Below are 48,398 nucleotides of genomic sequence, written 5' to 3'. Positions count from 1 at the left end.
ATCACGTGAACACCAGTCAAAAATACTAACGTATTGCAGGGCAACGAACAGGTTGGGTTCGTTTCGTCATTTTTTATTTCGCGACATGTCGTTTTCGCAGCCGCAACGTGAAGTCCGCCAAGTAGTAGCGAGGACGAAGCGGTGCGGTCACCGTGCGACACCGTTCGTGAATGTCGATTGCTGATATACAGTTGCGGCGAAAACACCATGGCGCGACATCTCCTGAGCATTGACAAATCTCATGCTCCTACATACGGGTCGGAGCTACAATCAGCATGGAAGTGGTGGGGGAAATGCAAGGGGGGGGCACTGTTGTGTCAGGGCATGCCGATTGTCGCCAGACATTCGGTGTGACCCGACATCGCCTTTGTCATTCCGGTCCGCTCTCAGTTTAATCAAGACCGGATGAAGCATACAAGGTCGTGGTTCCGAGGTTCGACCAAGAAACCCGACATCGTCATGCCTGTTCTAACTCACGGACAGCTCGGCAGCGCCGCCCCGAAAAACAAAAAGTCGATCAACAACTGAAGGTCCGATATGTCCACCGCGAGGGAACGGTCCGCGTCATTTTCCTCAAAGCAATTCGAAATGCCCCCACCAAAAAACAGATAGTCCACCATTGCCGAGAGATCAGAAATGTCAATGACGTCACCGGGGTCGCCGTCGACATTACCGGTCGTTCCGAGGCAGCAGCAGGCGTCGCCGCGACCGTCGAAATCGGCATCCAGTTGCCCGGGATTGGACACACTCGGACAATTGTCAACATTGTCCGGGACAAGATCGCCGTCGACGTCGGAATACGCCATGAGCGGGTATGGATCGGATGCAATCGCGGGGTGCCCCACCGCTCCGCGGCAGGTTTCTAACTACTTGCCCGTTGCCGAAGCGCCAAACCTGTCCTGGTTCCGCGTTTATTTGTGGCGTGACACAAACCGATTCGCAAGCAACCGTAGCCCAGACAACGTCTGAGTCCCCAGCTACTCCGTTTCCACCTTCGATCACGTGGCGCCGTCACGACAACAGAAACGGCACTTGAACATACGCTCCCCACTCACCCTCCAATTTTCCAACCAATTCCCCGCTGTTCACGATCTCCTCCCGCTACATATAGGAGTTCAAGCCATGACTTGCATCACCGCCCTCGTCCCCAGTTTCACACCAGCACTTGCGCCGCAACCCTATATCGGCCATCAACATTCACGCATGGTGTCACGCCGCGAGCGTACCGCTCCGTTCTCGTTACGCGTTGGCGTACTTCACCTTGCAGGCGCGACAACGACATTTGGCGAAATAAAAAATGACGAAACGAACCCATTTCGCGCGAAAGACCCTCTGGCACTCCTACTTATATCGAATCTTCAGAACCAGAATCGCCAGCGCGATAACGATCGTCACCGCATTAGCGACAATGACAGGCAGAGAATGAATCAAAACGCCGTACACCAGCCAAAGCAATATGCCCGTGCTGATCACAACGTACATGATAAGCGAAATGTCTTTGGTCGACTTGCTGCGCCAGGCTTTGAGAAACTGCGGGAAAAATGCAACGGTTGTGAGCGTACCGGCCACCAGACCAAGGAACGTCGTCCCGTCCATATTCAGAAACGGTACCCGGCGCTGACCCGAAACGTTTCGTCGAGATTCGCCTGATGCAGATACGCGAAATCAACCGTTATATTCCGGATATCCAGTCCAGCCCCGGCGGTGAACCGCCCAATATCGAACCCCGCCCGACCGAACAGCATCTCGCGATATCCGAGTTCCCAGCCGTAATGCGTGTCGAGCGACACCGGACCGGACCAGTACTGTGCCGCATACTTGAGCCCTTCGAACTTGATATCACCGCTCACCATGAAGCGACCGGTGAACTCGCGGTACTGGCGAGACAACATGAGACCCGGCTTCACGGTGGGATAGATCGATTCCGCATTGCTCCCCTCATCGAACGTCTTTCCGGAGTAGCGAATGAACCCGCTCGTAATGTCCGTGACCATCAGCCCGATTTGAGCGAACGGTTTCACCGGGTAGAGCACGCCGGCATCGAGTGTCAGTCCCATACCCGTCTCGGTGCCAATATCCCGGTAGATGATCTTACCGGTCAAACCGAAATCGACTTTGGAACGAATCTGTCCCGAGACCGATGCGCCAACCAGAACATCGGCGTGCGATTCCTCGCGAAGCACCACTGGTCGGTCGAATTGGTTCAGTTCGGTGATCTTGATCCCCCCGCCGCCAAGATAGTAGGCATAAAAACCGAATGCGCGAATCAGCGAGTTCGGTCGTTCCCGAGAGTCGATGTATGATACGTAGTCGTGATTCAGGAGCGAGCCGAATGTCTCGGCATGCATTGCTACCAGATAGCGGCCGTCGAGGCGGTTCATGCCTGCCGGATTCCAATAGGCGGCAGTGGCATCGAACGGCCCGGCAATAACCGCTCCGCCGAGCGCCAGAGGACGAGCACCCACGCCCAAAGAGAAAGGGTCGCCCGCGTATTTGGCGGCATTGGCCGGAAGGCCTGCAGCCATAATGAACAAGCAGATAGCGAGGAGAGCGCGAAGAACAATTGTAGCGCACCACAGGCCGTTGTAGTGGTGTCGGGCGTCCTCGCCCGACACTCCGAGCACTCGGACAACTGTCAGGCGAGGACGCCTGACAGCACTCCTAACTATATTCAGGAGGAAGGTCGTGAGCCGATGCTTGTCGGGTTTCTCTGTCCGCGTTATGGTGGACTCCGGAACCCGGCCCACGACACCTGGCACGTCATTGCGAGCGAAGCGCAGCAATCTCGGATTCAGGGGGACCAACCGCACGAGATTGCTTCGGCGAAGCGCCTCGCAATGACTGGCTCCGGGATTCGGTGATGATTTTCCGTGGGAGTCATTGCGAGTCACGCGCCGAGCGTGACGAAGCAATCTCGATCCCCGCTCTGCAACGGCACCAGAGTCATTGCGAGCGAAGCTCAACAATCTCGACCGCCGGCCTTTTAAGGAAAGAGCATGTATCACAGTATCTGAATCGGACAACCAGTGCACTCCTCAACGATGAATATCAGGCGAATATATGAGGTTTTGCCGCTCAACACCAAACAGCCAGGCAAAAAAAAGGCGGGCACCGGGTCCCGCCTTGACTCACAGATAGAGGAATTACTTGGAGTCTTCGAGAGTAGTCTTCTCAGCCTTAGCGCCCTTAGCCGCGCAGGCAGCCTTCTCTTCCGGACTGCAGACTTTGCCATGTCCTTCAGCGCCAGTGGTTGCAACCGCTGGAATAATCGCAGCCTCATAGCCCTTGTTGGAAACAGCCGAGGTCAAGCCGTCTTTCTGGCACTTGGCCGGGTCAACGCACACCATCGCGGTGCCATCTTTGTAGCTGATGCTGACGACCTTCACCACACCCGGGACTTTCTCCAGAGCCGCGGTAACCGAACTCTCGCAGCCGCCGCAGGTCATCCCTTTGACGGACATGCTGACCATCTCGCACTTACCGCCGGTGTAGCCGCACATCTTGGCGCACTCTTCGGGGGTCATGGAAGCCATCTTGCCGCCGTGAGCGGCACAGCAGGCCTTGGCATCGGCGCTTGTCTTCGTTGCGCCCATCGACGGACAGGCTTTGCCGTCCGACGAAATCATCTTGCCGTCAGTACCGTGAGCTGCAGTGCAAGCCGCCTTATCAGCCGAGGCCTTGCTGGCGCACTCTGCGCCGCCCGCAAACGCTGGCATCGCTGCCAAAGCCAAAACGGCCATACACGCCACACCAATTCCGAAAACTTTTCTCACGCGTTGCTCCTTCCTTAGGTGCAGAATAACTCTGGATAAGATTACTTAATATATCCGCTTTTTCTGTTTCGTCAACTATTCACCCAATGCCCGGATCTGTTCGTTTACTCCCCAATGACAATTAAACAACCCACGGCCAACTTGGTTCCAACATGCACCAAACTGCTCTTCGATTGCCGTTCCGTATCTTTCCACACTCGTACCTGGCGTAACGTCAAGCATGACAACGTCATAACAAGAGCAACGGCAGAGACCGGTCTGTCCCTGCCGTGAATCTCTAAGCTAAATTAGCTGTTTACCAGCCGCCGCCGCGACGGCCGCCGCCGCCCCCCCCGCCGGTACGGCTACCACCGCGGAAGCCACCGGAGCGACCTCCGCCACCACCGCCGCCACCCGGGCGGTCGCTCTTCGGACGGGCCTGATTGACGTTCAGACTGCGCCCTTTAAGCTCCCGGCCGTTGAGACCGGCAATGGCCGCTTCGGCCTCTTCGTTCGAGGACATCTCGACGAAGCCAAAGCCGCGGGGGTTCCCGGTGAGACGATCTTTGATGATCGCGACTGATGTTACGGTGCCGAACTCCTGGAAGGCCTGCCGCAGCTCGTCCTCTTCGACGTCGCGGGACAGGTTCCCTACGAAGATGTTCATGCTCTCCTCCTGAATACGTTGACGGTTAAGGCAAACCTTTTCACCAAGAGTTCGCCGGACTTATAGATACACAAAAACAAAATGATTAGACTCGTGGATATGCTGGTGATTGGGGATACTGCTCTGAATTTCAGAAAACCAAAACTATTGAAACCTTAAGACGGAAGTCCGCTAACGATAACAATATACTTCTCAGAGAATGGCTGTCAATACCTTTTCTTGGCCACTAATTTGATGATATAAAGGCGGTTACACGGCCTGGAAGCTGATATATTGCCTGGGTTGGTGACTTGCGGGTCTCGTCACGACCCTGGAATTCCATCATCGGACATACAATACTACGAGGCAGGCGCTGTCAGCCCGCTGTACAATGTCTGCCGCTCGGAGCATCTGTCCTGACAAAGGAGACTTATGACCAGATCGAAGTATCGAAATCCATTCTTGGCTCTGCTGGCAGCAGCTATGCTGATCGCGGGGCTGGCGTGCAGCAAAAATTCACTCGCTCCGTTCCAGCCGGAGATCGCCAATATCGCGGACAACTTTCAGTTTCAGGCGACGGGGGTTAAGTACGTGAGCACGACGCTCACCTATTCGTGGTCCAACAGCGGGGACAGCGCTAAGGTGAATCATGCCTCGGTTATCACCGGAGGGTCAGCCACCGTGACGCTACTCGACGCGAACGGGGTCGAGAAGTACACATCGCCGTTGAAGGCCAGCGGCGATGAGTTCAGTCAGCTTGGAGTGTCTGGCAACTGGACCATCCGAGTTGTACTCAGCCGCGTCTCCGGGACGCTCAATTTCCGCGTTCAGAAGCAGTAGGCGAGCTGGGGAGTCCGACGATTGTCGTCAGGCCGACGCCGCGACTGGCTGGCCGTAGGTGGCTCGACGATTCAATTCTGTCTGGACGATAAACCAGACTGCCGGCGAAAAGACAATCCAGAGCACGAACAGAAGCCATCGATTGAAATGGTCTGGGCTTACTATTTCGTATAGCCCGCCATACTTGTAGTGGGAGTAGATGGCGCCGAATGGGATGAACAAGAGGATCGTCCAGAGTGCCGGATTGGCTTGTTCGTCTTTGGCGAGACCTTTGAGTTCAACGGCCGTCTGATAGTACCAATAGATGGTGTAGATGCCCAGAGTGATGATCACCAGTCCGACCTGCGCCCACATGTTTCGATACTTGACCATAACACTTTCCCTTCTTGAGAACGGAGTCGGATGCTCTCCGTTGGTGGCTGATTCTGACTGTAGGATACTGGAATGAGCAGGCAGGAGAAAAGTGAAAAACAGGCTCGGGTTACCCGTTATTTTCCGGGACAAACTCGGCGCCGAGCTCAAGCTGGTCGAACTGGCGTTCGCGCGATTCATACAGGACAAGGATTGTCACCCGGCGGTTGCGTGGGTCGGCCGGGTTTGATTCGAACATCGGGAACTTGTCCGCATAGCCGCGTATTTCCCGCACTTGGCCATCGTACAAGCCGGAGACCTCCATCAATTCGCGCGCGGAGTTGGCCCGGTCGGACGACAGCTCCCAGTTGGAGACAGTCTGCTCGCCGCCGACTGAGGCATCGGTGTGCCCTTCCATCACCAGGTGGTTCCTAAGCCTGCCCAGTTCCCTGGCTATGGTGATCAGAATGATAGCGCTCTGCTGCAGAAGCTTGGCAGAGCCGGGCTCGAAGAAAGCCGGGGAATCCTCGGATTCGTTCAAGATTATCCGCAGTCCTTCGGCTGTCATCTGTATCTTGACGTTTTTCTTCAGGCGGCTGAACGCCTCTTCTTTCTCAAGCTCCCGCATGATATTCTGACCGACCGCGGCCAGGGCCGCTTTCTCGGTCTCACTTGGCGGCGGAGTCGAGTTGTCTTTTTTCATTGGGTTATTGATAAGACCGATCGTCGGATCGCTGGCGCTAATGGCGCTGGAGGTCCCCTGAAGCATCCCGGCGCTTCCCTCTTTAAGGTATTTGCCGGGGTCACGAAAATAGCCGGCGACCGCTTCTTTCACTTCCTGCTTTTGTCCCACCAGCCACATGACCAGAAAGAACGCCATCATCGCCGTCATAAAATCGGCGAACGCAACTTTCCATGCACCGCCGTGGTGATCGCCGTGCCCTCCCTTTTTGCGACGGATGATGATCGGCTGGGTGGTTTCTTCGGCCATCGGGGATTACCGGCGCTTGGCCTCGTTGCAGGCCTTTTCAAGCTCGAGAAATTCCGGGCGAACCTCGGCAAACAACGAGCGGCGGGCGAACTCGACTGCAATCACGCCCGCGACTCCCTTATGAAACGACAGCAGTGCGTGTTTCATGCAGGTGAGATACTGCTTGTCCTCACTCGTTCGGTGGTTCATGCTCGTGGCCAGCGGTCCGACAAAACCGTAGCAACCCAGAATGCCGAGGAATGTCCCCACCAGTGCCGCGGCGACTTTGTGGCCGATTTCCGACGGCGGACCATCGAGAGCCGCCATCGTGATCACCACACCCAGCACCGCCGCCACGATTCCCAGACCCGGAAGTGAATCGGCGACCGTGGACAACGCTTTAGGTGCCCGCGATTCGTCTTCGTGAAGCGTCTCGATGTCGGCCTCCATCAGATCTTCCAGATCATGCGGCTGCACTGAACCAGAGATAATGACACGCATGGTGTCGGCAAAGAAGGCGACGGCGTGGTGGTTTTTCAGAAAGTGTGGGTACCGCTTGAATATCTCGCTCTCGTGCGGGTGCTCGACGTGATTTTCGAGGCCTACCAGACCATCGCGGCGCGCCACGTTGAAGATCTCGTACATCATGACCAGCAGGTCGAGGTAATCCTTTTTGGTCAGGCCCCCACTGAACACGCCGGAGATCTGTTTCAGAATGTTCTTGATGACCGACAGTGGCGTGGCGATGAGGAGTGAACCAAGCGCAGCGCCGGCAATGATGACGAGCTCGGCGGGTTGATTGAGGGCCAGTATCTGTCCCCCCTCCCATGTGAAGCCGCCGATAATACCCCCCAGAACGACAATGGCCCCAATGATAATGAACATAGTCTTAAGTCATTCTCCTGCAACAGAGAGACGACAGGACATCCCTGTCAGTTCATATTCACTATGTCGTCAGATCGGAAGATTTCTGTAGCTATGGTGCATACCGCCGAAAACGCTTGATGTCCGCGCGCGCTAAGGCTACTTTTGGCGCAATTCTTGAACTCACAGGCGTTTTGAGAACGGTATGAAGATTCTTCATCCTCGACAGTTCGCGTTCATTTTCGCGGCACTGGCAGTATACGCTATCCATGGGTTGGCGTTCGGCGCTTCCGGCGCCACAGACAGCGGCCAGAGCGAAGTACTCAGCGTGCTGCTCGAATTGATTGTCATCCTGCTGGCCGCCAAGCTGGGGGGAGACCTGTTCGAACGGTTCGGCCAGCCGCCAGTCCTGGGTGAACTGGTGTTCGGGATGCTGCTTGGTAACCTTCATCTGGTCGGAATCGATGTTTTTGCCGGGTTTCGTGAAAGCTTGCCGCTGGAAATACTGGCCGAGCTTGGCGTCGTGATACTTCTCTTTGAGGTCGGTCTCGAGTCTTCGGTCGGAGAAATGATGAAAGTCGGACTGTCATCGTTTCTGGTTGCGCTTTTTGGCGTGACCGCGCCGTTTTTCCTGGGTTGGGGAGTCGGCGCGATCTTCCTGCCTCATGAATCGATATACGTTCACATCTTCCTGGGTGCGACTCTGACCGCTACCTCGGTCGGCATTACGGCTCGCGTATTGCAGGATTTGGGGAAGACGAAAACCCGCGAAGCGCAGATCATACTTGGTGCGGCGGTGATCGATGATGTCATGGGACTTGTGATCCTGGCGGTGGTGGCGGGAATAATCGCTGCGGCGGCGCACCAGACCGGCGACGGCGTGAGCCTGCTGATGATAGCCTGGATCATCGGCAAAGCGACTCTGTTTATTGTCGGAGCGGTTATGGTCGGGTCGTTCGTCCTGCCGCACTATTTCAAGCTGGGCGTGCGATTGAAAGGGAAAGGGGTGTTTCTGTCGTTCAGCCTGCTGGTCTGTTTCGGCCTGGCCTACATCGCCGGCAAGGTGGGACTGGCGCCGATCGTCGGAGCCTTCTCCGCCGGTCTGATTCTGGACAAGGTCTATTATCAGGAGTTCACCGACAGGGGCGAACACAAACTGGAAGAGTTGATCGCCCCTATAGGAACTTTCCTGATTCCGGTCTTTTTCGTGCGCATGGGGGCATTGGTTGACCTGACCACGTTTGCCGATGTTACCATACTTGGATTCGCGGCCGTGCTTACGATCGCGGCGGTGATCGGCAAGCAAGTGTGCGGTCTGGCGATATTCGACAGGATAACCAATCGCTGGGCGATCGGACTCGGCATGATCCCACGAGGCGAGGTTGGGCTGATCTTTGCCGGGATCGGCGCGAAATTGATACTCGATGGTGAGCCGATGGTGTCATCGGGTACCTATTCCGCGGTAATAATCATGGTGATTGTCACCACACTCGTGACCCCGCCGCTGTTGAAGTGGTCGCTCTTGCGACCGGCCAAGCGGAGTTTAAAGAAGCCTGCCTAAGACGTGGCCGAACGGCTCGGACTGGGTCCAAATCACGCCGGGTGAAGAATTACAGTTGGTGAAATATAACTCGACGGTACTTGACAGCCCAAGAGTGGTGCAGTATATAGAGGCCCCAAATCGCGGGTGGGCAGTCTCCAGCGCTGATTGGAACAGTCCGCCAGTTGTAGTGAATACAGCGACTCTGGAAAGTTGTCTCGCCAAGGCGACAGCATTCCACCGGTCCGAAAATAATGATCGCGGGGTGGAGCAGTCTGGTAGCTCGTCGGGCTCATAACCCGAAGGTCGCGGGTTCAAATCCCGCCCCCGCCATACTAACCTGTCGATCAATCACTTAGACATTTCCAACCTCTCCCGGGCAAACGAAAAAACCTTCGGATTTCGGGAGTATGGGAAATGTTCCATCTCAAGCATGTTCAGGGACTCTACGCCTTAGTCGATACTAAGGTCATGGGGAAGAACGACTGGAAAGTCTCATCGACAGCTTCATCTTCGGGTGCAAGGTCAACAACCTGACGGAAAACTCCGTCAACAGCTACGCCGAGCGCCTCGGCTACCTGGTCGGTTACCTCACGGAACGTGAGATTAACATTGAAGATGTCACCCGACAGCACTTGCAGGAGTACATCTTCTCTCTCGTCGGCAAGCTGTCTGACGTCACGGTCAACGGCCGTATCCAGGCCATGCAGCGATTCTGGAACTACCTTGAGCAGGAAGGTATCTGGAAGAAGCCGAACCCGATGCACCGGATTAAGCGCATCAAAATCGAAAAGAAGCTCAAGGAAGTCGTCTCCGAGGATGATATCTCAAAGGTGATCTCGACCGTGAATAAGAACTCCTTTATCGGCTTCCGGAACGTGACCATGCTCCTGCTCTTCTTCGATACGATGATCAGACGGAATGAGCTTATCACGCTGACAATGGACAACGTCGACCTGAAGAGTGGTATCATCAAGGTGTACGGCAAGGGTAGGAAATGGCGTCAAGTCGCCATGGGCGCGAAGATGGTCAAGACCATGCATTTCTATCTGAACCGCTGGCGGCAAGAACTTCCCGGCGATCTCGTCTTTTGCACACACGACGGCAAGGCGCTCGACAAGGATAACGTACGCCACATAATATTCCGCATGGGTAAGAGAGCTGGAATTCATCTGCACCCGCATTTGCTGAGGCATTCGGCCGCTACTTGGTTTATCCGCCACGGCGGTTCACCGGCACTCCTGCAAAGAATTATGGGTCACGCATCTCCAGTAGTAACTGCTGGGTACACACACCTGAACAGCCAAGATATCGTAGATACATATCAGCGGCTCAGTCCGGCGAATTCGATTCGGGTGTAATGAGGCTTTCTACAAATCAGGCGATTGTGCTCGTTTTGAAGTTATAATCAGTGAGTCTACTTCCTGATCAGCTAATTTGCACTGAACGATACTTCAGTTGACAGTCATTTACCTCTGAGCAGTTTCTGTTACGCTGTCAGTTTCTCTTCTTTCGTCAAGTCTGCATCCTGAGCCAGTACCAGACCGTCCATGAAGGTCACCATCGGCGTGCGGCCTTGACACCGTTTCCCCTGATGGGTGCGTTCAGTGTTGTAATACGCAATCCAGCCGTCCAAATCAAGCTGTAACTCCTCAACCGTGCGAATCAGTTTCTTTCTGAAGATCACCCGGTAGAACTCATCGAGAATCGTCTTGTGGAAGCGTTCACAGATGCCGTTGGTCTGGGGCCGTCGCGCTTTGGTCTTGGTGTGGCTGATCTCGTTGAGCTGTAAATAGAGCTCGTACGGGTGCTGATCCAGCCTCGTAGCCCACCCAACGGGTGTGGAATTCATTTGTCGGGCTTATATTTCCGAGTTTCACCTACCCGTTCGTCAGTCGCATACCACGTGCAGCTCGACCACCTCCAATCCTGCGGAGCTCGCACTAGTCCCCGTCGAACAGGATTGAAATGGCAGTACTCCACTTTCTGCCACACCTCTGCTTCGGTCCTGCAGTTATGATCATAGCATCGCTTCTGCCACAACGCAAATCTGCATTGCCCATCTCGAACCGCAACTAGTCGTCTGAGAAGGTCGCAGTTGTTGGGAAGAGCGCTGTGGATTCGTTTGGCCGAAATCCGTTTGATCTCTCCTACTACATTACCCAACCTGACATCTACTGGCGGCACAAGCACCAAATGTACGTGTTCCGGCATGATGACATATGCCAGTATCGTCACACGGAACTGTGCGCACACTTCGACCATGGACTCCGTTACCAAGTCACGAAAGATGGGGTTGCTGAGAACTGGAAGGAAGTCTCGCGTGGCGAACGTAACGAAGCGCGCCCGGCCATCGTGGTCGTAGTGGATCAGTTTCACGCAAGAAAAGTAGTGATGATGGGTGACAGTTCCTGTCAGTCGAAATTCATCACCCGTTGGGTGCGCTACAGAACACCGTAAGAGCGCCCGACCCCCCAACTTACGCATTCTCTAACCCCCTGCTTTACAACATAATATGACCGCTCGTGCCGGCGTCCCGAACCCCTCCCGATCACCATTCTCCCCTTGCCTATTCCTATGGAAATGATATATTTACAAGCTTCGGTACGAAGGCCGTAGTCTGTCCTGCAATCCCGTCGACAGATGCATTCGCCCGTGCGCGCCGCGCGTTCGAACGCGACTCTCCTTCGCAATAACCGGAGTTGGTATAAAGAAACGATGTTTACAGCGCTGTCTGACAAATTAGAGTCGGTGTTCAAGAAACTCCGCGGAGCCGGCAAGCTCTCGGAGAAAAACATCCGCGACGCCATGCGCGAGGTGCGCCAGGCTCTTCTGGAAGCGGATGTCCATTACAAGGTCGCTCGCGACTTCGTGAAGGCGGTCGAGGAGAAATCGGTCGGCACCGAGGTGCTTACCTCTATCGAGCCGGGCCAGATGGTGATCAAGGTAGTGCACGACGAGTTGGTCTCGCTTCTTGGCGGCAAGACCGCGCCGCTTGCGCCAATCGACAAAGCGCCGACTGTCTATATGCTGTGCGGTCTGCAGGGGTCCGGCAAGACCACGCTCGCGGGTAAGATCGCGCTCATGACCAAGCGGAAAAACAAGAAGCCGCTTCTGGTGGCCGCCGATATCTACCGCCCGGCCGCAGTCAAACAGCTCAAGGTGCTGGCGGATTCAATCGGGGTCGAGCATTTCCATATCGACGGCGCCAAGCCGCCGGAGATCTGCAAGGAAGCAGTGCGGCATGCCTCGAAGAACTTTGTCGACTTGGTCATTCTGGATACCGCCGGACGCCTTCATATCGACGACGACCTGATGGTTGAACTCGAGCAGATAAAGTCGCTGGTCAAGCCGGACGAACTTCTGCTTGTCAGCGACGCCATGACCGGCCAGGATGCGGTCAATGTCGCGGAGCAGTTCCACAAGCGGCTCGCTCTCACCGGCGTCGTGTTGACCAAGCTCGATGGTGACGCTCGCGGCGGCGCTGCGCTTTCCATCCGTCAGGTGACCGGATGTCCTATCAAGCTGGCCTCGATTGGTGAGAAGCTCTCGGACCTGGAGCCGTTCCACCCTGACCGGTTGGCTTCGCGCATACTTGGCATGGGGGACATTGTCACGCTGGTCGAGAAGGCGCAAGAGACAGTGGACCTGGACAAGGCCCAGAAGATGCAGGAAAAGCTGCTCAAGGCGCAGTTTGATTTCGAGGATTTCCTGGAGCAGATGAATCAATTGAAAAAGATGGGACCGCTGGAGTCGGTCATTGGGATGATACCGGGAGTCGGCAAACAGCTCAAGGGAATGAAGTTCGACGAGAAAGAAGTTGAGCGGACCACCGCGATCATCAAATCGATGACGGTGGCGGAGCGACGCAACCCGCGGCTTATCGACGGCTCCCGCAAGAAGCGGATCGCGAACGGCTCCGGCAACAGCGTGCAGGCGGTGAATCAACTGCTCAATCAGTTCTTCGCCATGCAGAAGATGTTCCATCAAATGGGCAGCAATAAGAAGATGAAGAATATGGCAAAAAACTGGTCCCAGTTGGGGATCGGGTGAGAAACGGAGGAGTGCACCATTGGCGGTACACATTAGACTGCGCCGGATAGGGACGACCAAACGTCCGTATTACCGGATAGTTGCGGCCGACTCACGTCGGGCACGTGACGGTCGTTTTCTGGAGATTCTTGGCACCTACAACCCGCTGCCGAAACCGGCCGAGATCAACTTGTTCGAGGACAAGATGACCAAGTGGCTGGCGCAGGGCGCGGAGCCGAGCGACACGGTGGCCTCGCTGCTCAAGCAGATCGGGTTCACCACCAAGTACCTGAAGGCGCAGAAAGGCGAGGATGTCTCGACGGTCGCGGTGAAGGGAACGATCAAGGAACGGCCGAAGAAGACGCGGAAGATGAAGAAGGCGAGTGTCGCCGCCGAGGCGCCGGCCGCCGAAGCGAAATAACGCGGCGCCGCCAAATACCCGACTTACACTGAGGTCCGGTTCGATAGCAGAGTTTACGCCGGGAATGGATTCGATACCCGCATCTGACTGTTCGAAAGGAATGGCACCATGAAGGAGTTCATTGAGTTCATCGTGAGAGCACTGGTGGAGCACCCTGACGAGGTTCTGGTGGAAGAAGTCCAGGGGAGTAGGACCACCGTGTACGAACTGCGCGTGGGGCAAGGGGACCTGGGGAAAGTGATCGGCAAAAGTGGGCAGACCGCCAAGGCGATCCGGACGATCCTGGCGGCGGCAGCAGCGCGCAAGGGACATCGTGCCGTGCTGGAGATTCTGGAATAAGTGACCGACCCGGACGCGCTGATCACGATCGGCACGCTGGGCAAAACGCGCGGCGTCCACGGCGAACTGTACGTGACGCCGACCAGCGACACGCCGGAGCGGTTTCTGGAACTGAAGGAACTGTTCGTTGAGTTCCGAGGGGAATGGAAGAGAATGACGATTGCTTCAGCGCGGATCGTCTCGGGACGGCCGGTACTGAAGCTGGCGGGAATCGACACACCGGAAGAAGCGGCGCGGCTGACCAACCGACAGTTGGCGTTGCCGCGCGGCCAGTTGATGGAGCTGGCCGAGGACACGTTTTTCGTGTTCGAACTGGTGGGATGCAAAGTGTACGCGGATGAAAGCGGTGACTACGTGGGCGAGATAACCCAGATCGAGGAGTGTCCCTCAAGCGATGTGTACGTCATCGCTGCTGAAGATGGTCGTGAGTGGCTCTGCCCGGCGGTCAAGCAGTTTGTCCGTAGTGTGGATATAGAGAACAGGAAAGTTGTGGTGGTCACAACCGGTCTGGCCGAGCAGGCATAAACCGGAGGTGACGGGTGAAATTTGAAATTGTCACGCTGTTTCCGGATTATTTCGCGCTGTCTTTGCGGCAGTCGTTGATCGGGAAAGCAGTCGACAAACGGCTCTTTGACATCGCAATAGTCAATCCGCGCGAGTTTGCTACGGATAAGCATCACACGGTCGATGACACCCCGTTCGGCGGCGGCGGCGGCATGGTGATGAAAGTCGAACCACTCGACCGATGTCTGCAGAGCCTCGGGTACCACCACCAGAGAGCCGGAGAGCCGCCATCGCCTAAAGAGCGGCTTATCCTCACCTCGGCGGCGGGACGGCAATTCAACCAGGATTTGGCGGTGAAATACTCGCTGTGCGAGCGAGTGACGATCATCTGCGGGCACTATCTTGGTGTCGATGAGCGGCTGACGGCGCTGTATGAAATGGATGAGGTCTCGATTGGCGACTACGTGCTGACCGGCGGCGAGCCGGCGGCGGCCGTGATGGTGGACGCTATCGCGCGGTTGATACCGAAAGTGCTCGGCAATTTTGAGTCGGCGCTGAATGATTCTTACATGAATCAGATGCTCGGCTCCCCCTGCTACACCAAACCGGCCGAATACGAGGGACTGAATGTGCCGGAGATTTTGCAGTCCGGGCACCATGCACAGATAGAAAGATTCCGTCGCACGGAGGCGATCAAGAAATGCCTGCGCCACCGCCCCGAGCTGCTCACGAGGGCGGAATTGAGCGATGAGGAATTGCGGTTGGTAGATGAACTTGAAGATAAGAAGAACGACATATAGAGAAAGGTTACATCGATGAAACAGATAGACCAGATAGAGAAGAGCTTTCTCAAAGAGCATATCCCGGCGTTCACCCCGGGGGACACGGTTAAGGTCCATGTCCGTATTAAAGAAGGGGACAAGGAGCGAATCCAGGTGTTCCAGGGGACGGTGATCGGCCGCCGCGGCTCAGGCGCGGGCGCGACTTTCACAGTGCGGAAAATCTCTTCGGGGATCGGCGTGGAGCGTGTGTTTCCGCTTCATTCGCCGAACGTGGCCAAGATCGAGCATGTCCGCTCAGGCCAGGTTCGCCGTGCCAAACTGTATTACCTGCGTGAGTTGACCGGCAAGTCGGCCCGTATTCGCGAGGAACTGGCTGATACCGGCAAAGAGGCGACAGAATAGCAACCGCAGCTATTGTCGAGTTTCAAGGCACTCCCTGCGGAGTGCCTCTTCGTTTTTATGGTTTCGTTTGCGCCGCCACGTCGATCACAAACGGTGAGAAGAAGATCGTGTCCGGGTTCCGGCGGTGTGCCTGCCAATCGGCACGGATGGCATCGGATTCCTCCTGCGTGGCCAGCTTGCGCTCCACCATCACGGGCAACTGGCTGTGCATGAAACGACCCATCCACTCCATGACACGGCTGTCCGGCCCGCCGGAAAGGGAAGTGGGCGTATAGTCGATCACTTGCAAACCCATACTTCGAAACACCGCCGGCAGTCGTGCGCCGACATACGGGTCCCCGCCGCCGGAACGCCACCACTGACGCATCAATTCCGGGAAGCGGTCCCACGCCGACCCCTCGGGAAACAGTGCGCACCCCTCGTGGACATAATCCTGCACGGCGATAATGCCACCCGGCTTGAGCGCGCTTATGAGGGGGCTGAGAAACGACTCCGGCGACGGCACAAAACCGATCACCCAGCGAATGAACACTAAGTCGAAATGGTGATGTGGCAGCGCGGCTTCGTACGACGTGCCCGACTGGAGCGAGACGTTCTTCCAGCCCTCTTGGGCGATCTGGCCGTTCAACCAGTCGCGAAAATATGATGATGGTTCCAGTGCGATCACTTCGCCGTTTCCCCCCACGCGCCTGCGAAGGTCCATCGTGACCAGCCCGGGCCCGGCTCCGACATCGAGACATCGCCAGCCGTGCCCGACACCGATACGGTCGAAAAACTGGTCGGTGACCGGTCCCCAGACACTGTGCTGGAATTGGAGACGTTCTAACTCCGCGGCGCCGTCCCCAAGCAGATACTCGTAACCGTTATTCTCGCTCATAGTCATTCTTATACGCCGGTGACTCGCGACTGAGACGCGATCAAAGACAAATTACATGCATTTTACCTTCGATGCAACGGGCTGACTCGCAATCGGTCAGAACGCCTCCAACTGTATCTGCAAATAGAAGCTCCGCTCCGGACCAACAAAATACTCTGCCCAGCCATCGACCACGGGTCCGGTGCCGCCATCGTAGGCGTAGTTGCCGCCATAACCTGCCGCGAGATAATCGGTATTAAACAGGTTGTCGACTCTGGCGGAGAAACTGAGTGTGCCGGCATCCACGAAGTTCGGCCAGTTGATGGTCGCAGATAGCGATGCCGTGTTATACGGCGCGATCGACAGGGACTTGATGTTCGCGAGCTCCATCCACTGCCGTCCGACAAACCGGTGTCGGAAGGTCACTCGATACCACTTTCGCTCGTAATCCAACAGCAGATTCCCCAGGTACTCCGGGAAGCCGGACAACTTGTGGTCTTTGAAGTTTACCACGACCGAGTCACTGTCATAATAGAATGCCTTGCTGTATTTCCTGACCCGGTTGTAGTTGTACGCGAAATTGCCGCTCACCCTGAACCCTTTGGTGAGTGCGGCCGAGGCGGTCATTTCGATACCGGAATGCACCGAGCGGTCGGCGTTGATGGTAATCGGCAGACCGGTGTTAGGATTGATGCCGCCGTACGGGAGAATCTCATTTCGGAAATCCATCCAGAACAGATTCAACCCGAACGAATACGTCGATTTGGTAAACTCGCTGCCTAATTCGAAATTAACCAGCCGCTCATTTTTTGCCGTAGGATCACCGAACACATAGGCGGTATCGCCGCCCGCGGCCAGACTGACCGACTTGATTTCGAGCGAGGGGAGTATGGTCGGGTCGTTGGCATCGTAGATATCGGCATCGGTGGGAGTTCGTGATGAAACCGCCGCGTTGGCGAACAGGCTGGCTTCATTGGTGAGCCGGTAATTCAGCCCGAATCGCGGCGAGAAGAAGAACCAGTTGATGTCGTACTGGTACCCTCTGAATGCCCCCATCCGCTCCTGGCTGAACTTGTACCGCTGATAGCGAAGCTGCGCGGTCAACTGGCTGCTCAGCCGGTCTGTCAGTTTGTAGTATTCCTGTGCGAACAGCGAGCCGACCCACTTTTTGCCGTGATATTCGTAATAGCGATGGTCCGGATTGAGCGCACCTCCCACGTGTTGTGCCCAAACCACCTGGCCCCAATGCTCGGAGTCGAAATAATAGAACGAACCGCCCAGCGAGTGACTTCCTTTGGCGTGGTCGATATCCAGTCGCGGGTTCCATCCAAGTTGATTCTTCGCCACCCATTGCTGGCGCACGAGATTGCCGCTGGCGAACGGAGCGCCGGCACTGTCTCGGTCGGTTAAACTGGTGTCGATATCGTACTGCCAGTACTCCTGGGCATCTTTTAATTGTTCGTAATATCCCCTACCACGAATATAGTAGAGTGTGTTGGACAACGTGGCCTTGTCGCTCAGCCGATAGGCATTGTGCAGTTGATAGTGCGGCTGATTGAAGTTGTCCGTTTCGTTGTCATAACCGAGGGGATTGGAGCGACGGTCCTGTTCGATTGCCTCGCGCGATGAGCCCCAATACGACAGGTGCATTTTCATGGGCCCGCCGTAGACATACAGCTCGGTGGTCATATTGGGATCGAGCCGTGCAACCGCATAGTAGTAGGCCCAGCCATTGTACCAGCTGTTGTACCGGTAGCCATCGCTCTTCTGCCGCGAGAACCGCCCGGAAAAATGCCATCGGCCATCTATCAGGCCGGATGAATATTCAATCGTCTGTTTGGACAGATTGCCGATAGCCTTGTCGTTCGCCGTGTATTGGCCGAAACCCGATGAGAAAGTTACCTGTCTCTCGCGTGACAAATCATTCGTGGCGATATTGACCGAACCGCCGAAAGACGCGTCGCCGTACAATGCATTGCCGACACCGCGCTGGATCTGAATATCGGTGACGGTCGATGCAAAATCTGGCAGGTCGACAAAGTACGTCGCCTGGTCCTCCGGGTCATTCAGCGGCACCCCGTTGATATAAGTCTGAATCCGCTTGTCATCGAACCCGCGGATCGACATATAGCTGTACCCGAGCGCCCCGGCGCCGTCGGAATACGAATACAGATTCGGCGTGCTCTGCAGCAGAAGCGGAAATTCCCCCACTGTGTAATCCCGCTTGATTTCCTGCTGCGAGAAATTGGCAAATGCAATCGGTGTCACGCCACTCTGCGCCCGGTTGGCCGAGACGATTATGTCCTGTCCGAGGATAAACACTGCTGACAGCATTACCGTCGGTGGAACGCTTTCGGCGCTGAACGTGCGCGATTGGTATCCGACGCAGGAGAATGTGACGCGCTTGATCTCCTGCGATGTTGCCAGATGGAACCGCCCGGCACTGTCGCTCTGGGTACCCAGTCCGCCGATGTCGGAGACCACCGATACCCCCACCAGCGGCTGCCCCTCGTTGTCCACCACGCGCCCAGCGATCTCAGCAGCGAGCAGCGGCAAAGGCGTACAGAGCGCCAGAAGGACAAGTGCGCAACTACCCCACAGGCCAAGGCGTGTGAGGCGCGCTGGGGTGGTGCCCCACCATTCATGGCGTGTTGAGAAAGTCCCCTCACCCGTCGCTTCGCGACACCCTCTCCCAGAGAGAGAGGGGCAGGGGTGGGGGGTCTTCGAGGCTTTTTCAACAGGCCATTCATGGTGGGCCTGTTGCCGCTCAACGGCATGGCGTCGAGCTGAGCGGAGTCGAAGTGCGGCTTCCGATGTGGTACCCCACCGCTTGCGGTGGGACGCCTGCCCCGTTGCGTCGGGTCCTGACTTCCGCCGCCAGGCGGATGTTGTGACCCGACGCTCTTCGTCCCACCATTCATGGTGGGACTGTTGATTGGTGTTGCGTTCTTTCATGACAGTAACCTCGCTGACTTGTCAGTTCTACCGCTTCGCGCATAACGAAGGGGTACTGTTGTTGCAAGGTTCCGTCCTGTGTCGATAGGTCTGTCCACGCTCTGGCGGACTCGGGGGATGTTGCTCGAACATCTCCGTTTCCCTACGCCGGTATTATCCGGATCAGGTCAAGGGGGTATGATCTCAGGCGGCTCTTTATACGCCACCCCCAACGGAACTATGTTTTCGACAAATAAGTACGTAACGGCATGCCGTTAGCGCAAGAGGATTTTGGGCGATCGTCAACCGCCCAGGTCTTCTTGACAAATCCCTCAGGCACCATAACTTGGAGCAGTTTATCGATAGGCGACACGAACGCAACAACAGATGAAGGTGACATGATATGACCCCCGTCAATCCGCAGATCCTCGAGGCTCTCAACGCCGGCATTCAGTCTGAGGTGGCCTCGTACGTATTCTATATCGAAGCGGCCAAAAAGAGCCAGGCCGCCACATTCAAAGAGCTGCTTCAGAAACTGGCGATGGAAGAAAAACAACATTTCCACGTTCTGGAACGCCAGCACGACTCTCTCATCCGCAGCGAGAAATGGATATCGACCGCCGACATCCTGAAATCCCCAGGGCTGCCGGAGATCGGCGAAGAGATGAGCGCGCAGCATCGCGATCTGGTATCACGGGTGCAGCAGGCGACAACCGCCCGCGCCATCCTTGAGCTGGCGCTTCAGCTCGAGGAGGCGGCGTTTGCGCTGTTTAAGCTTGAAGCCAAACGCTCGGTCTCGTCTGAAGGCAAAAAGATGTACGAAGAACTGTCGAAGTTCGAACAGGGGCACATGGCGCTGATCAAGGGAATGATGAAGGAGTACCCGGCGTAAGTCGCGTCTTCGATCGTTCGGTCCGGCTATACGAACTTTGCTCGTATTCGAACTTCTCCCGAATCAGGCAGTAGTCTTGACACTGGCGGGCAAGACGTTCGATCGGCCGTTACTGGACACATTTATCCAAAAAACGCCTTGCATAATTGAGTACAATTCCTATCTTAATACTGACAATCCGTCGTTCACAATCGCGGTGCGTAATGGGTTCTTGTTTCCGGACATCCATGATGCATTGCGACTCTTGAGAATACCGCTGACGCGTCACGGTCAGCAGACCTGGCACAACATAGATTAGGGCGGAAAGGAGTTTGCTATGATGCATGGTTCGCGGCTTTTTATCGCCGTGTTGTCCATTGGCGCCGTATGCACGGTCCGAGCGGAATACGGCCCAATACTTCAGGCGACGCAGACTTACCAGTGTGCCAAACAGATCGCCCCCCGGAATCTAAACTCAAGGCCCGGTCCGGCAGTACAGGCGGCCGCATCGACGCAGACTGAACTTAAGGTAAGTTACCTGGGGAGCACCCTGTGGAGTGGATTGGATGACTTGATTGCTGATGGCAACTACCTGTATTGTGCGGTATGGAACGGCTTGATCGTATTTGACGTCAGCACACCTTCCGCGCCGGTTCTTGTCGCCCAACTACCGCTGCCGCAAGGAGCATGGAGGTCGATCGCTAAATCCGGAATGTATGTATATGCTACGAGCGCGGACAGCGGACTGCAGATTATCGATGTCACCAATCCTGCGGCTCCAGTTCGGGTGGGGAGTTTCTATGCTGCAGGTTCTTCAGTCGACGTGGTCGTGAATGGTCCGTACGCCTTTATTGCGGAGATGGCGGCCGGAATGGATATTGTCGACATCAGCAATCCGCTCAGCCCTTCGCTGGTCGGGAACTTTCCCGTCGCGGAGTCAAGTTATGTGATGGGTCTGCAGGTATCCGGAAATTTCGTTTGGGCCCTAATGGAAAACAGATTGATAGGAATTGATGTCTCCAACCCGGCATCACCTGCCCAGGTTGGCGCCATGTGGATGCAATGGTCCAGTTCCGTGGCGGTAGCCGGCAACTATGTCTTTACCGGTGGAGTACCGAAAAGGGCAATCGACGTAGCCGTCCCGTCGGCGCCAGTCTTGGTCGACACGCTCTCCACAGGCAGCAACAGCCATGAAATGGCTGTCACAGGGAACTACTTGTATATTGCTGATGGGTATGAGGGGCTAAGCATTGTCGATATCAGTAATCCGTCCGCGCTTGTCAAGGTGGGCGGATACACCATGGGTTCAGGTACGTGGACGCATGCCGTGGCAGTCTCAGGTGAATACGTCTACGTTGCACATGACGATGCATTGAAAATCCTCCAAGTTATCGATCCTTCGTCACCCATTGCCCTGGGAACATGGCCGATCGTATCCCACGCTTGGGATCTGGCAACTCAGGGGAACTATGCGTACGTAGCCGGGCGCTCCGGCGAGTACGGAGTGGTGGATTACAGTAATCCTGCAGCGCCACAGACGGTGGGTTTCGGCAAATGGTCATGGGTGATAGATGGACTCGCTGTTGCCGGCAACTATGCGTATCTGGCCGGCACCCACGGTTTGGGAGTGATCGATATTACCAATCCCGGTTCTCCCGTGGCACTTGACAACATAATCCTGCCCGGTTACATGCGCGATGTCGCCGTATCCGGCAATCTGGCATTTGTCACATGTGGAACTGCGGGATTGCAGATAGTAGATATCACCAATCCACTCGCGCTGCAACTTGTGGGGTCATTCGATACGGACGGTGAAGCTTTCGGGGTGGCCGTATTGGGGACTCTTGCCTATGTCGTGACTTATCAGCCATATCTAATGTATGTCGTCGATATCTCCACCCCAAGTGCTCCGACTCTGGTCGGGAGCTGTGATGCCGGCGGATTCGACGTGAAAATCGCGGGCAACTACGCATATGTCGCGGCCTTTACGGCGGGCTTGGTGGTAGCAGATATATCAAATCCTGCAAACCCGGTCATAGTAGGGAGGTATGACACACCAAACGCTGCTGCCTCAGTGAGCGTCCAGGGTCAGTACGCCTTTGTCGGCGACGAATACCCCCCGCAGGATCTGGCACCGTCCGGATTGCTCATCTTTGACATAACGAATCCGACGTCACCTAAACTGGTCGGGCAATACGACACCCACGGCTTTGCTAATCACGTTGCTTTTGTTGGCGAGAATGTGATAGTGTCGGATTTCTATAGCCTGCTCGTGCTGGGCGTTGGCCCCTGCTGCGTGGGGACCACAGGCAATATCGATGACGATCCCGATGACATTGTCGATATCTCTGATCTGTCCGCTTTAGTCGACTACCTGTTTCTTAACGGGACAATATCGATTTGTGATGTGGAGAACGATATCGACAAGGATGGCACGACGGACATTTCTGATCTGCAATCGCTGATCGACTTCCTGTTTTCCGGTGGATCGCTCACGAATTGCTAGCGTTGTAACTGTATCGCTTGGAACTATCTCGAAGTGCCAGGAATTGTTAACCCCCCCCCCCCAACCGTCTGATTCCGACGGTGGGGTCTTGACTCGCAAGATACTCGAGTGACTAGTTCCGGCGGCGACTACATCACCGCTCAATGCGCTCAGTCGCAGTAGGTCGGGTTCCGAGGTCGCTTCGACCGAGAAACCCGACAGGGGAGCTAATGCACGTCCGGAACTGCCAGTGTCATGACATCCCCTACCACGATCGGCTCTACCGAGCAAAAACCCTGGCCGTACTTGCAGCGCGCCTGAAGGCCGAACGAGCGGGCCATCGCGGTGAGTTGCTCGATATAATCGCGAGATTTCTCCGGATTCAGAAACTGCGACCGGTGCGCCGACAGCGCCGCGATCCACTGGTCGAAATGCGGCGTGATATCCACGACAAAGTTGGGATAGACGCCCGGCGGTAGAAAATAATTGAATATGCGCGTCACCAGGTGCGGCTCGCCGGTGAGCGCCACTTTCTTCAAGGCCGCCAGGTTGGTGGCGTTGATGGCGATCACTCCCGCCGCCACGTGGTCCGGGTGTGACTGTCGCCGCCCGTGTCCCACGTGCGGATATGGCGCGAGTATTATCTTCGGTCTGGTCTGCCGAATAATCGCCGCCAGTTCGAGACGGTGCTCGTAGCTGTCTTCAAGTCGCGTGTCCCCCCAGTCGAATGTCCCAATAATGTCGGCGCCGAGGATCGCCGCAGCATCTTTCACTTCCTGCGCTCTGATCTCGGCCGTGCCGCCGGTCCCCATTTCTCCCTGCGTCAGGATAACGATTCCGCACCGATAACCTCGCTTGTGAAGGTCGATCAGGACGCCGCCGGTCCCCACTTCGACATCATCGGGATGGGCGCCGATCGATAAGAGGTCGTATGTTCCGTTCATGTTCATCCCTATTCAAAAAAAACCCGGAGGGTCAGACTCCTCCGGGTCATAACAAAATCTTACACGATCAGTTGCCGAAATTCTTGGAATGGAAGATCAACATCTCTCGCATCAGATCGTAGACATACTCCCCTTCGCGGGCCGGTTTGTCCGGGGTACCACGGTACTCCTTTACTTCGGGCGTGTAGCCGAGACCCCGTAGGTAGCTGATCCACGATTGGGTCTGGTCATAGAAGCCGTGGTCCGCCTCAGGAGTTGTGCCGAACCACATGGCAACCCCAGTCAGTCCCGGATTGCCGTTGTTGAGTTTCTCCAGATTGTTGTCAAGCCAGAGGTTCCAGACCGGCGCATGTGGGTTTCCGATACTGTCGAACGGCAACATGAAATCAAAGCCCGTGTTGTCATTGGGACTAAGGCCGCTGGCATCGATCAGTTCCGTAATCATGGTCGTCGAATCGGTGGTCCACTGATACCGGTTAACGAAATTGATATGCACCTCCAAGGTGTCCCCATCGGCGTTCGTATCAGCGGTAATATCATAATCAACCAGCGTATCAGTCGGTGAGAAGGCCAAAGAACCGCCGATGAACATCCGTGAGACCGGCTGTACCCTGGATGTGTCCAGTCCGACCTTAAATGAATCCGGTATGAGCCCCTGCTCGGCGATGACCGAGTCGAACAGATTCATCAGGCCGCCCGTACCGGTAGGTCCGTCGAAATCCATGGGACCGTCGAGTACCGATATGGCCGAATACACTCCCGGGTGCTTGATGGCGGCTCGGAATGCGCCATATGCACCCATGCCGATACCGCCGATTGCATGCTGACTGGCTTGTGGAAGTATCATCGGATAATCGCTTAGCAACCAGTCTATGAGCGAATTATATGTGTCTCCAAAAATAGAATCATAAAACCCCGCGGGGTAACTGTTACCGTAAAAGTAGCCACCGAAGACACGATCATTGGAGATGGTCGCTATCGCCATGGGCCGTATCTCTTTTTTGGCGATCATCTCTTCCACCAGGTTGTACAACCCGTGATTGAAGTAGTAAAACTGGTCTCCGTCCTGCGGCGGCAACAGGATCAACAGCGGCACCTTCTTGTTCTCACCACCATACGACGGTGGCCAGGAGATCTTCGGCGTGTACACTGCCATGAGCAAAAGCTCTTCCGGGTTTCGAATCTGGAACCGCAACTGGGGCGAAAATACTTGCTTTGCATTGTCATTGTAATTCCAGACATCCGGGTCCGACACGAGCGGGGCATTGGTGCCGCGGTCGCTGCAACCAGTCACCATCGCAAGAGTGAATAGCCCGGCAAGTATCGCTATGAATATCACGCTACGCATGGCTGTTCTCTCCTAATACCGATAGTTGAATGACAAGATGGTTTCGTACGTGCCCCCTTTGTAATCGCCGGGGAAATTGTCATTGACACCGTCACCGTCGGTATCCGTCAAGCCGGTGACTTCCACCGACGACAGGCGGCTGTAGCTGGTCGTAAGCCCGAGGTCCCAGCGCTGGATATGAACCAGCACGCCGCCGCTCAAACCAAATCTGGAGCCGGCATCCACAAACTGCGGAATGACGGTCTCATCCTTGACCGCAGCCTGATCCAGACTCACGCCCCCAAGGAAGGTCACGTACTGATTGAATTCGTATGCGCTGCCCATAGCCAGCTTGATGGTGTTCTTCCAGTCGGCCGGATTGTTGAGATTCGAGGCGAAGAAATCGCGCACCGCGGCGCTGTCTGCCGCGCCGGTAAGGCCCTGCCAGTTGCTATAGGTGAACGAGAGACCTTCGAAGCGCGACCACAGGGTGTATTCCGCATCAAGCGCCACCGTCACCTTGTCGTGTACGGCGTAAGACAGACCCATGCCGACCGATGGCGGCAGTTTCAGTTTAGCTTCGAAATCGGCATTCAAGTTGATGTCCTGGCCGGCCGCGAACAGATAACCGACCGACCCGACCGGATAATCCTGGCTGAACGTCACCACTGATGGGTTATGCGGCATGACGAAAGTCAGGTGGCTCGTGCCTTTCAGCGTGAGCGTAAACGGAAGGCTGGCCGTAAAGCCAACATTGAGTTTCTCGCTTTGCTTCCAGAGCAGCCCCGCCTTCAGTCCGAATCCCCAGCCGTTGCCGTTGTTGTTGGCATACTCCGGAATGTGATCGTACGGCCGATAGGACAGTGGCTGGAAGGGATTGTCCCTTAGGTACACATTCTTGAACACGAGATCACCCCGCAGCACTTGCAGGCCGACACCGGCCGACAGCTTATCAGGCGTGAATTCGCGTGCCGCCGTCACCTGGAATGCGACAACATCGAGGTTATTCAGAAACTGCTCGTCGTAGGTCCGATAATGCGCCGAGTCGTTGTACGCCCGTTCGGGTCGAAAGAGATCCCAGCGGATATTCTGGTCGAACGGCTGATACGCCGACAACCCCATCACCGTCTCACCCCAGAACGGGAGCCGCACGACAAACCCTGCCGACGGCATAGAGAGAACGGCATGCGTGTTGTACACAGTAAGGCCGTTGTACATGCCATTCTCGGCAGGCATGTTGATTCCCTGGTAATCAGGGGTGAGTTGATCCCGCAAGTGCAGGAATCCGGCATTGGCGCCGAATTGATTATCCGGTATCTGGGCATAACCGGCCGGATTATAGAAGGCCGCGGTCCAGTCATCCGCGACAGCTCTAAACGCCCCCCCCATCCCTCTGGCCTTTGTCCCCACGCCGCTGTTCTCGAAGCCGCCGGCCGTCAGCGCTCCGCACAGAAGAACGACTGCCAATAGCACAGCCGCCGTCACTCGAACAAACCCCATCCTATTCTCCCTATGACCTATCACAAAAATAATATTCCCGTCAAGCCAGCCGGTCTTGCAGACGTCAGACTCATCTCAAGACAGGAGCCACCACGACAGTGGCGAAGCAGAGTTGGCCTTTCTTCTCCTTCAAAAAAACAGACCGCAATAGTAGCATCACGCCATATGGTTGTCAAGCGGCATTGGGTTCTTTTTCGCCCGCCGGTCCGGCAATAAGCCAATGCCGAACCACAAGTTGTGCGCTACTCGTAGAGACGAACAAGGCGGCCGAATGTGGAACATGAAATGCGGGTCTCATCGCGGAGAAAATTAAGAAATCTCAATTCCATTGATACGAAAAAGGTTGCCGCAGGACTAACTGTCCGGTTCCTGCTGGCCGGTACGTGATCACTCACTAATCGCGTGCCTTGGTCTGGAAAGAAACTCCCTTCTCATAGTGCTTCAATTTCCCACGATTTGGCCCTCCGAGTGACGGTGGAGTGTGCGGCCTCGCACCCAACTCATTCTCCGACAATCGAATCGAGCATTGGAATTCACTTGGCACCGCCGTTGCAAAGCGTGGAGAGGAGTGACCCCTGCGGGGTGTCGCTCACATACGCGGTAACTTTGCTATAGGAAGGTGAAGATGCGCACACTGTTGTTCATTATCGTTCTCGTCATCGTACTGGTGTCGCTCAACTGGTTTCTGGAGGCGCATGCCCAGGAGCTCAGCGAGCTGCAAGGTATCGACAAGACAGCGCTTGCCCGGCACATGCAATTGTCGGGAAAAGCGAACCCGCAGTCCGGCAATTATCAGAGTCCTGTCATTTACGATTCCACACCTCCGGCCGCAGGTCCGACCGAGCCCAGCCCAGCGGTCCCGGTTTCGGTCCAGAACGGCAAAATGCTTGAGTTCGATGAATTGAAACCGTTCGGGCTGGAGTTGTTTGGGGGACCGGCCGAAGCGGCGCCGCCCGAAGAGGTGGCAGTGTCGGCCGACTACCTGCTCGGTCCCGGCGACAATGTCCTGGTGAACCTGTGGGGACGAGTTGAGCAGGGGTACAATCTGACTATCGACCGCGAGGGGAAAGTATTCATTCCCAAGGTCGGCGAGCTCGTGGCTTGGGGAAAAACGCTTGACCAGTTTCAGCGGGTGGCCAAACAGCGGCTGTCAGCCGTCTATTCGGAATTCGATCTGACAGCCTCGCTCGGCAAAATCCGCTCGATTCGTATCTATCTGACCGGCGAAGTCAATCGCCCGGGCGCATATACGGTCTCGTCCCTGACCTCACTTTTCAACGCGCTTTATCTGGCCGGGGGGCCAAACGCCAACGGTAGTATGCGGGAGATCCGCCTCATGCGTCAGGGCAAAGCTGTTGCCGTACTGGACCTGTACAAATTCCTTCTCGAAGGGGACAATGCGTCGGATATCAGACTTGAATCGGGCGACGCCATATTCGTGCCGGTGGCAGGAGCGCGCGTGGCGATCCGCGGAGCGATCCGCCGGCCTGCGATCTATGAATTGAAGGGTGCAGAAACACCAACTGAACTCCTGTTGCTGGCCGGCAATGCCACACCCGAGGCGCACCTCGACCGTGTTATGCTTGAACGGATCTCCGGCCGCAAGGAATGGCAGGTGCTTGATCTCAACCTGAATCCGGCCCAGCCCCAGATGGTAACCGATCTGCCGCTCACCGATGGTGACCGTGTGACCGTCTACAGCATCTTCGACGCCAAGAAAAATATGGTGGCCGTCGCCGGCAAGGTGAAGCACCCGGGCTATTATGAGCGGACCGATTCCACCCGCATTGCCGACCTGCTCGCCCAGGGACAGCTTCAGGATTACGACGTCTATTTCGAACGGGCCGACCTGTTCCGAAAATACAAGGACCACCGCGTGTCGGTGATCCCGGTCAACCTGAGACAGGTGTTGAGCGGTGATCCCGAACAGAATCTGGTCCTGAACGACCTCGATTCGCTCCAGATATACGCCATCGACCACGTGCAGCGCACAAAATATGTGTTCGTCGAAGGGGAAGTGAGACGTCCTGGTCAGTACCCGCTGTATGACAGCATGACGGTGGCGGACCTGATCTTCCTGGCCGGTTCATTCACCCGCGGCGCATCCCGCCTGCAGGGTGAGATCGCCCGCACCGACTCATTGGGAGAGGTGGCTCTCCTGCCGGTGATGTTCGACGGCTCCGATTCGCTCCGAACGCTGGCCGAGGATGACCGCCTGTATGTCCGGCCGATTCCCGAATGGCAATTGCACCGGACGGTATTGCTTGAAGGTGAAGTGCAGTTTCCGGGGGAATACGTGATGGCAAGCCGCGACGAAACACTCTATCAGTTGCTGCTGCGCGCGGGCGGGTTCACGAGGAACGCGTTCCCCACCGGTATCGTCTTTGAACGGCGCTCCATCAGCCGCAACCTCGAACGACTGCAGATCCCCAAGCTGGTGCAGCGAAGCGTGCCCATTGTCGAGGATTCCGCAGGAAACCTCGAACAGCAGATGGTTGTCGACTACGATTCCGCCGCCGTCAACCGGGTGATCATTAACATGGACAGGATCCTGGCCAGCACCGGACGCGACGGCGACATGACGCTCGAGCCGGGTGACCGTGTGTTCATCCCTCCAGTGCCATCGGGCATCTCGGTGATGGGCGAAGTCGGCGCCACCGGTACCATTAAGTATCTCCACAAGCAGAATGTACGCTACTATATCGAACGCGCCGGGAACTTTACGCCCCGGTCGGACAAGAAACTGGTTCGATTGATCAAGGCGGACGGTCGGGTATTCGCAGGGGGCGGCACACTGGGGCGACGGGTCGAAGTAGGGGATCTGATTGTTGTCCCCGCCAAAATCAAGAAGGACCGTGACGTCTTGAAGATCGTGTCCACGGCGTTCGCCGCCACAACGAGCGTGCTGACCTCGATCCTGCTGATAGACAAACTCTGACAAACTCCTTTCGCTCGTGAGTGGGATTCGAACTCTTCCCAACTCACCACCTTCCTAAGAGGACCGCCGGAGGACGCGCAAGCGACCTTCGGCGGTTTTGTTTCAACCTGGAACAGTTTGTTCGACCCACTCGGAAAAGAGTGCCTTCCCGAACCCGCATCGCATTTGGATCGGCTCTTGTGGACAACACGCAATCTTCTTTGCTGCAACATGTTAGATCATGCTGTGCAGATGTCGCACAGGCCGGCACACGCCTTGAATACGACTTCCTGTGTGATTAAACCCCGAATGCGACTTGCCAGGATGGCACAGCGGTAACTCGCGGTCGCATTCGGGAATACTTAGTGCCCCACGGCACACGGAAGGAAGGTTGTGATGAGTACCATCGGATTGGTGAGCGAAGACCAACTCAGTCGGCTGATAGCTCAGATCGCACAGAAGGCCATGGTAGTCCCGGGCATGGTATTGCCGTTCGTGGATTATGATGAATTCCTGCCGGACCTTCTCAGGCAGTGCCGATTCTCAAGCGATCGCCTGATCTCGGGAGGACATCTCTCACCCGATGTCGCCATTGCGGCTGACCGGGCCTCGCTGAGGGTCGAAGAAATACTGGGAATCTCCCCATTCACGGGGAACGTCGACGACATACGCTCGCGTCTCGATTCCCCAAGCGCACTCGTGTACGTTGCGAATCCCAACCGCGTGACCGGAGCCGGATTCTCACTCAAAGACCTCGAAATGCTGGCTGATATGGTCTACGAGGGAACGCTGATCGTCGATGAATACTACTTCGACTATTACGGCATCAGCGCCGTGCCTCTTCTGCACACGCACAGTAACGTTGTCATTCTGCGGTCATTCACCGCTTCGTTCGGCATCAGTTCGTCGAACGCCGGTTATGTGATCGCGCCGGCAGCGCTGGTCCGGCGGTTGCGGGATGTCACGGCAAACCCCACCCTCAGCCAAACCGTGTACCGGATGCTGACCGCGGCCATGGAGAACGAGTCCGCATTGTCGCATCGGTTGACCGGTCTGCACAACGAAGCGCTTCGACTGGCCGGCGAATTGACCCGACTGGGAATTCAGAACCGACTCAGTCCGACCGATTTTCTGCTCCTTCGTGTAGGCGACGTAAAGAGCACCGGCAACTTCCTAGCCAAAGCCAAAGTGCCGATTCACAATCTCGATGGGTATCCGCAGCTGGAGCACTGCCTCCGGTATCACCTTCAGTCCGAACTGTCCAACAACCAGTTACTCGGCGCCTTTCGCCGCATGCCGGAAGAATTCTATCGATTGCGGGGAGCTGACCGACGAGCGGTCACTCTCCGTCGATCTGGTGAGACCGCGCCGGTTGTCGTATCAGCCGTGGAGCCGGTATTCGAACGGAACCAGGTTTCGATCGCCACGCGCCAATCCGCCGATGTGGTCAAGTAACGTGCAGCCCGCCGATTCTCCGACACTGGTCCAAAACGGTTCCAGACCGCGGCACACCACGTACCGTCGGCCGGCCAATCCTCACAGGCGACGGACTGCAGACCAGATATCGCCGCAACGGACAGGTGTAGGTCGCGAGATTTCTTCCGATAGACAACATACGGGGAACGGCACCGGGAGATCGTCGCGGGAGCTATCGCCCCGCAAGCGCGCCGAGCGGCCCAGACCGCGGCGCGCTGCCACCAGACACACGACTCAGGTGGCCAACACGAACCCGGGGAAAGCAGGGAGAACCATGCAGCACGCGCGAATTAGTCTCATCTCATTTCTGGTCGGTCGGGTGTGTGAAGCATTTGTCACGCTTGGCGCATTTTCGAGCGTTCTTTTCTTCAGCCGAGGGTCGCAAGTATGGATGTTTGAAGTACCGGTCGCGGCTGTGGCAATCAGGATCGCAACAACCTGGCTGAGGCGAGAAAGACACGTCATCGCCGGACGGCACCGGCGGAACTACAAGGATCTCATAATCGAAGAATTGCTCTTCGGACTCGGCTTGTTTGCAGCCTGTTTTATACTCCGCTGGCCCATAACAGTCGGCGCGGCCTCCTTGCTAGTGACGGCCAACTTCGCAGGACAGTTGCTGCTGGCCGGATCGGCAAGCCTGTTGGCGCGGTTTGCGATCAATCGACAAAACAGCCCGCGTCACACCCCGGCATCCCACGGCGTCGTAATCCTGGGCACCAACGCCAAAGCGCGGCGAGTCGCGGACAATCTGCTGGCTCACCCGGAAATGAAGGCTTGTGTTGTCGGCTTCCTTGATTTTCAGCGAACCGGCCTCTGGAGTTACCGGGACATTCCACTTATCGGACACCCCCGCGACATAGAAAGAATTGCACTTACGCAACAAATAGACGCTCTGGTAGTCGCGCTTGGAGTCGATGAGATTGGCGCCTCGGGGCAACTTTTTGCCGCCGCCGAGCGGATGGGCATTACGGTCTGGTTGCTGCCGGACCTCTATCCATCCAAGCTCTCCCAACCCCAGTTGGCTCGATTCAACGGCTCGGCTGCCATGGTCTACCATCCGGCGCCAACCAGGCGATTCACACAGACAATCAAGTCCGGCGTTGACCGAATGGTCGCGTTTGGTATTATGGTGGTCGGATTTCCGATGTTTTTGCTGACTGCCCTTGCCATCAAGATCGACAGCCGCGGGCCGGTCTTCTTCAAACAGGAACGTATGGGGCATAATGGCCGAAGGTTCACGCTGTACAAGTTCCGCACGATGGCATGCAATGCCGAATCCCGCAAACGGGAACTCTTGCACCGCAATGAAATGTCCGGCCCGGTCTTTAAGATCAAGGATGACCCGCGCATCACGCGGACGGGACGTCTGCTTCGCAAGTATTCCATAGACGAATTTCCGCAATTGATGAACGTGCTGAAAGGGGACATGTCGCTGGTGGGGCCGCGACCTCCGCTTCCTTCCGAGGTCAGCGCGTTCGAACCCTGGCAACGGCGCAAACTGTCGGTGAAACCGGGACTCACCTGCTTTTGGCAGGTGAACGGGCGGAACGCGATCGATTTCGATCATTGGATGCGACTCGACCTGGAATACATCGATAATTGGTCGCTGGGACTTGATGCCAAGATCTTGGTCAAGACCGTCCCGGCCGTGCTGAAAGGGACCGGCCAGTGAATGGTGCGTCTCGTTGCAGTGAAGGCGTTCCATGACGCAGGTCACCACGCCGGGCGCGCCACGGATGGCTCTATGCGCACGAAAACATCGCTCATTCTCCTGACATTCCTCGCACTCCCCTGGTCCTTATCTCGCGCCGGAGGCCTTCTTCCTGTCGGTCAGGCTGAGTATGAGTTTGTCTATGACCGACTTGAGCGCCTCGATGCACTCTCGGTCGACCGATTCGATTACCAGCTCGGGCCATATTGCTTTGACTGGATTCGGTACCCTGCCCATCCATTCCAGCAACTGTCCGAGATTGATAGTTCGACGATCTGCCTCTTCGGTTTCGCCGGTGAGCAGTTTCACTCACGCCAGGGAAGCCGCGCGCTTGGGCGGGAATCACTCAGGGGCGGCGTCGCCGCACGACCGCTCGGCCATCTCTTCGTGTACGCAAATTTCGTCCTCGATGAAGCGCGCGCCAAGGACCCGTCGTACCACGGCAAGAAATGGCGCGGCTTGGCCGGCGATGTCGAGCAGGGGTTTGCACAGTACTCGTCGCAGCGATTCGATATTACGCTTGGACGATTCGCCTCGTTTTGGGGACCGCGCCGGTCACTGGCTCTGGCTTCGAATGCCATTATGGACGGGCTGGCGTATCAGGTGCGGCTGGGAAGGTTGACCATATCATATCGACTGGCGCGACTCGATGGTCTCACACCCAAATACGATTCAGTTCCGCAGTACGAATACCGATACTTTGCGGGGCACCGTGTTGATCTGCATCTTCTGGCGAACCGACTGAATGTCGGGCTGTTTGAAACCGTTGTTTTTGGCGGCGCGGGCCGACAGATCGACCTCTTTTACTTAAATCCACTCATCTTCTATCATGGAGCACAACTAAACGAAGGGACCGAGGATAACACCCTGGTCGGATTCGACATAACGGTCAAACCAAGAGTTGGATTCAAACTGTACGGCCAGGTCGTAATCGATGATCTCCAGATTGAAAAAAAAGTTCAGGCGGATCAAGAGCCGAACGAGTATGGCGTTCTGCTGGGGGCGTATCTAACCGACCTGGCGCCATCGTGGGATGTTAATGCCGAATACAGCCGGGTGACCAACTGGACGTTTAATCAGGTACTTCCCAGAAACCGAGTTCTTTTCGAGAACAAGCCTGTCGGCAATGCGCTCGGTAATGATTATGACCTGGGTTCCGTGAGTTTGTATCGATGGTTTGGAGAATCGAAACGCGCGTCCATTAATCTCTCTTATTGGCGCCAGGGAGAGGGACGAGTCGATGCCATCTGGAGCGCGCCGTGGCTGGACGTTATCGGCGATTACGATGAACCGTTCCCGACCGGTGTCGTCCAGAAGACACTGACTGCTTCAGTTGGATTCAAAGGGTTTGCGCTGGGCCATTTCTATATCGACGCCACGGCCGGGCTTGACCGCATCACGAATCGAAGTCATCACTCCGGCGAAATCCGCACGCTACCGTTTTTCAATCTAACGCTGTCCGCCTTCGCCTCTGCCTTGCTCGACCTGTCCGACTGACGTCAACTTGATATCTTCAAAGTAGAACCAATCATTAACATAGACTGTTGTAGTCCGTATGAGTTCATATCGGTGCGAGCGCCGCAGCGAAACACGGGCTGCAGGCATACGTATCTGACTGGTCGGGCAGATAGTTGCCTTGCTGGTCATCGCTCGGCCCGTGAACCTGCAGGCGAACATGGAAGGCGGAAACAACATGGCGGATACAGCGGCGGCAACTTCACGACACACCAACCATCTGGCCGGAGAAAGCTCCCCTTATCTCCTGTCACACGCCCACAACCCTGTGGATTGGTATCCGTGGAATGACGAAGCGCTGGCCAAAGCGAAAAAACTCAACCGTCCGATATTCCTGTCAATTGGCTATGCTGCCTGCCACTGGTGCCATGTCATGGAACGGGAGTCGTTCGAAAACGAACAGATCGCCCGAATACTGAACGAGCACTTCATCAGCATCAAAATCGACCGCGAGCAGCGCCCGGATCTGGACCAAATATACATGACCTTCACGCAGGCTATGACCGGCTCAGGCGGCTGGCCGATGTCGATCTTCCTGACTCCTGACCTCAAGCCGTTCTTCGCCGGTACCTACTTCCCGCCCGATGACCGGTACGGGCGACCGGGATTCATGAAAGTGATTACCGAGATAGCCCGAGCGTATGACGAAAGTCCGAGCCATATCGTCGAGTCGGCACAGGGCATCTTCGAAGAGATCAATAAGCACCTTGCCCGCGAAACCGATTCCGCCCTTCTGTCCCAAAGCATGGTCGCTGCCGGCGCCGAAAGCCTGATGAAGAGTTTTGATCACGTTCACGGCGGTTTTGGTCAGGTCCCGAAGTTCCCGCACGCCGTCGAACTGTCCCTATTCCTCCGGCACTACCGTCGCACCGGCGACCTCGCTTACCTGCTGGCTGTCGAGAAAGCGTTGACTTCGATGGCTCACGGCGGCGTCTACGATCAGATCGGCGGCGGATTTGCCCGGTACTCCACCGATGAGCGCTGGCTGGTCCCGCATTTCGAAAAAATGCTGTACGACAATGCCCTACTCGTATCGACCTACACTGAGGCGTACCAAATTACCGGCAAAGATGAGTACCGTGGGGTAGTCAGAGAGACACTCGATTTTCTGCTTCGTGAAATGACCGATTCAAGCGGTGGGTTCTATTCGGCGCTCGATGCCGACAGCGAAGGTGAAGAGGGGCGTTTCTATCTGTGGACCGAATCCGAGATCAGAGGGTTACTCAGCGGGGAGGCCGATCCGTTCCTGGCGTACTTCAATGTCACCGCGACCGGTAATTTCGAAGGCAGGAATATCCTCCATGTCGATGCCGCCTCCGAGCGCATTTCAAACGAGCAAGCGCCCGAACGGTTCAATACCTATCTCGAAAAGTGCAAAGCACGGCTGCTTCAGGCGAGAGGGGAACGAGTCCGCCCGCTCACCGACGATAAGATTCTAAGTTCCTGGAACGGCCTGGCGCTCTCGGCGTGTGCGCGGGGGTACCAGATAACACTCGACCAGAAGTACTTGGCTGCGGCGATCGCCAACGCGCACTTTGTAGAGCACACGATGTACCGTGACAACACCCTCACCCACGCGTATCGACAAAGCGTACATTCAGGCGGTGAATTCCTCGAGGATTATGCCTTCTACGTTCGCGGACTGCTCGACCTCTACGAAACTGACCCGGGTGCCGCCAATCAGCATTGGCTCGAACTGGCAGTCACCATGGCACGACATGCCGTCGCTCTATTCCTTGGCGCGGATAACCGCTTCTATCTTAGGCCGGACAATCAACCGGATTTGATAGTTCGGCCAAAAGACGAGATCGACAACGCTATCCCATCGGCCGGCTCGATCATGATTCACAACCTGTTCAAGTTGCACCGATTGACCGAAGACGCCGCGTTTCTCGATGCCGCCGAACGCGCCCTCAAAACAGTTTCCGGCCAGATGAGTCGCTACCCGGGCGGGATGGCCTCAGCGCTTCTGGCGCTTGACTACATGCTCAATGATAAGGTTGAGATTGTGGTTGTCGGCAATGGTCCGATGCGCGACGCCATACTGGCCGAAATCTATCGCCGCTACAGCCCCAACAGGCTGTTGGCGATAAGCCCCAGCGGCACTGCGAATTCCCCTTTGTTCGAAGGACGCGCGGCGAACGGACAAGTGAAAGCGTTTGTCTGCGTCAATTCGGTCTGCCGCCTCCCCGCCGTGTCTGTCGATGAGTTGAGAGAACGGCTGGCCGAGATTCGCTGACTCACTCCGCCAGCGCCTGCAAATGACACTCAACTGATTCCGCGAGTGCCCTCAGGTTATATCCCCCCTCGAGCATCGACACGATCATCCCACCACAGTGCTTTCGTGCGCACGCTTTAAGCATCCGCGTAAGCTCGCCGAATATCGCACTGCTCAGATTGATCTCCGCCAATGGGTCATCGCGGTGTGCATCGAATCCGGCCGATATCAGAACGAACTCAGGCTTGAATGCATCGAGCGCCGGAATGACCCGAGTCTCAAATGCTGCACGGTATTCGTCATCGCCTGCCCCCGCGCTTATCGGGAGATTCATCGTATACCCAACCCCCTTCCCTTTGCCGGTCATTGAGGCGTGCCCGCTCCCCGGATAGTGCGGGTACTGGTGCAAGCTGATATACAGCACCCGGTCATCCTCGACAAACATCCGCTCCGTCCCATTCCCATGATGCACATCCCAATCGACAATCGCCACTCGGCTCAATGCTCCCGACTCCAGAAGGTCAGCCGCTGCAACCGCAACGTTGTTGAAAATGCAGAACCCCATCGCCCGGTCCCTCTCGGCGTGGTGCCCCGGCGGTCGCACGGCACAGAACGCCAAATCATACTCCCCCTTTAGCACCGCCCGGCATGCCTGTACTCCGGCTCCCGCTGCATAGAGCGCCGCGTGCGGCGAATCACTTGTCGCCACCGTGTCCCCCCAATCCAGCAATACTGGATCGGTGATATTCAGCGATAGAATGCTATCGACATACGCCGCATCATGCACCCGCGTCAGCCATTCCAGTTCGGCCGGCGATGACTCGACCACGGTCAACTTCTGCCTGACCGGACTATTGTCGAGCATGGTGTTAATTGCCCGAAGCCGCTCCGGGCTCTCCACATGCCCGAACCCCTCAAGATGTCTCTGAAAAAGCTTATGTGAGTAGTAGCCGATCACGGTTTTCGTCTCTACAGGAGGGAGATTCACACAGTGACTATCATGAAACACGAAGCGGTAAAGGGTGCGATCCGCCTCACCACTTCTTGATGCGCCAGAACGTCAGAAACCCCCCCACCGAAGCCAGCGCCAGCCCCATGATCATCCAGAATGCCAGTTGGTGGTTCTGCAAGGGAATGCTGACATTCATTGAAAATGCGCTCACCACAAACGTCGGCACCATGATCGCGATCGTGATGATATTCAGCGTCTTCATTAGCACGTTCAGGTTGTTGCTGACAATCGAGGCCCGCGCGTCCATCAAGCTCACCAGAATGTTGGAGTACATGTCCGCCTGCTTCAGGCACTGATTGTTTTCGATGACGGTATCATCCAAAAGCTCCAGCTCTTCCGGCGTGAACCCGATCTTGGCGGCGTTGTTGCGGAGTTTCTCCAGCACCACGCCGTTAGAGTTGAGCGAGTTGAGATAATACACCAGGCTCTTCTGCAAACCGAACTGGTTGATCAGGTGACGGTTCTCCATCGACCGGTTGATCTTTTCCTGCAGGTCGTCGGAGATCTTGTTGATGATCTTCAGGTGCTCGCGGAAATGGATGATGGACCGGTGCAGCAGCCCTAAGATGAGTCCGGCCAGCGAGGTTGCCCGTGTCACCTGGCTGCCGTCGAACAGCGGCACGTCCTCGGAAACGACGATATAGAGTCGCTCCTTGAACAGGAACGCTCCCACGGAGCCGACCCGGAACACGAACTGCTCGTGAGCGGAGTACTTGCTCGGGCGTTTGAAAATGAGCGCTGCATGCTCCGGCTCAAATTCAAGGCGCGACAGCTCATCCGGGTCAAGCGCGGAATTCAGCGTGTGCTCATCGAACTTCAGTTCTTCGACCAGCTGCTTGCGCACCGCCTCGTCGGGGTTAATAAGAACAACCACCTGCGCCTGCGGGTCTTCGACCTCCATCAGCTTACGATTCTCGATCCGATACTGCCGTTGCACGGCTGCTCCTTGTTTGGCGCTTCATTCTCTCTAAACCCCGGCTCAATGTACTGTCATTGTATCGACTCTGGCAAAGCAAAGATGAAGAAAAGGGCCGGCGGTCGGCCTCTAATTGGTCAGACCAATCTTGCCTTTTCGAACCACCACGATCCCCTCGCGTGCCATCGATTCGGCGGCGGACCGAACATCTTCCACCGAGCGACCAAGCTCCCCCGCTATCTCAGCCAGCGGCACTTTCTTTCGGTGGGTCAACTGCCGGATGATCGCGCCGCGAATCTGTCGAGTCGACCCCACGAACCGGGTCTGCCGGGTCAATGGGGGAATCCCGAAGATCTTCTTCGGAAGCGCCAGATTGCTGTAGTCCATGAGGGCGTTGTGCCAGTCCCGCGAGCGGTGTTTCGGCAACAGTTGACCAGCCAGCGCCTCTATCTTGCTCCGTGCACAGGTGGCTGGGAGCCCGAATTCATGAAGTAATACGCGCCGGACATTGGTGTCGATCGTGACCAGCGGTCGATTGAAGGCGAATATCAGAATCGCGTGAGCCGTATACGGCCCAATACCGGGCAGGGACACCAATACTGAGGGGTCAGATGGAAGAACACCGCCGTGATTTTCCACAACGTCACGGGCCAGCTTCCCCAGATACAACGCCCTTCGGTTGTACCCCAGCCCTGACCACATGGCGAGTAGTTGCCGAGTTGTTGCTTCGGCCAGCGTCTGCCAGTCCGGCCAGCGCGCGACCCATGACTCGTATTTGGGGACAACCCGCTCCACCTGCGTCTGCTGGAGCATGATCTCGGCGACGGCAATCCTATAGGGGTCGCACGTGCGGCGAAACGGCAGGTCGCGGCCGTGCCGTTTGTAAAATCTAAGTATCTTCCGCCGGAAGGCGGCAATCCTCTTCGGGTTCAGTCTGGGCATGTCTGCGATGAATCGCCGGGGCAGCCCCATCCCGACGCGGCATTAAGTCCAAATATGATCGCGAGCACGTACCCCTCCTGAGACCAGGTCCAGGCCCGCATGAAGAACAAGCTCATGACAAACACAACCATCATGATGAACAGCGCCGCCGTTACCTGTGTATCACGGTTGCCCATAGCCGGACGGAACCGCCGATGTGCCGTCGCCAGCCCGGTCCCGGCCAGGGTGAGCAATGCGGCAGCGCCGATGATTCCCGTCTCCGCAAGATAATGAAGCACCACGTTGTGGGCAGTCATTCCCCGGATGTAATACCAGACCGGCTCAGCTTTGATCGCGGGGATGATCTGGTCGACACTGGTGTAGTTGCCGATGCCGATCCCCACGAGCGGGCTCGTGAGAAACCCCTCGATGGCCGCTTTCCACAGGACAAGCCGAAGTGCTATTGTTCCCTGTGGCCGCGTGAACGAGTCAACTAACTCACCAACTCGTTCGAGAAACCCGCCGAAGAGCACTGTTCCAAGAAACAGTACCAGAGCAACGCCGACTCCAGCTACGACGATGATCCTATTGGCGGCCTGAACTGCTCCCCGGTTCCCTTCGCGACACGCCTTCCACCGGGCTGCGATCACCAGAACCGGCAGCGCCAGCGCTATGGCCAGCATTGAGCCGCGGGAACCGGATGCTGCCACCGCAAACAGAATGACGATCGCAACGAGGGCATACATGAGTCTTTCCCGCGTGGAGTCCGCCCAGATAAAAAAGGCGAGTGCCATCGGCACCGCCGTCATGCTGTAGTTTTCAAACGCCAGCCACGATGGACCAAAGACGCGCTCTTTGCCGCCAGCCATCAGGAATAGGAAAATATTTACCACTGACAGCGCGAACACCTGCCAGATATAGAATAGAACTATTTTTCTCACACCGATCTCGGAAGACATCTTGAAAACCGCCCGGAACGCAATGTAGATTGCCATGATACGAAACGAGGGCACGATCGCCTGGGATCGGTCGAAAGCGAACAGGGCCGACAGCCAGGTGGCGCCAATGAGGAAAAAGAACGCCAGATCGTACTCGGTGCGACGGATATCGGTCTGCCGGTGTAACAGAAAGTCCAGTAGGATCGCGGAAAACAGCACCACTAAGGCGATATCGAACGGCCAAAGGGCAAAAGTCCCTATGAAATAGGGCAGATGGAAGCCAATACTGACAAGAAAAATGTAAAAACAGGCGCGCGGCGATGCGTACAAATATGCGACAGCCGGTGCCGTCAGAAGGGCGAGTGCGGGCAGAGGACGTCCGATCGCCACTAATACGGTTGCGAACAGGAAGCTCGCTATCAAAATCAGGGCCACTGCCCGTTTGAGGTCAATGTCGCGGTCCATTGCAGCTAATTGTGTCATTCGGTCTGCGTCCTGTACTGACGAAGATATTGCGCTCCTCGACTGGGGTCAACGCGGAACTGCGACGGTCAGTGTGCCGAGTCCGGCGCAGCATTTGCGAAATCCACTTGACAGAGAGAGTCAGCAAGTCTATATTAACTATAGAGGGAACTGTGACAAGCAATTTCCCCCTCACCTCCTCACGCATCGCCATCTGCACGACAAGAGAGCTATACATATGCACAACCTTTTACCAAGGAGTATTTCGATGACAAGGATTCGTACCCTCGCAGCACTGGTTCTGCTGGTAGTGCTGGGCATCGCGACCACCACCTGGTCGGTGAGCAGCCCGTACGGCCGGCACGGCCTGGCCCGCACTGAACCGGGTGATGACCACCCCTGGGGCGGCAACGGTTACACCGAGCCGATTGGCGACATCAGCAGCAGTGGTTCCACGAGCGTTTCCCAACCCCGCATCACCGGCCACCTGCTGATCGACCTGTTCTTCTATCGCTTCATTCTGCCGGGACTTCTGCCCGAATCGAAAACAGTGCCGGCGACGGAGCAGCCCTCGTCGCTGCCGTCAAACCTCGGCACCACGGGCGCAGCATCGAATGGTTCGGGGCACTCAACAGGAGCAGGTAACTGAACGATGAAAATACAGGATACACATAGCCAGAAATCCGGCCAAGGCGAGCGCATTCATCATGAACTGATGGCCTTGCTCCAGCGGCGGGACTTTCACGGCGCCGTTGCATGCTTCGAGATGCACCAGAGTGCTCTCGAATCATGCCGTGGCACCGAGGCTGGAGCGATCCTGCATGCCGCCGCCAAGGCACACGCCTCACTGACTCATCTCCCGATTGCTCTCCGCCTGGCCCGTCGCGCACAGGCCATGGCGGCCCAGGACGGCGATACCTCGCTGATGGCCGACATCTGCGTGACCATCGGCCGGATCCTCCGCGATCTGGGTGAACTCAAGGAGGCGGAAAAAGCGTGGCGCGATGCGGAATCGATCTTCAGGCGCAACGACAATCTCCCGGGACAGAGTGATGCCCTCAACCTCCTGGCCGGACTTCTCTTCCAGAAGTGCGACTATCGCAACGCCGTGGCCCTGCTCATGGATGCTGTTGCCATCGCCAGGAAACTTGACGACAAACAGAAACTCGCCTACATGATGGGCAATATCGGCCGCATTTACACCTTCACGGGTGATTTCGACGAGGCCGAGCGACATCTGCTCATCAATGTCGACCTGTCCAGGCGGTTGTCCGACGAACTCGAAACCGAGCGGGCGTTCCTCTCGCTGGGATACCTGCAGATACAGAAACAGCAGTACGCCAAGGCCTCGGAATCGCTTGCCGAAGCGTATCGGCTCATTGTCCATTTGAACCGCAAGCGGGATGAGGTCGTCTATCTGACCTATCTGGGCGAGTTGCAGTACCGGATGGATCAACATGCCGAAGCGCGCGAATCGCTCCAGCGGGCGCTGACGATGGCCGAGGCGATTGCCCCCCGGTCCGTGCTCGATGCTCGCGTGATGCGTCACCTTGCGGAACTGTCGGTCCGCACCGGCGACTACCGCCGGGCGCAACAGTATGTCAGCGAGGCAATGCCGCTCATGGAGAAGTCTGACCAACTGGTAGAGATGGGTGCGCTGCACAAGCTCGCCGGTCTCATCAACCAGGCGCTCGGCCATAAGGACAAAGCGCGGCAGAGCTTCCTCAGGGGGCTCGATCTCCTGGCCGAATCCGGCGTCAGATTCGAAAAGGCAGAGGCGCTGATCGCACTCGGCCGTTCGGAGCTTTTTAGCATACGCGAACGGATGACCTATCTTTTCCGCGCCGAGGAGTTCTACATGCGAAGCGGTCTCACTGCCCGCCAGGAAGAGATCAATCAGTTCATCGGCGACCTGGACAAACCCCGCACCGGGGACACAACCTCCCACAGGAAGGGGAAGATCGAGCACGATCCGGTCGATTACCTGACTGTCGCACCGGCAGTTCTCAGGATCAAGGCGCAGATCGCCATGCTGACGCGCACCGATCTGCCGGTCCTGATCACCGGTGAAACCGGGGTCGGCAAGGACCATATGGCGCGCTATTTCCATGCCACGGTGCGCCCCGACAAACCGTATGTCGCCATCAACTGCGCTTCGCTTCCGGAGACTCTGCTGGAATCCGAGCTGTTCGGTTACCATCGCGGAGCATTCACCGGCGCGGTTACACACAAGCAGGGCCTGTTTGTGACGGCCAACGGCGGCGTGCTTATGCTCGATGAGATCGGTGACCTCCCGCTCAGCCTCCAGGCTAAGCTGCTCGGCGTGATCGAGAAGCGCAGGGTCCTGCCGCTTGGCAGTACCCAGGAGGTGGCGCTCGATATCAAGCTCGTCGCGGCGACGAACAAAAACCTGCAGGATATGGTCGATCAGGGCACGTTCCGTCAGGACCTGTTCTTCCGCCTGAGTGGCATTCATTTCCACATTCCGCCGCTGAGAGAGCGCAAAGAGGATATCCCGCTTCTGCTGGAGCAGTTCCTGGTACGGCATCATCTTCTGGCGGCTGGTCAGAAAGTACCGGCTGAACTGGTCAAGCAGTTTGTCGATTACGACTGGCCCGGCAACATCCGCGAGCTGGAAAACAAAGTCCGCCGGCTCGAAGTGATGGCGCAACTGGTTGCCGAGGGAGACGTGGTGGAGCTGGCCCGTTCGCTGTTCGGCGGCGACTCCGCTCCGGCGCGGGCGACACTGTTCGACCGTGTCCACCAGTTCGAACGGCAGCTTATCATGGAGGCGCTCATGGCCACCAACGGCAACAAGTGCGAAGCCGCACGGTTGCTGGGTGTCCACGAGGCAACTGTGCGCCTGAAATTGAAACGGTATCTGTCAGCCGCCGCCTCCGGGTCGGTGAACTGACGACCGTCAGTTGAACCGCCTACGAGGGCCGACCTCGGGTTGGCCCTCGTACAAAAATACGACCTTTCGTATTATCTCCTTGGTTGCGGTAAGTGTCTGCTTATCAGGCACTTGCCGCATTTTATTCAGACACGGTTCGTCGATTGATACGAATTGATTCAACAGTCGAATCCCACATTCCGTCGCACACCACATCACAACTTTCTCCCCAGCAATCACTTACGGCCTGCCGGCAGTTCAACATGCCCTGACCGGCACGAACGTTGCAATAGGTAAGCTGGTCATTGTTACTCCTTTGCGCCAGTCACACGCTCACGCATTGGAGACGCTTCTGAATCTTTAAGGGTGTATCCCGCCGTCCGCATTCGAGGGGAGTGCGGACGGTGATTTTTTTTGTTTATGTGTGTGGTTGGCAACACACGACGCGAAGCGGTAGAACAGACGATGTCTGCCTGTTTTATGGTTGCATCCGTACGCTGCTCCCGTTTCTTTGGGAGCATGCCACGCGAAGCGCTCGGACTGATCGAAACCAAGGGAATGCTGGGTGCGATTGAAGCCACCCGCGCTGCCACCCAGGCGGCCGAGGTCGCCATCGCCTCAGCCGAGCAGAGCACGAGTGGACGTGTCACTGTCCGCATCGAGGGGGACCGCGCATCAGTCTCAACCGCCGTCGAGGCCGGAGCACTTGCCGCCGAACGAACCGGCCAGCTCATCTCCATGCACATCATCGCCCGCCCCGACGAGGGAATTGAGCCGCTCCGACCCTATGTCCGCTTCCTGAAAAAGTACACCAACGGCGACATCGCTCACACACCACCGAACAGACCTGCACCACCGAAACCGGCACCTAAACCCAAGCCGATATCAGCCCCTCCCAAGCCATCCCCCAAACCGAAACCCGCGCCTACTCCCACCCCCGCAACCATCTCTGCGCCCACACCCAAACCGGTCCAGGCCGGAACTGTCACCCTCGACGATCTCGAAGCCATGCCGGTGGTCAAACTCCGCCAGTACGCCCGCACTGTCCCCGGCCTCCCGATCGCCGGCCGCCAGATTTCGATGGCCAACAAGACTGAGTTGCTTGAGGCGATCAAGAGCGTGCTGCCGCTCTCTTAACCCCCCATTGACAATCGCCCCGAATTGTCCATATTCCCGGCGCGATGACATAACGCCCTTGCTTCAGACGTGCTGCACGGAGCGGAGTCGATGTGCGATAGAAGCGGCGTTGGTGCCCCACAGCTTGCTGTGGGGCTGACTCGATATGAATCGACACGGTCAGGTTGAATGGGGCTTTCGCACGGCAAGCCTTCGGCTTCGCTCAGGCCGGCGGCTGTGCGCCACCAACCGGCACCCCACCGCCGTTGTCCTGAGCGTAGTCGAAGGATTGCGGTGGGTGCACACTAAGGAGAGGCTGCGTCTCCCCAGCGTGTCGCGCTGAGCGGAGTCGAAGCGCGACGGTAAGCCTGACCGATCGGGCGGGCACCGAGCAAAGGAAAGAAACGAGCATGGCTAAACATACCCTTACCCTCATCCCCGGCGACGGCATCGGCCCCGAGGTCTCCGACGCCACCGTCCGCGTCATCGAGGCCGCCGGAGTCGATATCGCCTGGGAGCGCTTCGATGCCGGCGCCGCCGCCATCCAGAAATACGGCGAGTCGGTCCCTGATGGCCTCCTCGATTCCATCAAGAAAAACAAAGTCGCTCTCAAAGGCCCGCTCACCACGTTCGTCGGCAAAGGGTTCCGCTCCGCCAACGTCACCCTCCGCCAGAAACTCGACCTCTACGCCAACCTCCGCCCCGTCAAATCGATCGGCGGCGTCCCGAGCCGTTTCGACAAAGTCGACCTGGTCATCGTCCGCGAAAACACCGAGGACCTCTACACCGGCATCGAAAGCATGGTCTCCCCAGGCGTGGTGAACGCTATCAAAGTGGTGACCGAAAAAGCCTCCCAGCGGATCGCCCGGTTCGCTTTCGAATACGCCCGCAAGAACGGCCGCAAAAAAGTCACGCTCGTGCACAAGGCGAACATCATGAAGATCTCCGATGGCCTCTTCTTGCAGGTGTTCGAGGAGGTCGCCAAGGAGTACCCTGATATCAAGGCGGAGGACAAAATCGTTGATGCCCTCTGCATGCATCTGGTGATGGACCCCTCGCGCTTCGATGTTCTCCTGCTCGGCAATCTGTTTGGTGATATTGTCTCGGACCTCGCCGCCGGTCTGGTGGGTGGGCTGGGCGTGGTGCCGGGCGCGAATATCGGCGAGGAGTACTCGGTGTTCGAGGCGGTGCACGGGACCGCGCCGGACATTGCAGGCAAGAACATCGCCAATCCGACCGCGCTTATTTTCTCGTCGTTGTTGATGCTTCGTCATATTGGCGAGCCGGAGGCGGCGGACCGAATCTGGAAGGCGATGGTGTTGTCGTTGGCGATGGGGCACCATTTGACGAACGACCTCGGCGGCAGTTGCTCCACCACCGAATTCACCGACGAGCTGATCAAAGAGATCAAATCCCGCGCGTAGGGGGTAGTTCACGAAAGTCCGACTGACGATACTGGTGGAATCTATTTTCGAGCGAGAGTTATACCCAGTTCCTCGAGAATTTGTCGGGTAAGAAGCTCTGAGAGTTTGTGATCCAGGGTTCTTTCGAAGATATGCGCTTCCACAAGCTTGCAGGTTCTCTGCAGATAAGATTCATACAGCGTATTTGCGCGCCTAACTGCCGCTCTACTCGCAGGAATCCTGATGATGTGTAAATTGGGCCGTTGAGAGTAGACTATGAACGCAGCAGTGTCTTCATCCTCCAATTCGATGCGTTGACCATTATCACTGACGACCTCACACCGCCCGAAGAAGGAAGGACCAAGTCGAAGTGTACCATCAGGAACGCTTACTTCCTCGGCATTGGTCATGGCTTTCGCGTCCACAAAGGCATCCGGGAATCTCTTGGTGCCGTCGGGAAAAAGATCTTCAACGATTTGGTCTTTGAGTTTTTCAATGTCGCGGGCGACCTTTTGGATACGCACTCGTTTGCGCGATTGGGCAAGCTGAATGCGTTCCTCCACCAGACCCGTAATCCCCTCATAAAGCATCTCCTGCAATGACTGATCATCAATTCCGAGCGTCTTCATGACGGCTGCGTCGAGTGTTTGGCGGTCCGGCCTTCGCACTTCAATAGCGATTGGCTGCATAGCACGATTCATGATCCGTTCAAGTAGGTGCCAATGCGCGCCCAGCTTCTTCAAGGTCGGTGAATCTGGAACGGGCATTTGCTCCCAGTCGATGCCCTCAGTCTTGGCAGCTCCATCACCGAGGTTTACCCGGCTTCCCACTTCACGAATGAGAGCGAACACTGTCGAATTGAGATAGACGAGAAGCCCTCGTTCGTCAGCCGAGTCATTTGGGAATACCTCGAACAGGTTGTGATCCACATGAATGTGTTTAGGGTTATACACTGCAAAAAAACGGTCATTTGTAATCATCTGAAGCAATATCGTGCCTGGTTCGCGCACGCCCAAGTTATACCAGAGTGGTCGTCCGGAGACTGAAGGGACTTCAGGCCATTTTTTACCCTCCTTCGTGCTGCGACTCTCTCCCCATCGAATATAACGCAGAATACCTAGACACTTCATCTTACGCAGAGTGGCCTTGTCGGTCTGGCAGAGCAAAATCTTATGCGACACGTCCCCGGTTGCCAGTTTGATTGAGCTAACTTCCTTTGGCGAGCGAATGACCGGTTTTAGGAATTGCGGCTCTATTTGCCAATGCTCAATGGTCTCTCTAGACACGTAGAAGAATTCGTTAATCCCGGCCGTGTACCCCCGTCGGATTGCCGCAACCTCTTGCAGTTGCGTGAAGGATGCAAGCAGTCGCTTCGTCATTTCGAAGAAAACACGTGGCGCTCTTAGGAACACTCCCCACTTGGCGGTCCGCCCTGTTCCTTCAAGTTCAGAAAGTAAATCACCTTGGCGTCTTGACCTGACTCGCTGTGTTGAGTCTTCATATGTCAGAATTTCACCAGCTGCAGGTGCAGGCAGCGAGTCGATCTGAGAGACAAGCTTATCCAACCCCCCCCATCGTTTGTCCGCTTGTTGAATTTCCCAAGGAATCGCCTCTGCCAAAGGCGTTTTGATCTGGATAAACCTTGTTGGAGTCGCGTCCCTCGCTTCCTTACTCTTGCATTTCTCCAAAACGGTTACAATAGTATTCACCGCAGCATCAGAGAACCACGCCTCAGAACGAGATTCAATGATAGCAATCAGCCTGAAGTTCTTCAGAAAAAACTTCTGCAACTCATAGCCGTACGATGTATTCAGCCACGAATTAGAAGTGATGAATCCAAGCCTTCCTCCGTCTTGTACATGTGCAGCTGTATGAAAGAACATATAGGCGTAGATGTCTGCTTGTCCTGACAGCTTTAGATCGCCATTGCTAAACAGATCAGGGTAGTCCTTCCGCCATTCATTTGATAAGACTTGGGCGATTTGCTGCTTGTACCCAGGTACCTGTCGCTCGATGAGCAGCTGTCTAATGAATGGGAAATTGCCGACAGCTGCTTGAAACTGTGGCATTGGGACCTTGATAGCCTTGTCTCCTTTGCCTGGTTTGGGTGCAGGGAATTCATGAATGTGTCCTGGTAATACTTCGAAAAAGTCTCTGGCAATTATGTGCGGGAAATTGGCGTAATCTTCTATGTTCTTTCGGTACAAATTGATTGTAGCTAGTTCGGCAGGAAAATGGGCAATGTCCACTCCCCAGATCTGAGCAAGCAACTGCTGGTGCCTTGTCGTTCCGAGGGTCTTCAGGCGGTCATAAGAGCGGATTAAGAAAGTCCCCGTCCCACAAGTCGGATCTAGAACTGCATCATTCTTAGTATTTACGCAAAACGCGATGATCAAATCGACTAGGTTTTCATTAGAACCTATCTCAAAATTGCTTTAGCAGGATGAGGGTACAGGCGAGTTGTACAAAGCCCAGGAAATTAGCGGTGTAGTATTCCCAACGCACGAGGATACGTCGCTGCCACTGGAGCCACGAAAAGA

At 56.3% G+C, this 48,398-nt stretch carries 40 protein-coding genes, 1 tRNA gene, 1 pseudogene and 1 riboswitch; of the genes and pseudogenes, 21 read left to right on the top strand and 21 right to left on the bottom strand.

Annotated elements, in window-relative coordinates:
• Window positions 1–473: 473 nt before the first annotated feature.
• The 5 genes from AB1644_01355 to AB1644_01335 all read right to left on the bottom strand — a co-directional run bounded on the left by AB1644_01355 (window position 474) and on the right by AB1644_01335 (window position 4,419).
• A complete protein-coding gene (locus AB1644_01355; GenBank protein ID MEW6049699.1) occupies window positions 474–806 on the bottom strand; it encodes a thrombospondin type 3 repeat-containing protein in 333 nt (110 codons plus the stop codon).
• Window positions 807–1,341: 535 nt separating this feature from the next.
• A complete protein-coding gene (locus AB1644_01350; protein MEW6049698.1) occupies window positions 1,342–1,596 on the bottom strand; it encodes a SemiSWEET transporter in 255 nt (84 codons plus the stop codon).
• 2 nt (window positions 1,597–1,598) lie between these two features.
• Window positions 1,599–2,525, bottom strand: a complete 927-nt coding sequence (locus AB1644_01345; protein ID MEW6049697.1) for a hypothetical protein — start codon at window positions 2,523–2,525, stop codon at window positions 1,599–1,601.
• Window positions 2,526–3,143: 618 nt separating this feature from the next.
• Window positions 3,144–3,773, bottom strand: a complete 630-nt coding sequence (locus tag AB1644_01340) for a cation transporter (GenBank protein ID MEW6049696.1) — start codon at window positions 3,771–3,773, stop codon at window positions 3,144–3,146.
• Between the two features lie 295 nt (window positions 3,774–4,068).
• Window positions 4,069–4,419: an RNA-binding protein gene (locus AB1644_01335; protein MEW6049695.1), complete on the bottom strand. Its 351-nt coding sequence runs from the start codon at window positions 4,417–4,419 to the stop codon at window positions 4,069–4,071.
• 411 nt (window positions 4,420–4,830) lie between these two features.
• Between AB1644_01335 and AB1644_01330 the strand changes: the two genes are divergently transcribed.
• The gene (locus tag AB1644_01330; protein MEW6049694.1) at window positions 4,831–5,238 is read left to right on the top strand and encodes a hypothetical protein; all 408 of its coding nucleotides are present in this window, start codon (window positions 4,831–4,833) and stop codon (window positions 5,236–5,238) included.
• 27 nt (window positions 5,239–5,265) lie between these two features.
• Here the strand turns inward: AB1644_01330 and AB1644_01325 are convergent, their stop codons facing one another.
• The 3 genes from AB1644_01325 to motA all read right to left on the bottom strand — a co-directional run bounded on the left by AB1644_01325 (window position 5,266) and on the right by motA (window position 7,444).
• Window positions 5,266–5,610 carry a DUF4234 domain-containing protein gene (locus tag AB1644_01325; protein MEW6049693.1) on the bottom strand — a complete coding sequence of 115 codons (345 nt, stop codon included), beginning with the start codon at window positions 5,608–5,610 and terminating at the stop codon, window positions 5,266–5,268.
• Between the two features lie 109 nt (window positions 5,611–5,719).
• On the bottom strand, window positions 5,720–6,580 hold the full coding sequence (locus AB1644_01320; protein ID MEW6049692.1) for a flagellar motor protein MotB: 861 nt from the start codon (window positions 6,578–6,580) through the stop codon (window positions 5,720–5,722).
• A 6-nt stretch (window positions 6,581–6,586) separates the two neighbouring features.
• Window positions 6,587–7,444, bottom strand: a complete 858-nt coding sequence (motA, locus tag AB1644_01315; protein MEW6049691.1) for a flagellar motor stator protein MotA — start codon at window positions 7,442–7,444, stop codon at window positions 6,587–6,589.
• A 184-nt stretch (window positions 7,445–7,628) separates the two neighbouring features.
• On the opposite strand from motA, the gene AB1644_01310 reads away from it, so the two are divergent.
• Window positions 7,629–8,984, top strand: a complete 1,356-nt coding sequence (locus tag AB1644_01310) for a cation:proton antiporter (GenBank protein ID MEW6049690.1) — start codon at window positions 7,629–7,631, stop codon at window positions 8,982–8,984.
• 238 nt (window positions 8,985–9,222) lie between these two features.
• A tRNA-Met gene (locus tag AB1644_01305) sits at window positions 9,223–9,296 on the top strand.
• A 113-nt stretch (window positions 9,297–9,409) separates the two neighbouring features.
• On the opposite strand, the gene AB1644_01300 is transcribed toward AB1644_01305, so the two are convergent.
• Window positions 9,410–9,598: a hypothetical protein gene (locus AB1644_01300; protein ID MEW6049689.1), complete on the bottom strand. Its 189-nt coding sequence runs from the start codon at window positions 9,596–9,598 to the stop codon at window positions 9,410–9,412.
• On the opposite strand from AB1644_01300, the gene AB1644_01295 reads away from it, so the two are divergent.
• Window positions 9,542–10,324: a tyrosine-type recombinase/integrase gene (locus tag AB1644_01295; GenBank protein ID MEW6049688.1), complete on the top strand. Its 783-nt coding sequence runs from the start codon at window positions 9,542–9,544 to the stop codon at window positions 10,322–10,324. The genes AB1644_01300 and AB1644_01295 overlap by 57 nt on opposite strands.
• 128 nt (window positions 10,325–10,452) lie before the next feature.
• Here the strand turns inward: AB1644_01295 and AB1644_01290 are convergent.
• Both AB1644_01290 and AB1644_01285 read right to left on the bottom strand, forming a co-directional pair.
• A pseudogene (locus AB1644_01290) lies at window positions 10,453–10,785 on the bottom strand (integrase core domain-containing protein).
• 26 nt (window positions 10,786–10,811) lie between these two features.
• A complete protein-coding gene (locus AB1644_01285; GenBank protein ID MEW6049687.1) occupies window positions 10,812–11,450 on the bottom strand; it encodes a transposase in 639 nt (212 codons plus the stop codon).
• Window positions 11,451–11,681: 231 nt separating this feature from the next.
• On the opposite strand from AB1644_01285, the gene ffh reads away from it, so the two are divergent.
• The 6 genes from ffh (at window position 11,682) to rplS (ending at window position 15,443) form a co-directional block, all read left to right on the top strand.
• A complete protein-coding gene (gene ffh / locus AB1644_01280) occupies window positions 11,682–13,016 on the top strand; it encodes a signal recognition particle protein (GenBank protein MEW6049686.1) in 1,335 nt (444 codons plus the stop codon).
• 19 nt (window positions 13,017–13,035) lie between these two features.
• Complete coding sequence (gene rpsP / locus AB1644_01275; GenBank protein ID MEW6049685.1) at window positions 13,036–13,416, top strand: 30S ribosomal protein S16; 381 nt, start codon at window positions 13,036–13,038, stop codon at window positions 13,414–13,416.
• A gap of 108 nt (window positions 13,417–13,524) precedes the next feature.
• Window positions 13,525–13,755, top strand: coding sequence for a KH domain-containing protein (locus tag AB1644_01270; GenBank protein MEW6049684.1), 231 nt, complete (start codon window positions 13,525–13,527; stop codon window positions 13,753–13,755).
• Window positions 13,756–14,280, top strand: a complete 525-nt coding sequence (gene rimM, locus AB1644_01265) for a ribosome maturation factor RimM (GenBank protein MEW6049683.1) — start codon at window positions 13,756–13,758, stop codon at window positions 14,278–14,280.
• A gap of 14 nt (window positions 14,281–14,294) precedes the next feature.
• Window positions 14,295–15,059, top strand: coding sequence for a tRNA (guanosine(37)-N1)-methyltransferase TrmD (trmD, locus tag AB1644_01260; GenBank protein ID MEW6049682.1), 765 nt, complete (start codon window positions 14,295–14,297; stop codon window positions 15,057–15,059).
• Between the two features lie 15 nt (window positions 15,060–15,074).
• A complete protein-coding gene (rplS, locus tag AB1644_01255; GenBank protein MEW6049681.1) occupies window positions 15,075–15,443 on the top strand; it encodes a 50S ribosomal protein L19 in 369 nt (122 codons plus the stop codon).
• Window positions 15,444–15,498: 55 nt separating this feature from the next.
• Here the strand turns inward: rplS and AB1644_01250 are convergent, their stop codons facing one another.
• Window positions 15,499–16,320 carry a methyltransferase domain-containing protein gene (locus AB1644_01250; protein MEW6049680.1) on the bottom strand — a complete coding sequence of 274 codons (822 nt, stop codon included), beginning with the start codon at window positions 16,318–16,320 and terminating at the stop codon, window positions 15,499–15,501.
• A 96-nt stretch (window positions 16,321–16,416) separates the two neighbouring features.
• Complete coding sequence (locus AB1644_01245; GenBank protein ID MEW6049679.1) at window positions 16,417–18,855, bottom strand: TonB-dependent receptor; 2,439 nt, start codon at window positions 18,853–18,855, stop codon at window positions 16,417–16,419.
• 521 nt (window positions 18,856–19,376) lie between these two features.
• Window positions 19,377–19,474: riboswitch (TPP riboswitch) on the bottom strand.
• Between the two features lie 162 nt (window positions 19,475–19,636).
• On the opposite strand from AB1644_01245, the gene AB1644_01240 reads away from it, so the two are divergent.
• Together AB1644_01240 and AB1644_01235 are read left to right on the top strand one after the other, a co-directional pair.
• On the top strand, window positions 19,637–20,125 hold the full coding sequence (locus AB1644_01240) for a hypothetical protein (GenBank protein ID MEW6049678.1): 489 nt from the start codon (window positions 19,637–19,639) through the stop codon (window positions 20,123–20,125).
• 316 nt (window positions 20,126–20,441) lie between these two features.
• Window positions 20,442–22,610 carry a hypothetical protein gene (locus AB1644_01235; protein ID MEW6049677.1) on the top strand — a complete coding sequence of 723 codons (2,169 nt, stop codon included), beginning with the start codon at window positions 20,442–20,444 and terminating at the stop codon, window positions 22,608–22,610.
• Between the two features lie 206 nt (window positions 22,611–22,816).
• Here AB1644_01235 and AB1644_01230 read toward each other — a convergent pair whose 3' ends face one another.
• The 3 genes from AB1644_01230 to AB1644_01220 form a co-directional block, all read right to left on the bottom strand.
• Entirely contained in the window at window positions 22,817–23,533 is a 717-nt protein-coding gene (locus tag AB1644_01230; GenBank protein MEW6049676.1) for a PIG-L family deacetylase, read from the bottom strand.
• Between the two features lie 67 nt (window positions 23,534–23,600).
• Complete coding sequence (locus tag AB1644_01225; protein MEW6049675.1) at window positions 23,601–24,881, bottom strand: alpha/beta hydrolase-fold protein; 1,281 nt, start codon at window positions 24,879–24,881, stop codon at window positions 23,601–23,603.
• Window positions 24,882–24,893: 12 nt separating this feature from the next.
• Window positions 24,894–26,360: an outer membrane protein transport protein gene (locus AB1644_01220; protein MEW6049674.1), complete on the bottom strand. Its 1,467-nt coding sequence runs from the start codon at window positions 26,358–26,360 to the stop codon at window positions 24,894–24,896.
• Between the two features lie 625 nt (window positions 26,361–26,985).
• On the opposite strand from AB1644_01220, the gene AB1644_01215 reads away from it, so the two are divergent.
• The 5 genes from AB1644_01215 to AB1644_01195 all read left to right on the top strand — a co-directional run bounded on the left by AB1644_01215 (window position 26,986) and on the right by AB1644_01195 (window position 36,218).
• Window positions 26,986–29,298, top strand: coding sequence for an SLBB domain-containing protein (locus AB1644_01215; protein ID MEW6049673.1), 2,313 nt, complete (start codon window positions 26,986–26,988; stop codon window positions 29,296–29,298).
• 375 nt (window positions 29,299–29,673) lie between these two features.
• Window positions 29,674–30,732, top strand: a complete 1,059-nt coding sequence (locus AB1644_01210) for an aminotransferase class I/II-fold pyridoxal phosphate-dependent enzyme (GenBank protein MEW6049672.1) — start codon at window positions 29,674–29,676, stop codon at window positions 30,730–30,732.
• A 295-nt stretch (window positions 30,733–31,027) separates the two neighbouring features.
• Window positions 31,028–32,425, top strand: a complete 1,398-nt coding sequence (locus AB1644_01205; GenBank protein ID MEW6049671.1) for a sugar transferase — start codon at window positions 31,028–31,030, stop codon at window positions 32,423–32,425.
• Window positions 32,426–32,497: 72 nt separating this feature from the next.
• Complete coding sequence (locus AB1644_01200; protein ID MEW6049670.1) at window positions 32,498–33,961, top strand: capsule assembly Wzi family protein; 1,464 nt, start codon at window positions 32,498–32,500, stop codon at window positions 33,959–33,961.
• Between the two features lie 196 nt (window positions 33,962–34,157).
• The gene (locus AB1644_01195; protein ID MEW6049669.1) at window positions 34,158–36,218 is read left to right on the top strand and encodes a thioredoxin domain-containing protein; all 2,061 of its coding nucleotides are present in this window, start codon (window positions 34,158–34,160) and stop codon (window positions 36,216–36,218) included.
• Window position 36,219: 1 nt separating this feature from the next.
• On the opposite strand, the gene AB1644_01190 is transcribed toward AB1644_01195, so the two are convergent.
• The 4 genes from AB1644_01190 to AB1644_01175 form a co-directional block, all read right to left on the bottom strand.
• The gene (locus AB1644_01190) at window positions 36,220–37,185 is read right to left on the bottom strand and encodes a histone deacetylase (GenBank protein MEW6049668.1); all 966 of its coding nucleotides are present in this window, start codon (window positions 37,183–37,185) and stop codon (window positions 36,220–36,222) included.
• A gap of 46 nt (window positions 37,186–37,231) precedes the next feature.
• Entirely contained in the window at window positions 37,232–38,146 is a 915-nt protein-coding gene (locus AB1644_01185; GenBank protein MEW6049667.1) for a magnesium transporter CorA family protein, read from the bottom strand.
• A 108-nt stretch (window positions 38,147–38,254) separates the two neighbouring features.
• Window positions 38,255–39,067 (bottom strand): Fe-S cluster assembly protein HesB, encoded by an 813-nt coding sequence (locus AB1644_01180; GenBank protein ID MEW6049666.1) that lies wholly within the window; start codon window positions 39,065–39,067, stop codon window positions 38,255–38,257.
• Window positions 39,055–40,467 carry an O-antigen ligase family protein gene (locus tag AB1644_01175; protein ID MEW6049665.1) on the bottom strand — a complete coding sequence of 471 codons (1,413 nt, stop codon included), beginning with the start codon at window positions 40,465–40,467 and terminating at the stop codon, window positions 39,055–39,057. Before AB1644_01175 ends, AB1644_01180 begins: the two co-directional genes overlap by 13 nt.
• 247 nt (window positions 40,468–40,714) lie before the next feature.
• Here AB1644_01175 and AB1644_01170 point away from each other — a divergent pair, with 247 nt between their 5' ends.
• From AB1644_01170 to AB1644_01155, 4 genes are all read left to right on the top strand, one after another.
• Entirely contained in the window at window positions 40,715–41,095 is a 381-nt protein-coding gene (locus tag AB1644_01170; GenBank protein ID MEW6049664.1) for a hypothetical protein, read from the top strand.
• A gap of 3 nt (window positions 41,096–41,098) precedes the next feature.
• Window positions 41,099–43,360: a sigma 54-interacting transcriptional regulator gene (locus AB1644_01165; GenBank protein ID MEW6049663.1), complete on the top strand. Its 2,262-nt coding sequence runs from the start codon at window positions 41,099–41,101 to the stop codon at window positions 43,358–43,360.
• Between the two features lie 498 nt (window positions 43,361–43,858).
• On the top strand, window positions 43,859–44,476 hold the full coding sequence (locus AB1644_01160; GenBank protein MEW6049662.1) for a BMC domain-containing protein: 618 nt from the start codon (window positions 43,859–43,861) through the stop codon (window positions 44,474–44,476).
• Window positions 44,477–44,865: 389 nt separating this feature from the next.
• Window positions 44,866–45,879 (top strand): isocitrate/isopropylmalate dehydrogenase family protein, encoded by a 1,014-nt coding sequence (locus AB1644_01155; GenBank protein ID MEW6049661.1) that lies wholly within the window; start codon window positions 44,866–44,868, stop codon window positions 45,877–45,879.
• A gap of 41 nt (window positions 45,880–45,920) precedes the next feature.
• Here AB1644_01155 and AB1644_01150 read toward each other — a convergent pair whose 3' ends face one another.
• Window positions 45,921–48,254 (bottom strand): N-6 DNA methylase, encoded by a 2,334-nt coding sequence (locus AB1644_01150; protein ID MEW6049660.1) that lies wholly within the window; start codon window positions 48,252–48,254, stop codon window positions 45,921–45,923.
• Between the last annotated feature and the right edge of the window lie 144 nt (window positions 48,255–48,398).

This window comes from Candidatus Zixiibacteriota bacterium, assembly GCA_040753875.1.
Lineage (GTDB): Bacteria > Zixibacteria > MSB-5A5 > GN15 > FEB-12 > DATKJY01.
Note: the sequence above shows the minus strand (reverse complement) of the source record. Positions and strands in the feature narration are given on the sequence as shown.

Bases quoted from the DNA above. Each gene is read 5' to 3' on its own strand.
- AB1644_01320 (MEW6049692.1), bottom strand. From the start codon at position 6,580: ATGGCCGAAGAAACCACCCAGCCGATCATCATCCGTCGCAAAAAGGGA.
- ffh (MEW6049686.1), top strand. From the start codon at position 11,682: ATGTTTACAGCGCTGTCTGACAAATTAGAGTCGGTGTTCAAGAAACTC.
- motA (MEW6049691.1), bottom strand. From the start codon at position 7,444: ATGTTCATTATCATTGGGGCCATTGTCGTTCTGGGGGGTATTATCGGC.
- AB1644_01210 (MEW6049672.1), top strand. From the start codon at position 29,674: ATGAGTACCATCGGATTGGTGAGCGAAGACCAACTCAGTCGGCTGATA.
- AB1644_01345 (MEW6049697.1), bottom strand. From the start codon at position 2,525: ATGGCTGCAGGCCTTCCGGCCAATGCCGCCAAATACGCGGGCGACCCT.
- AB1644_01335 (MEW6049695.1), bottom strand. From the start codon at position 4,419: ATGAACATCTTCGTAGGGAACCTGTCCCGCGACGTCGAAGAGGACGAG.
- AB1644_01230 (MEW6049676.1), bottom strand. From the start codon at position 23,533: ATGAACGGAACATACGACCTCTTATCGATCGGCGCCCATCCCGATGAT.
- AB1644_01170 (MEW6049664.1), top strand. From the start codon at position 40,715: ATGACAAGGATTCGTACCCTCGCAGCACTGGTTCTGCTGGTAGTGCTG.
- AB1644_01180 (MEW6049666.1), bottom strand. From the start codon at position 39,067: ATGCCCAGACTGAACCCGAAGAGGATTGCCGCCTTCCGGCGGAAGATA.
- AB1644_01235 (MEW6049677.1), top strand. From the start codon at position 20,442: ATGATGCATGGTTCGCGGCTTTTTATCGCCGTGTTGTCCATTGGCGCC.
- AB1644_01330 (MEW6049694.1), top strand. From the start codon at position 4,831: ATGACCAGATCGAAGTATCGAAATCCATTCTTGGCTCTGCTGGCAGCA.
- AB1644_01310 (MEW6049690.1), top strand. From the start codon at position 7,629: ATGAAGATTCTTCATCCTCGACAGTTCGCGTTCATTTTCGCGGCACTG.
- AB1644_01285 (MEW6049687.1), bottom strand. From the start codon at position 11,450: ATGCGTAAGTTGGGGGGTCGGGCGCTCTTACGGTGTTCTGTAGCGCAC.
- AB1644_01325 (MEW6049693.1), bottom strand. From the start codon at position 5,610: ATGGTCAAGTATCGAAACATGTGGGCGCAGGTCGGACTGGTGATCATC.
- AB1644_01160 (MEW6049662.1), top strand. From the start codon at position 43,859: ATGCCACGCGAAGCGCTCGGACTGATCGAAACCAAGGGAATGCTGGGT.
- AB1644_01250 (MEW6049680.1), bottom strand. From the start codon at position 16,320: ATGAGCGAGAATAACGGTTACGAGTATCTGCTTGGGGACGGCGCCGCG.
- AB1644_01215 (MEW6049673.1), top strand. From the start codon at position 26,986: ATGCGCACACTGTTGTTCATTATCGTTCTCGTCATCGTACTGGTGTCG.
- AB1644_01195 (MEW6049669.1), top strand. From the start codon at position 34,158: ATGGCGGATACAGCGGCGGCAACTTCACGACACACCAACCATCTGGCC.
- AB1644_01165 (MEW6049663.1), top strand. From the start codon at position 41,099: ATGAAAATACAGGATACACATAGCCAGAAATCCGGCCAAGGCGAGCGC.
- AB1644_01175 (MEW6049665.1), bottom strand. From the start codon at position 40,467: ATGACACAATTAGCTGCAATGGACCGCGACATTGACCTCAAACGGGCA.
- AB1644_01270 (MEW6049684.1), top strand. From the start codon at position 13,525: ATGAAGGAGTTCATTGAGTTCATCGTGAGAGCACTGGTGGAGCACCCT.
- AB1644_01350 (MEW6049698.1), bottom strand. From the start codon at position 1,596: ATGGACGGGACGACGTTCCTTGGTCTGGTGGCCGGTACGCTCACAACC.
- AB1644_01155 (MEW6049661.1), top strand. From the start codon at position 44,866: ATGGCTAAACATACCCTTACCCTCATCCCCGGCGACGGCATCGGCCCC.
- AB1644_01240 (MEW6049678.1), top strand. From the start codon at position 19,637: ATGACCCCCGTCAATCCGCAGATCCTCGAGGCTCTCAACGCCGGCATT.
- AB1644_01225 (MEW6049675.1), bottom strand. From the start codon at position 24,881: ATGCGTAGCGTGATATTCATAGCGATACTTGCCGGGCTATTCACTCTT.
- rplS (MEW6049681.1), top strand. From the start codon at position 15,075: ATGAAACAGATAGACCAGATAGAGAAGAGCTTTCTCAAAGAGCATATC.
- AB1644_01200 (MEW6049670.1), top strand. From the start codon at position 32,498: ATGCGCACGAAAACATCGCTCATTCTCCTGACATTCCTCGCACTCCCC.
- AB1644_01355 (MEW6049699.1), bottom strand. From the start codon at position 806: ATGGCGTATTCCGACGTCGACGGCGATCTTGTCCCGGACAATGTTGAC.
- AB1644_01205 (MEW6049671.1), top strand. From the start codon at position 31,028: ATGCAGCACGCGCGAATTAGTCTCATCTCATTTCTGGTCGGTCGGGTG.
- AB1644_01220 (MEW6049674.1), bottom strand. From the start codon at position 26,360: ATGGGGTTTGTTCGAGTGACGGCGGCTGTGCTATTGGCAGTCGTTCTT.